The organism is Bradyrhizobium sp. 164, assembly GCF_023073715.1.
Classification (GTDB): Bacteria; Pseudomonadota; Alphaproteobacteria; order Rhizobiales; family Xanthobacteraceae; genus Bradyrhizobium.
On record NZ_JADPKA010000083.1, the window covers coordinates 1 to 57,671 of the forward strand.

At 63.9% G+C, this 57,671-nt stretch carries 51 protein-coding genes, 1 tRNA gene and 3 pseudogenes (1 of these 55 running past the window's edge); 19 read left to right on the forward strand and 36 right to left on the reverse strand.

Translation table 11 applies throughout. The features are described 5' to 3' along the window. On the reverse strand, positions 1-1,382 hold a 1,382-nt coding region (gene istA / locus IVB01_RS25200), incomplete at its 3' end, for an IS21 family transposase (RefSeq protein ID WP_247494992.1). A 163-nt stretch (positions 1,383-1,545) separates the two neighbouring features. Between istA and IVB01_RS25205 the strand changes: the two are divergent. Beyond that, positions 1,546-2,757 (forward strand): annotated as a pseudogene (locus tag IVB01_RS25205) (ATP-binding protein); the annotation flags it as partial. Positions 2,758-2,955: 198 nt separating this feature from the next. Here the strand turns inward: IVB01_RS25205 and IVB01_RS25210 are convergent. From IVB01_RS25210 to IVB01_RS25220, 3 genes are all read right to left on the reverse strand, one after another. Then, entirely contained in the window at positions 2,956-3,459 is a 504-nt protein-coding gene (locus IVB01_RS25210) for a GGDEF domain-containing protein (protein ID WP_247459031.1), read from the reverse strand. Between the two features lie 63 nt (positions 3,460-3,522). Further along, the gene (locus tag IVB01_RS25215; protein WP_247414892.1) at positions 3,523-3,945 is read right to left on the reverse strand and encodes a hypothetical protein; all 423 of its coding nucleotides are present in this window, start codon (positions 3,943-3,945) and stop codon (positions 3,523-3,525) included. 60 nt (positions 3,946-4,005) lie between these two features. Next, a complete protein-coding gene (locus tag IVB01_RS25220) occupies positions 4,006-4,806 on the reverse strand; it encodes a hypothetical protein (protein ID WP_247414894.1) in 801 nt (266 codons plus the stop codon). A 128-nt stretch (positions 4,807-4,934) separates the two neighbouring features. Between IVB01_RS25220 and IVB01_RS25225 the strand changes: the two are divergent. Then, positions 4,935-5,363, forward strand: a pseudogene (locus tag IVB01_RS25225) (tyrosine-type recombinase/integrase); the annotation flags it as partial. Positions 5,364-5,425: 62 nt separating this feature from the next. On the opposite strand, the gene IVB01_RS25230 reads toward IVB01_RS25225, so the two are convergent. The 5 genes from IVB01_RS25230 to IVB01_RS25250 all read right to left on the reverse strand — a co-directional run bounded on the left by IVB01_RS25230 (position 5,426) and on the right by IVB01_RS25250 (position 10,009). Next, positions 5,426-5,501, reverse strand: a tRNA-Lys gene (locus IVB01_RS25230). A gap of 167 nt (positions 5,502-5,668) precedes the next feature. After that, entirely contained in the window at positions 5,669-6,265 is a 597-nt protein-coding gene (locus IVB01_RS25235) for a Spy/CpxP family protein refolding chaperone (RefSeq protein WP_247278590.1), read from the reverse strand. A gap of 192 nt (positions 6,266-6,457) precedes the next feature. Next, positions 6,458-7,459 carry a TRAP transporter substrate-binding protein gene (locus IVB01_RS25240; protein WP_247278589.1) on the reverse strand — a complete coding sequence of 334 codons (1,002 nt, stop codon included), beginning with the start codon at positions 7,457-7,459 and terminating at the stop codon, positions 6,458-6,460. A gap of 311 nt (positions 7,460-7,770) precedes the next feature. Beyond that, positions 7,771-9,333 carry a 2-isopropylmalate synthase gene (locus IVB01_RS25245; RefSeq protein ID WP_247278588.1) on the reverse strand — a complete coding sequence of 521 codons (1,563 nt, stop codon included), beginning with the start codon at positions 9,331-9,333 and terminating at the stop codon, positions 7,771-7,773. Positions 9,334-9,742: 409 nt separating this feature from the next. Beyond that, positions 9,743-10,009, reverse strand: a complete 267-nt coding sequence (locus tag IVB01_RS25250) for a hypothetical protein (RefSeq protein WP_247278611.1) — start codon at positions 10,007-10,009, stop codon at positions 9,743-9,745. A 178-nt stretch (positions 10,010-10,187) separates the two neighbouring features. On the opposite strand from IVB01_RS25250, the gene IVB01_RS25255 reads away from it, so the two are divergent. From IVB01_RS25255 to IVB01_RS25285, 7 genes are all read left to right on the forward strand, one after another. Then, positions 10,188-11,438, forward strand: a complete 1,251-nt coding sequence (locus IVB01_RS25255) for an SMP-30/gluconolactonase/LRE family protein (RefSeq protein ID WP_247278587.1) — start codon at positions 10,188-10,190, stop codon at positions 11,436-11,438. Positions 11,439-11,526: 88 nt separating this feature from the next. Continuing rightward, positions 11,527-12,684, forward strand: coding sequence for an FAD-dependent oxidoreductase (locus tag IVB01_RS25260; RefSeq protein ID WP_247494976.1), 1,158 nt, complete (start codon positions 11,527-11,529; stop codon positions 12,682-12,684). Positions 12,685-13,054: 370 nt separating this feature from the next. Further along, complete coding sequence (locus tag IVB01_RS25265) at positions 13,055-13,930, forward strand: branched-chain amino acid ABC transporter permease (RefSeq protein WP_247278585.1); 876 nt, start codon at positions 13,055-13,057, stop codon at positions 13,928-13,930. Position 13,931: 1 nt separating this feature from the next. After that, entirely contained in the window at positions 13,932-14,858 is a 927-nt protein-coding gene (locus IVB01_RS25270; protein WP_247278584.1) for a branched-chain amino acid ABC transporter permease, read from the forward strand. Next, positions 14,858-16,339, forward strand: coding sequence for an ATP-binding cassette domain-containing protein (locus IVB01_RS25275; protein ID WP_247278583.1), 1,482 nt, complete (start codon positions 14,858-14,860; stop codon positions 16,337-16,339). The genes IVB01_RS25270 and IVB01_RS25275 overlap by 1 nt, the downstream gene beginning before the upstream one ends. 40 nt (positions 16,340-16,379) lie before the next feature. Continuing rightward, positions 16,380-17,615, forward strand: a complete 1,236-nt coding sequence (locus IVB01_RS25280) for an ABC transporter substrate-binding protein (protein WP_247278582.1) — start codon at positions 16,380-16,382, stop codon at positions 17,613-17,615. A gap of 181 nt (positions 17,616-17,796) precedes the next feature. Continuing rightward, the gene (locus IVB01_RS25285) at positions 17,797-19,107 is read left to right on the forward strand and encodes an ABC transporter substrate-binding protein (protein ID WP_247278581.1); all 1,311 of its coding nucleotides are present in this window, start codon (positions 17,797-17,799) and stop codon (positions 19,105-19,107) included. A gap of 279 nt (positions 19,108-19,386) precedes the next feature. Here the strand turns inward: IVB01_RS25285 and IVB01_RS25290 are convergent, their stop codons facing one another. From IVB01_RS25290 to IVB01_RS25325, 8 genes are all read right to left on the reverse strand, one after another. Then, the gene (locus IVB01_RS25290; RefSeq protein ID WP_247278580.1) at positions 19,387-20,556 is read right to left on the reverse strand and encodes a Gfo/Idh/MocA family oxidoreductase; all 1,170 of its coding nucleotides are present in this window, start codon (positions 20,554-20,556) and stop codon (positions 19,387-19,389) included. Between the two features lie 48 nt (positions 20,557-20,604). Beyond that, entirely contained in the window at positions 20,605-20,919 is a 315-nt protein-coding gene (locus IVB01_RS25295) for a septal ring lytic transglycosylase RlpA family protein (RefSeq protein WP_247278610.1), read from the reverse strand. A gap of 92 nt (positions 20,920-21,011) precedes the next feature. Further along, the gene (locus tag IVB01_RS25300; protein WP_247278579.1) at positions 21,012-21,866 is read right to left on the reverse strand and encodes a CmcJ/NvfI family oxidoreductase; all 855 of its coding nucleotides are present in this window, start codon (positions 21,864-21,866) and stop codon (positions 21,012-21,014) included. Between the two features lie 258 nt (positions 21,867-22,124). Then, positions 22,125-23,225 (reverse strand): LLM class flavin-dependent oxidoreductase, encoded by a 1,101-nt coding sequence (locus IVB01_RS25305; protein ID WP_247420249.1) that lies wholly within the window; start codon positions 23,223-23,225, stop codon positions 22,125-22,127. Between the two features lie 27 nt (positions 23,226-23,252). Continuing rightward, positions 23,253-24,425: an acyl-CoA dehydrogenase family protein gene (locus IVB01_RS25310; protein WP_247278577.1), complete on the reverse strand. Its 1,173-nt coding sequence runs from the start codon at positions 24,423-24,425 to the stop codon at positions 23,253-23,255. Then, entirely contained in the window at positions 24,419-25,210 is a 792-nt protein-coding gene (locus IVB01_RS25315; protein ID WP_247278576.1) for an ABC transporter ATP-binding protein, read from the reverse strand. The genes IVB01_RS25310 and IVB01_RS25315 overlap by 7 nt, the downstream gene beginning before the upstream one ends. After that, a complete protein-coding gene (locus IVB01_RS25320; RefSeq protein ID WP_247278575.1) occupies positions 25,204-26,226 on the reverse strand; it encodes an ABC transporter permease subunit in 1,023 nt (340 codons plus the stop codon). Before IVB01_RS25320 ends, IVB01_RS25315 begins: the two co-directional genes overlap by 7 nt. Further along, on the reverse strand, positions 26,204-27,307 hold the full coding sequence (locus IVB01_RS25325) for an ABC transporter substrate-binding protein (protein WP_247278574.1): 1,104 nt from the start codon (positions 27,305-27,307) through the stop codon (positions 26,204-26,206). Before IVB01_RS25325 ends, IVB01_RS25320 begins: the two co-directional genes overlap by 23 nt. Positions 27,308-27,782: 475 nt before the next feature. On the opposite strand from IVB01_RS25325, the gene IVB01_RS25330 reads away from it, so the two are divergent. After that, positions 27,783-28,763, forward strand: a complete 981-nt coding sequence (locus IVB01_RS25330; protein WP_247278573.1) for an ABC transporter substrate-binding protein — start codon at positions 27,783-27,785, stop codon at positions 28,761-28,763. Positions 28,764-28,888: 125 nt separating this feature from the next. Here the strand turns inward: IVB01_RS25330 and IVB01_RS25335 are convergent, their stop codons facing one another. Beyond that, a complete protein-coding gene (locus IVB01_RS25335; protein ID WP_247278572.1) occupies positions 28,889-29,329 on the reverse strand; it encodes a hypothetical protein in 441 nt (146 codons plus the stop codon). Between the two features lie 362 nt (positions 29,330-29,691). Between IVB01_RS25335 and glgC the strand changes: the two genes are divergently transcribed. From glgC to IVB01_RS25350, 3 genes are read left to right on the forward strand one after another with little or no spacing between them, the layout of a single operon-like run. Continuing rightward, positions 29,692-30,954 (forward strand): glucose-1-phosphate adenylyltransferase, encoded by a 1,263-nt coding sequence (gene glgC, locus IVB01_RS25340; protein WP_247278571.1) that lies wholly within the window; start codon positions 29,692-29,694, stop codon positions 30,952-30,954. Continuing rightward, positions 30,951-32,405, forward strand: a complete 1,455-nt coding sequence (gene glgA / locus IVB01_RS25345; protein WP_247278570.1) for a glycogen synthase GlgA — start codon at positions 30,951-30,953, stop codon at positions 32,403-32,405. The genes glgC and glgA overlap by 4 nt, the downstream gene beginning before the upstream one ends. 30 nt (positions 32,406-32,435) lie before the next feature. Further along, entirely contained in the window at positions 32,436-32,696 is a 261-nt protein-coding gene (locus IVB01_RS25350; protein WP_247278569.1) for a SemiSWEET transporter, read from the forward strand. 33 nt (positions 32,697-32,729) lie between these two features. Here IVB01_RS25350 and IVB01_RS25355 read toward each other — a convergent pair whose 3' ends face one another. Next, a complete protein-coding gene (locus tag IVB01_RS25355; protein WP_247278568.1) occupies positions 32,730-33,527 on the reverse strand; it encodes a class III extradiol ring-cleavage dioxygenase in 798 nt (265 codons plus the stop codon). A gap of 154 nt (positions 33,528-33,681) precedes the next feature. Here IVB01_RS25355 and IVB01_RS25360 point away from each other — a divergent pair, with 154 nt between their 5' ends. Next, entirely contained in the window at positions 33,682-33,861 is a 180-nt protein-coding gene (locus IVB01_RS25360; RefSeq protein WP_247278567.1) for a hypothetical protein, read from the forward strand. Positions 33,862-33,868: 7 nt separating this feature from the next. On the opposite strand, the gene IVB01_RS25365 is transcribed toward IVB01_RS25360, so the two are convergent. Both IVB01_RS25365 and IVB01_RS25370 read right to left on the reverse strand, forming a co-directional pair. Next, positions 33,869-35,338 carry a carboxylesterase family protein gene (locus IVB01_RS25365; protein WP_247278566.1) on the reverse strand — a complete coding sequence of 490 codons (1,470 nt, stop codon included), beginning with the start codon at positions 35,336-35,338 and terminating at the stop codon, positions 33,869-33,871. Positions 35,339-35,418: 80 nt separating this feature from the next. Next, a complete protein-coding gene (locus tag IVB01_RS25370) occupies positions 35,419-35,595 on the reverse strand; it encodes a hypothetical protein (protein WP_247278565.1) in 177 nt (58 codons plus the stop codon). A 262-nt stretch (positions 35,596-35,857) separates the two neighbouring features. Here IVB01_RS25370 and IVB01_RS25375 point away from each other — a divergent pair, with 262 nt between their 5' ends. The 3 genes from IVB01_RS25375 (at position 35,858) to IVB01_RS25385 (ending at position 39,345) form a co-directional block, all read left to right on the forward strand. Further along, positions 35,858-38,548, forward strand: a complete 2,691-nt coding sequence (locus tag IVB01_RS25375; protein ID WP_247278564.1) for an alpha/beta hydrolase fold domain-containing protein — start codon at positions 35,858-35,860, stop codon at positions 38,546-38,548. Positions 38,549-38,682: 134 nt separating this feature from the next. Beyond that, positions 38,683-38,955 (forward strand): hypothetical protein, encoded by a 273-nt coding sequence (locus tag IVB01_RS25380; protein WP_247278563.1) that lies wholly within the window; start codon positions 38,683-38,685, stop codon positions 38,953-38,955. A gap of 84 nt (positions 38,956-39,039) precedes the next feature. Next, entirely contained in the window at positions 39,040-39,345 is a 306-nt protein-coding gene (locus IVB01_RS25385; RefSeq protein ID WP_247278562.1) for a hypothetical protein, read from the forward strand. A gap of 272 nt (positions 39,346-39,617) precedes the next feature. On the opposite strand, the gene IVB01_RS25390 is transcribed toward IVB01_RS25385, so the two are convergent. The 13 genes and pseudogenes from IVB01_RS25390 to IVB01_RS25450 all read right to left on the reverse strand — a co-directional run bounded on the left by IVB01_RS25390 (position 39,618) and on the right by IVB01_RS25450 (position 54,588). Further along, positions 39,618-39,773, reverse strand: coding sequence for a hypothetical protein (locus tag IVB01_RS25390; RefSeq protein ID WP_247278561.1), 156 nt, complete (start codon positions 39,771-39,773; stop codon positions 39,618-39,620). Positions 39,774-39,864: 91 nt separating this feature from the next. Continuing rightward, positions 39,865-40,383: a septal ring lytic transglycosylase RlpA family protein gene (locus tag IVB01_RS25395; protein WP_247278560.1), complete on the reverse strand. Its 519-nt coding sequence runs from the start codon at positions 40,381-40,383 to the stop codon at positions 39,865-39,867. 234 nt (positions 40,384-40,617) lie between these two features. Beyond that, positions 40,618-42,270, reverse strand: a complete 1,653-nt coding sequence (locus IVB01_RS25400) for an NAD-dependent malic enzyme (protein ID WP_346015503.1) — start codon at positions 42,268-42,270, stop codon at positions 40,618-40,620. A 542-nt stretch (positions 42,271-42,812) separates the two neighbouring features. After that, entirely contained in the window at positions 42,813-45,143 is a 2,331-nt protein-coding gene (locus IVB01_RS25405; RefSeq protein ID WP_247278559.1) for a mechanosensitive ion channel domain-containing protein, read from the reverse strand. A gap of 961 nt (positions 45,144-46,104) precedes the next feature. Continuing rightward, entirely contained in the window at positions 46,105-47,142 is a 1,038-nt protein-coding gene (locus tag IVB01_RS25410; RefSeq protein WP_247278558.1) for a patatin-like phospholipase family protein, read from the reverse strand. After that, positions 47,139-48,068, reverse strand: a complete 930-nt coding sequence (locus IVB01_RS25415) for a polyphosphate kinase 2 family protein (protein ID WP_247278557.1) — start codon at positions 48,066-48,068, stop codon at positions 47,139-47,141. The genes IVB01_RS25410 and IVB01_RS25415 overlap by 4 nt, the downstream gene beginning before the upstream one ends. Continuing rightward, positions 48,001-49,048, reverse strand: a pseudogene (locus IVB01_RS25420) (branched-chain amino acid ABC transporter permease). The gene IVB01_RS25415 and the pseudogene IVB01_RS25420 overlap by 68 nt, the downstream one beginning before the upstream one ends. Beyond that, positions 49,045-49,926 carry a branched-chain amino acid ABC transporter permease gene (locus tag IVB01_RS25425; protein ID WP_247278555.1) on the reverse strand — a complete coding sequence of 294 codons (882 nt, stop codon included), beginning with the start codon at positions 49,924-49,926 and terminating at the stop codon, positions 49,045-49,047. Before IVB01_RS25425 ends, IVB01_RS25420 begins: the two are co-directional and overlap by 4 nt. Before the next feature lie 6 nt (positions 49,927-49,932). Beyond that, positions 49,933-50,637 carry an ABC transporter ATP-binding protein gene (locus tag IVB01_RS25430; RefSeq protein ID WP_247278608.1) on the reverse strand — a complete coding sequence of 235 codons (705 nt, stop codon included), beginning with the start codon at positions 50,635-50,637 and terminating at the stop codon, positions 49,933-49,935. After that, positions 50,637-51,407, reverse strand: a complete 771-nt coding sequence (locus IVB01_RS25435; protein ID WP_247278554.1) for an ABC transporter ATP-binding protein — start codon at positions 51,405-51,407, stop codon at positions 50,637-50,639. The genes IVB01_RS25430 and IVB01_RS25435 overlap by 1 nt, the downstream gene beginning before the upstream one ends. Before the next feature lie 15 nt (positions 51,408-51,422). Further along, positions 51,423-52,733 carry an ABC transporter substrate-binding protein gene (locus tag IVB01_RS25440; protein WP_247278553.1) on the reverse strand — a complete coding sequence of 437 codons (1,311 nt, stop codon included), beginning with the start codon at positions 52,731-52,733 and terminating at the stop codon, positions 51,423-51,425. 95 nt (positions 52,734-52,828) lie between these two features. Further along, complete coding sequence (locus IVB01_RS25445; RefSeq protein ID WP_247278552.1) at positions 52,829-53,533, reverse strand: NUDIX hydrolase; 705 nt, start codon at positions 53,531-53,533, stop codon at positions 52,829-52,831. 29 nt (positions 53,534-53,562) lie between these two features. Beyond that, complete coding sequence (locus IVB01_RS25450) at positions 53,563-54,588, reverse strand: ABC transporter substrate-binding protein (RefSeq protein WP_247278551.1); 1,026 nt, start codon at positions 54,586-54,588, stop codon at positions 53,563-53,565. A 138-nt stretch (positions 54,589-54,726) separates the two neighbouring features. Between IVB01_RS25450 and IVB01_RS25455 the strand changes: the two genes are divergently transcribed. Further along, positions 54,727-55,176 (forward strand): cupin domain-containing protein, encoded by a 450-nt coding sequence (locus tag IVB01_RS25455; RefSeq protein WP_247278550.1) that lies wholly within the window; start codon positions 54,727-54,729, stop codon positions 55,174-55,176. Positions 55,177-55,220: 44 nt separating this feature from the next. On the opposite strand, the gene IVB01_RS25460 is transcribed toward IVB01_RS25455, so the two are convergent. Next, a complete protein-coding gene (locus tag IVB01_RS25460; RefSeq protein ID WP_247278549.1) occupies positions 55,221-56,009 on the reverse strand; it encodes an ABC transporter permease in 789 nt (262 codons plus the stop codon). Beyond that, positions 56,009-56,827, reverse strand: coding sequence for an ABC transporter ATP-binding protein (locus IVB01_RS25465; protein ID WP_247278548.1), 819 nt, complete (start codon positions 56,825-56,827; stop codon positions 56,009-56,011). The genes IVB01_RS25460 and IVB01_RS25465 overlap by 1 nt, the downstream gene beginning before the upstream one ends. A gap of 139 nt (positions 56,828-56,966) precedes the next feature. Between IVB01_RS25465 and IVB01_RS25470 the strand changes: the two genes are divergently transcribed. Next, positions 56,967-57,671 carry the 5' portion of an ABC transporter ATP-binding protein gene (locus IVB01_RS25470; RefSeq protein ID WP_247278547.1) on the forward strand. It continues 78 nt past the right edge of the window, so the window shows 705 of its 783 coding nt (coding positions 1-705); it begins with the start codon at positions 56,967-56,969; the stop codon falls past the right edge of the window.

Here is a 57,671-nt window from a genome sequence, read left to right on the forward strand (position 1 = left end):
AGGATATTGAGAACGACATCGGCGGAATGGACGCTGTGACTGAGCGCTTCGGCACAGGCCGCTTCCACCGCGGACAGACCGTCAGTCAGCACCGCGTTGAGGATGTCGACCATCTGCCGATTGCCATCGTCGGTGCTGGCCAGCTTGCGCCGGATCCGATCGATCGCGGCCGGCAGCACCCAGTCTTTGAAGGGAGCACCGTTGCGCAAGGCGCCGGGTTTGCGGGCGAGCACCGGCACATAATGCCAGGGGTCGTAGACGGTATCGCCGCGGCCAAAGGATCGCGGGTGCTCGGCAACGATACGTCCATCCTGACGGATCACGATGCGATCGGCATAGGCTTGAACCTCGACCGGTCGTCCGACTGCGCTGGCTGCGACCGAGTACTTGTTGTTGTCGAAGCGCACCAGGCAGGTCTTCGAGACCGATGCCGTCACCGCATGGAAGCCGTCGAAGCGGCCGGCATAGGGAACGAGTTTGGGGCGTTCGGCTTCGAACACGTCCCAGATCGTCTGATCGGTCAGCTCCGGATGGCGATGAGCCTTGGCGTAGGCGATGCATTTGTCGAGCAGCCAGGCGTTTAACTCGTCGAGGTTTTTGAACCGCAGCCGCGGCGTGAAGAAGCGTTCCCGGACCAGCCCGACCTGGTTCTCGACCTGCCCCTTCTCCCAGCCCGACGCTGGCGTACAGGCGACCGGATCGACCAGATAGTGGCTGCACATCTGCAGGAAGCGGCGATTGTAGAGACGGCCTTTACCGACAAAGATCGTCTCCACCGCGGTCTTCATGTTGTCGTAGATGCCGCGGGTGCAGGTGCCTTTGAACAGGGCGAATGCCCGGTCGTGGGCGTCGAACACCATCTCCTGCGTCTCCCGCGGATAGGCCCGCACGAACAGCATGCGGCTGTGACAGAGCCGGACATGAGCAGCCTTCACCATCACCGTGGTGCCGCTCAGCAGGACGATCTCGTGGCTCCAGTCGAACTGGTAGGCTTCGCCTGGTGCAAAGCTCAACGGCACATAGGCCGACGCTGTCGAGGTGCCGCGTTCCTTGCTCCACCGTCGTGCGTATCGACGAACCGCATCATAGCCGCCGGCATAACCCAGGCCGCGAAGCTCCTCGAATAGCCGGATCAGCGTCAGCCGTTCCCGCGCCGCCTTGCTCTCATTCCCTGCCAGCAACCGGTCAAGCTCGGCACTCCAGGCACCCATCTTCGGGAGCGGCTGCGTCTCGCGCTCGTACCGGAACTCCGTCGCTTGAGAACGAATGACCTTGCGAACCACCTTCCGCGATACGCCAAGTTCTCGGCAGATCGCCTTGATCGGACGACCATCAACAAAGTAGGCGCGACGGATCTTACCAATCGTCTCCACCACCAGCATCCCAACCTCGGCTTCCATGACTCGATGGAAGCCACTGTGGACCCTTATCCCGGGGTCCCGATTGGATGCCGATCACCCCGAAAACGGGGTCCTTATTCCATGCCGAAACACAGATATGGCGGCGATCACCCGCAAGACTGGCAATATTTACTTCCGGGCGGGCTCCTACGGCTTCCCCACCAAATTCGCCGAATATGTGAAAGATCTCCCGGTCCGGCCGGACAAGCGCACGATCACGGGCCGGACTTTGCTCGGCGACAAGGTGGTCCATGTCACCGATGTGCTCGAAGACCCGGACTACTCCTTTGAAGGCCAGGAGCTCAGCGGCAATCCGCGCAGCTTCCTTGGTGTGCCCTTGCTGCGCGAAGGCAGCCCGATCGGCGCCATTGTCCTCGCACGTCGCGCCGTCCGGCCGTTCAGCGAAAAGCAGGTCGAGCTCGTGACCAGCTTCGCCGACCAGGCCGTCATCGCGATCGAGAATGTGCGCCTATTCGACGAAGTGCAGTCCCGCACCAAGGAACTTGCCGCTTCGCTCGATGAACTCCGCGCGGCGCAAGATCGCCTGATCCAGACCGAAAAGCTCGCTTCGCTCGGTCAGCTTACCGCCGGCATCGCGCACGAGATCAAGAACCCGCTCAACTTCGTCAACAATTTTGCCGCGCTGTCGGCCGAGTTGACGGACGAGTTGAACGACATCCTCGCCTCGACCACGCTCGCCGAAGGAATTCGCGGCGAAGTCGATGAGCTCACCGGCCTTCTGAAGGACAATTTGCAAAAGGTCGTCCAGCATGGCAAGCGTGCCGATTCCATCGTCAAAAACATGCTGTTGCATTCGCGCGAAGGCTCCGGCGAGCATCGGCGAGTCGACATCAATGCCATCGTCGAGGACAGCCTTAACCTCGCCTATCACGGCGCGCGACCAGAGAAGTCGGGCTTCACCATCACGTTGCGGCGGAACCTGGACCCGCGCGCTGGTGCGGTCGAGCTGTATCCGCAGGAGATCACACGGGCGCTGCTCAACCTGATTTCCAACGGCTTCTATGCCGCGACTAGGCGCAAGCTCGAAACGGGCGACGAGAGCTTTGAACCAGTCCTCAGCGCTTCCACGAGGAACCTCGGCAAGACAGTCGAAATCCGTATTCGCGACAACGGCACAGGCATCCTGTCTGAAGTACGCGAAAAGATGTTCAATCCTTTCTTCACTACAAAGCCGACAGGGGAAGGAACGGGGCTCGGACTCTCAATGACCCATGACATCATCGTCAAGCAACACGGAGGCCGGATCGACGTCGAGACTGAGCCTGGTGTCTTTGCCGAGTTCATCATTACACTGCCGCGCGACAACGGAATTGCCACCGGCCCTAAGTCCGAATGACCGCTTAGGGCCCCTTCGCGGACCTCCGCCGTCGCGGTTGCCATGTCGCCTAATGGCCCCTGAGCCGAACAGCGGTCCGTTGCCAGCACGTCAGCTGTCTGAGTTAGAGCGGACACGCCGCGGCGCTTGCCGACCGCCGGTTGTCGCCCAAGCCGGACATCGAACGAGTTGTCCCTAGTACCAGAAAAGAAAACCAAACTATGCGGCTACAGCAGCTGGGGTATCCGACAAAACGTGTCCACGCCCGCTGCGTTTAACGCTGTAGAGACGGTCATCCGCGCGACGCTTGAGCGTGCGTGCATCGTCACCGTTAACTGCCGCGGCTAATCCGATGCTCGCGCCTATCCCGATGCTATCGGCCGCGATTGCGAACGGTGTTTCGAGTGTGCGCACGATACGCTCCGCTGCGCGTGTCGCGTCGGCGATGTTGAGTTCCGCGTCGAACAATACGCCGAACTCGTCGCCGCCAAGTCTTGCCACAAGATGTCCACCATGAAGTTCGGCGTCGATACGAGTAGCTACTGATTTTAGTAACTCGTCGCCGACGTCGTGACCGTATGTGTCGTTGACCGGTTTGAATCGGTCAAGATCAATCATCGCAACGATCGCGGCGCCTGATACCAAACGCTCTGCCAGAGCGGTGTCGAATGCGGATCGGTTTGCCAGACCCGTTAGCGCTTCTGTAAGCGCAAGGCGGGCCATGCGATTCTCCGCGAGCAGCTGCGAGCATGGTCCACGGGGCCGGAAACCGCCGAAGGTTGTCCATCACAACCGTCGATCAGCCCGGGTACCCTTGAGCTGCTTGCCCGAGGGATAAGACGGCCGCTTCAGTTTTTCCTCGCCGACGAGCCGGTCGCGTTGCTCGCAAAGGCCATCGACCTTGGCCTGCATCCGGGACAGGAGGGCTTCGGCCGACGCGGTCGATATCCCGGCCCGCTGGAGGGTCAGGATTTCCTTCTGCTGGCGGGTGATTTGGCGCCGCATATAGCTGATTTCGTGACGGATTCCGTCAAGTCCCATGGCCGCATCCTCAGACTGAGCCATAAGAACGAAACGCGAGCAATGAATTAAGTAGGTCGGTACGGCGAAGACGAGGACGGTCAGGAAGGCGACCGAGATGGCAAGACGGCCCCTGGCGGCGATCTTGAGCTGGGAAGAAGAGATTTCGAGTTCAGGAATTGAGTTCACGGGAGTTGTCTCCGGTTGGTGGAGACAGCGCGAAATTATTAGGTCTTTATCAGATGGGACTCAGACCCGGATCGTGCCCGGCATGCTCTCGGGAAGTCGCGGTCCTACGAACTGGCAATGGTCGCACTCAAAAGCGGGGTCGTGGAAGGCGGCTGTTAAAATAACGCCGTCCCACAACAAGAACGCCCAAAAGTGCAGGTTGTTCACCTCTGTAAATTTATGGAATGCGGAGGCGAAGATACCCGGGTATTTGCCCATCGACGCCCTGCCCTGGGCGAACGTCTTGAACTCCTCCGGCGGATCTTCGTAGGGCGGCGTCACTGTGTACGTAATGCTCCAGATCGACGGCAGTATCTCACCGCTGTGATGGTAGTGAAGCCCACGGATGATCTTGTAGAGCGCGTCATGGAAGCGATCGGCGTCGATCATCTTCGCGACGCGGTTCGCTGGCAGATGGATACCTTTCACGACATGCTTGAATTCGTCCATGACCATGTTGACCAGCGGGACGTTGCGTCCCCCCTGGTATTTCTTGAAGGTCTGGGCATGGGCTGCATCACCCGCTTCTGAGCCTCTGGCCAGCGGCAACAGCGTGTGAACGAAGTACTCCTCATCCATCCGCCACATCTGGTTGCAGGCATGGTGCACGGGGATGGTGAGCAGATCGGTCATCCCGTACTTCTTCCGCAGCTCGGCCGGAAAGAAGAGCTTGGGCGGAACGTGGTCAGGCGTCACCGGCTCCTTGAGCAGCTTGCTGCATAGGTAGCAGTGGGTGTGCTTACCCCATTTCGGTTTGGCCATGACGACCTGCAGAGCCCGCGGAAGAACCACGATAAGCGCGATGATGAGCACCGTGGCCATAATGGCGAAGATGCCCGTGGCACTGATGCTGAAGCCCCAAACTTTAAATTCCAGTTGATGTTTATCAGTGCAATATCAGGTCCGTTGCGACTACCTATTAGTGACCCACAATCTGAGGTCAACGGCAGGGCGACCTGTTGCGCCTGCCCTGGTCAGCGTACGAGAGCCCCTACATTCGGCTGCGTCAATCGAAAGGGGGCCGGCGCGTCGCCATGCCGGCCGGCACCCCGCTGCGAGCCCTGCTTGATGCTACCGACCGTCGGGGGCCGCTCATCCTGACGAACACGCTGGGCCGGCCCTGGACGTCCGACGGATTTCGCACCTCGTGGTCAAAGGCCTGCGAGCGCGCCGGCATTAGTGGTCTCACCTTTCATGACCTGCGCGGCACGGCCGTGGTTCGGTTGGCGATTGCTGGCGCCAGCGTGCCGCAGATCGCTGCAGTCACGGGCCACTCGTTGAAGGACGTCGAAGCCATTCTCGACGCGCATTACTTGGGTCGCGATATTCAGCTCGCCGAAGCTGCGGTGCTGAAGCTCGAAGCGAGAACAAAACTGTAAAATGACCTGTAAAATGAAGCCACCTTACCGCGTCACGTCTGCTGCTAAGTGCTTGTTTTATATGGTGGGCGCACCAGGGCTCGAACCTGGGACCCGCTGATTAAGAGTCAGCTGCTCTACCAACTGAGCTATGCGCCCGAAAGGCGGTAAGGCCTTGCGAGGCCGGTCGTTTAGCAAAGCGATCCGGGTATGGCAAGCGATCGGCCGCAAGTTTTCCAAGGCTTCGTCCACAAGTCCAAAATAGCGAAAAGCCGCTGGATTCCAGCGGCTTCGCCAGGGTTAATCGCGGGACAATCCGGCCCTGCTCAGAGCCGCCCCTCGCGGTCCCCGTCCGGACCGCCGTCGCGGTCGAAACGGTCACGGTGGAAGTGCCCCATGCCACGCTCCATCATGCGGTCCATGCGGTGTTCCATGAAGTGACGGGGCAGGCCGTCTTCGCCGCCGCCGAATGGGCCGCGGTGGCGGGTCAGCACCGCGAGGCGGCGCTTCTGGCCCTCGTCCAGCGTCTTGTAGAGCGGATCGGCGGCATCGGCGATCTTCTTCAGGGCCGCGGAGCTGGCGCCCATGTCCTCGGCGCGCTGGCGCAGGCGGGCGATCGGATCCTCCGGCCTGTCGGTATCGCCGGGGCCGGCATTCATCCGCGCATTGGCGCGGTCGATGCGCAGCTTGGCGAAATCGCGCACCGCGGCCTCGACCGGCGGCCACAGCTTCTCCTGATCGGCATTGAGCTTCAGGCCGGCGTGGACGGCGGCGATCCGTGCGTCGATGAAGGCGGCGCGGTCCTCGGGGTTCATGCGCATGTGATGGAAGCGCTCCATCCACGGGCGATGATATTGAGCATAGACCGCGCCCGAGCCGGCGACGCTGAGCACGGCGATGGCAGCGATGGTGAATTTCCTCATACGGACCTCCTCTGGAAGGATGCCCTGAGGATGAGGGCGGCGCCGCCGACGCGCAACTTACAACTTGGACAGGAAGCGGTGTTCTTAGGACTACGTAACGGCTGATTTACCGCCAGCCACGATCGGAAATCGTTTGCAACAAAAAGGCTTCCGTGCAGCTGGCACGGAAGCCCCGTTCATCGTGCATCGAGATCAGTTCGTCGTGCTCTTGGCTTCCTTCTGGAACTCGTCGATCAGCGCCTGGCCGACGCGGCCTGCGGCGTCCTTGTAGACCGGCTCCATCGCCTTGCGCATCGCCTCGTCCTGCTCGGGCGTGAGCTTGATGATCTCGCTCTTGCCGCTCTTCTTGATCTCGGCGAGCGCGTCGTCGTTCTCCTTCTGCGACTGCGCGTTGCTGAAGGCGGTCGCTTCCTTCATTGCCTTGGAAAGCTGGTCGCGGATGTCGGCCGGCAAATCGTCCCAGAACTTCTTGTTCACGATCACGACGTAACCGATGTAACCGTGATTGGTCTCAGTGATGTACTTCTGGACCTCGTGCATCTTCTGGGTATAGATGTTCGACCAGGTGTTCTCCTGGCCGTCGACGACGCCGGTCTGGAGTGCCTGGTAGACTTCCGAGAACGCCATCACCTGCGGCAGCGAGCCGAGCGCCTTGAACTGGGCCTGGAGCACGCGCGAGGACTGGATGCGGAATTTCACGCCCTGATAGTCGGCAGGCGAGACCAGCTTCTTGTTGGCGCTCATCTGCTTGAAGCCATTATCCCAATAGGCAAGTCCGGTGATGCCCTTGGCGTCCAGGAGCTTGAGCAACTTCGCGCCGAGCGGGCCCTCCGTCACCTTCCGCAGCGTCTTCAGATCGGGAAGGATGTAAGGCAGATCGAATACCTCGAATTCACGGATGCCGAGTGGGCCGAATTTCGAGTTGGACGGCGCCAGCATCTGCACGCTGCCGAGCTGGAGCGCCTCGAGCTCTTCCTTGTCCTTGTAGAGCGTCGAGTTCGGATAGACTTCGACCTTGACCTTGCCGCCGGTGTACTTCTCGGCGAGCTCCTTGAATTTCTCCGCCCCTTTGCCCTTCGGCGTGTCGGTGGCGACGACGTGGCTGAATTTGATGATGATCGGGTCGGCGCTGGCGGGGCCGACAAGGCCTAAGGCCAATGCCGCGACGGAGGCCGCGATCGCGAAGGTGCGCATAATCTCTCCCTGATGTTATTTGGGCCGCCCGGCGCGCGGGCGACCGTCCTCATGCCGGCTGCATCAATACAGGGCGGCGCGCCATGCGGCTATTGGCCGTTAGCAGGGCAGGTATTCGTGGTGAATGCCACGAGCACCGCTGCGCGCCCTTTTCCCACTTGCGGGAGACAGTTGGCAGAGGGTGCTTCCACGTAGAGGCTCCCCAGAGGAAGAGAACCCTCACCGGACGCTACGCGCCGACCTCTCCCGCAAGCGCGAGCGGGAGAGGTGAAGCCCACGCGCATCGCTCGCCAATGACAAGGCTTCGCTTGTCAGCTCGCCGCTGCCGTCGTCACCGTGTCACGCTGGCGCTTCATGACGATCTTGTTCAGCGCGCCGAGATAGGCCTTTGCGGAGGCGACCAGCGTATCCGGATCCGCAGCGCGCGCCGTCATCGAGCGGCCGTCCTGCGACAGCCGCACCGAGACTTCAGCTTGCGCGTCGGTGCCTTCGGTCACCGCGTGAACCTGGTACAGTTCGAGCTTGGCCTCGTGCGGCACCAGGCGCTTGATGCAGTTGAACACTGCGTCGACCGGACCGTTGCCCTCGGCTTCCTCGATCTTGATCTGGCCGTCGACGTCGAGCTTCATGGTGGCGCGCTGCGGACCGTGGGTGCCGGCGATCACGGTCAGCGAGGTCAGCTTGATGCGGTCGTGCGAGGCTGCCATCTCCTCGTCAACCAACGCCTCGATGTCCTCGTCGTAGATGTCCTTCTTGCGGTCGGCCAGCGCCTTCATCCGCGTGAAAGCATCTTCCAGCTGATTGGGGCCGAGCTTGTAGCCCATCTCCTCCAGCTTGTGCACGAAGGCGTGGCGGCCGGAATGCTTGCCGAGCACCAGGGAGGACTGCTTGAGGCCGACCATCTCCGGCCGCATGATCTCGTAGGTGGACGCGTCCTTCAGCACGCCGTCCTGATGGATGCCGCTCTCATGCGCGAACGCATTCCGGCCGACGATAGCCTTGTTGTACTGCACCGGGAACGAGGTCGCCGCCGACACCACCTTCGAGGCGCGGGTGAGCTGCGTCGTGTCGATCTTGTTCCAGTACGGGAATTTGTCGTTGCGCACGTTGATCGCCATCACAATCTCTTCCAGCGCGGCGTTGCCGGCGCGCTCGCCGATACCGTTGATGGTGCACTCGACCTGACGCGCGCCGCCGACGATGCCGGCCAGCGAGTTGGCGACCGCCATGCCGAGGTCGTTGTGGCAGTGCACGGAGAACACAGCCTTATCTGAATTCGGCACACGCTCGATCAGCGTCTTCATGAAGTGGGTGTATTCCTCCGGCACCGTGTAGCCGACGGTATCGGGGATGTTCACCGTGGTGGCGCCGGCCTTGATCACGGCCTCGACGATGCGGCACAGAAAGTCCATCTCGCTGCGGGTGCCGTCCTCGGCCGACCATTCGACGTCGTCGATCTGGTTGCGGGCGCGCGCGACCATCGCGACCGAGGTCTCGATTACTTGTTCCGGGGTCTTGTTCAGCTTCACCCGCATGTGCAGCGGCGAGGTCGCGATCACGGTGTGGACGCGGCCGCGCTTGGCAAATTTCACCGCCTCGGCGCAGCGGTCGATGTCGGCCGGGTGGGCGCGTGACAGGCCGGCGATGACCGAATTCTTGGAGCGGCGGGCGATCTCGCTGACGGCCTGGAAGTCGCCTTCGGAGGTGATCGGAAAGCCGGCCTCGATGACGTCCACGCCCATATCGTCCAGCAGTTCGGCGACTTCGAGCTTCTCCTCGAAGGTCATGGTGGCGCCGGGACATTGCTCGCCGTCGCGCAGCGTGGTGTCGAAAATGATGACGCGGTCCTTGTCGGACTTGTTCACGGTGGCCATTCTAGATTTCCTTTTGAGCTTTTGCGCCGTTCAGTGGTCTGGGCGCTTGAGGTGTCCGGTGATCTCGTACAACCCCTGAGCGCCCAGGCGCGTGGCGCCCAGCCGGCCCTCAGGGGCAGCTAAGAAGAAGCCCGCCAAGAAGGAGGGTGGGCAGCAGCGCGGCCGGGATCGTGGCGGCGGCCACGGCCACCTCCCCCGAAATCCCATCGATTTGGCCGCGAATCAGCATTGCCAGACCCTTTGAGCCCTCAATACTCGGTCAAAACCGTTGATGGTTGATTGCCGGGAGGGGCTCGATCCGCCCGTTTCTAAACGAGAAACGCCTGCAACTGCAACGCCTAAAAGATAGTCAGTGGAACTGACCTAAATAGGAGAGATTGCAGCCCGCGACGAGCGCAAGGCGCGCCGACTATCCCGTGCCGGTGCGGCGGGCGCGGGCCCTGTTCTCCCAGCGGTTCAGCATCTGACCGAGTTCGCCGGTCGCGACCACAGCGGTGCCGGCATTCGTGATCTCGTTGGTGTTCGCCGGCGCGTTGGCAGGAAGCCAGTCCGGCTCGGTATACTCACGCCAGCGGCGCGCCTCCGCCCGCCTTTTGCGGGAGACGTAGTCCCGCGTGAAGTAGCCGGCCGCAAATGCGATCGCGAGCAGGATGACCAGGACGACAACTTGCACAATGAACTCCGGCTTTATCCCCGTTAGCGCCTGCAATCCAAACGCATTTGAAGGTGACGAAATTGCGACCCGCCATCGCGCAGCGGTTTCGATTCCACCCCTCGCAACCGGCAGCGGACCGCACTAACCTCCGCCCGCTCGGCCGGATCAACCGGTCAGCGAACATGATCGGGAGGACGCGATGACACGCCAAGAGGCTCGTGACGAAGGGCAGCGTGACCAGGATGCTGCGCTTTCACGACGAACACTCGTCCAAGGAGTTGTACAAGGGCTTGCGCTCGGCGCCGCCGCCACAATGGCCGGAGCCGGCTGCGCCCTGGCCCAGACCGGCCCCGCCGCACCGCCGACGACGATCACCACCCCGCCGCGCGATTTCGGTCCCCAGGGCGCGCCGACCACATATTTCTGGGACCCCGACATCATCGCCGTCGATCCCTCCTTCAACGATCTCGCGCAGCCCAACACCGCGATCAAGCGTCTCTATACTGGCGTGCTGTGGGCCGAAGGCCCGGCCTGGAGCGCGCAGGGACGGTATCTCTTGTGGAGCGACATTCCCAATAACCGGCAGATGCGCTGGAGCGAGGATGACGGCCGCGTCAGCGTGTTCCGCACGCCCTCAAACAATTCCAACGGCAACTCGTTCGACTTTCAGGGCCGCCAGCTCTCCTGCGAGCACCTGACGCGCCGGGTGACGCGTTACGAGCATGACGGCACCGCCACGGTGCTCGCGGACTCCTATCAGGGCAAGAAGCTGAATTCGCCGAACGACATCGTCGCACACCCCGACGGCAGCTATTGGTTCACCGATCCGCCCTATGGCGGCCAGCTCTACGAAGGCGAGCCCGACGTCGCGGGCGGCCCGAGCAATGCCGGCGGCAAGCTCAATCCGCGGATCGGACAGCCCGCCGGCTTCGTGCCGGGCAAGCGCGAGCTCCCGACCAACTGCTATCGCATCGACCCGTCGGGCCGCATCGATCTCGTCGTCACCGAAGACCAGGTGCCAGATCCGAACGGCCTGTGCTTCTCACCAGACTACAAGAAGCTCTACATCGCCTCGACCGGCAAGGGACCGGGCGACACCGGACCGGGCGGCAAGGGCGAGATCTTCGTGTTCGACGTCGGCAGCGACAACAAGCTCTCCAACCCTAGAAAGTTCAGCGATTGCGTGATCGACGGCGTGAAGTGCGGGCCGGATGGCCTGCGCTGCGATGTCAACGGCAATGTCTGGGCCTCCAGCAATGCCGGGCGCGCCGTCGGCTATAGCGGCGTGACGGTGTGGTCGCCGGAGGGCAAGCTGCTCGGCCGCATCCGCCTGCCGGAGGTGTGCGGCAACGTCTGCTTCGGCGGCCCAAAGCGCAACCGGCTGTTCATGGCGGCGAGCCAGTCGCTCTACGCGGTCTACACGGCAACGCAGGGCGCAGGACCAGGCTGAGCGACACAAGCTCAATGCGACGCTGCGCCGGCGTTCCTCGCCGGCGCCAATTCTTTTGATAATCCTTCGGCGCGCGAGGAAAAAAACCATGCGTGTTGTGATCTGCGGCGGTGGCGTGATCGGCGCCTGCACCGCCTGGTTTCTTCGTCGCCGCGGCATCGACGTCATTGTGGTGGAACGGACAGAGATCGCGGCCGCAGCGTCCGGCAAGGCCGGCGGCTTCCTCGCACGCGACTGGTGCACCGGCACGCCGCTCGACGCACTGGCGCGGCGCAGCTTCGCACTTCATGCGCAACTGCCCGGGGAGATCGCGGGCGATTGGGGCTACCGCCCCATGACCGCCTATAGCGGCCTCGTTGTCCCCGATGGTGACGCCCGGCGAAATCTGCCCTCGGCACTTGGCTGGCTCGCCAACGGCGTCGCCATCGCGCAAACCATCGGCACGACCGCGACGACCGCGATCGTTCACCCTCGCAAATTCACCTCGTTCCTCATGGATGCGGCGCTCACGCAGGGCGTGCAACTTCGTCGCGGCCGGATCAGCGGCATCGTGCGCGATGCGGATGGCATCACAGCGAGCGGCGTCCAGGTCGAGGGCAGCGTCATCGAGGCGGACGCCGTCGTCATCGCGATGGGGCCGTGGTCGCTGCTCGCGGCGCAATGGATGAACCTGCCCGCCATCTATGGCCAGCGCAGCCCGAGCATCGTGTACGACACCGGCGGGGATGTGCCAGCCGATGCGCTGTTTCTTGAGCATGAGGACAATGGCGTCGCCGTGTCCATCGAGGTTTTCCCCCGTGCCGACGGCAGCACGCATATCACGGCGCTTTCCGACATCGCGCCGTTGCCGCTCGATCCCGCCGCCGTGACGCCCGACCAGGACGCGATCGCGCGCCTGCAGGCGATGAGCGAGCGGCTCTCGCCGCTGTTCCGGCCCGAGAAGATCATCGCGCGGCAGGCCTGCTTCCGCCCGGTGACGCAGGATGGTCTGCCGCTGATTGGCAAGGTGCCGCAGAGCGAGGGTCTCTACGTTGCGACTGGACATAATGTCTGGCATCCTCAATGCACCCGCGACCGGCGAGGCGTTGGCGCAGCTGATCGCCGAGGGCACGACGCAGATCGACCTTTCGCCATTCGATCCCGCCCGCCTCGGCCCGCTCGATCCGTCGCTGCTGCACGCACGTTGAACGGATGGGGCATGCTGGCGGCGTACATGCATGGGCCTCGACCGAATCTGCATGCCTGACGTGCCCGAGTCGCGCTGCACTCTATTTACGCAGCAATGGACTTTAACCCGCCTCCCACAATCCTGAATGCAGTTTCACTTGCCGAGAATGCCCTCGCCGGTATAGTCGCGCCCCAATAGCTCACAAGAGGCTGTTCAAGGGAGAAAAACAACATGAAGAATAGACTCTCTGTTGCGTTGCGAGTTCGCTCGACGCCGTGATCGGCGCGCCGGACGACGCCGTCAGGAGTGACGTCAGTCTCCCGAGCTCCATCAAGTCCACCGCGAATTGATCGGAACGGCATCCGGGCCTTGGCCGGAGAGCCTTCCGCATGCGGTGCACGCAGCACCTTTTTCTCAAGTGGCAGCCAGGTTGCCCGGCCAATCATCAATGCGAGCATTCCAGATTTTGATCGATGGCTTTGCCATCAGCGCTCTCTACGCTCTCGGTGCCACCGGCTTCACGCTGATATTCGGCGTCTCCGGCGTGCTCAACCTCTCCCACGGCGCTATCATGGTGGCGGCAGCGGTGGCGGCCTGGGCCGCCGCCAGCATTCTCAGCGTCGGCACCTATGCCGGCGCGCTGATCGGCGTCGGCGTCGCCCTCATCACGGCATTTGCCACCTATTTCGCGGTGGTGAAGCCGATCCAGGATTCGCGCCGCATTCCGAACGAGGAGAAGGAGATCTTCGTCCTCACGGGAACGCTGCTGTGGGGCATCATGATCCAGGAGCTGATCGCCTATTTCTTCACCAACAACGCCAAGACCGTGCTGCCGATCGTCGAGGGCGTGGTCGAGATCCTCGGCGTCCGCACGCCGCGCAACGAGATTTTCACGGCGATCGTCTGCTGCCTGGTCATCGCTCTGTTGTGGCTCCTGGTGAACCGCACCCGCACCGGCAAGGCCGTGCTGGCCGCCTCGATGAACCCGCGCGGCGTCACGCTGCTCGGCCTCGAGCTCACCAACATCTACATCGTGGTGTGGGCGATCTACGGTATCCTCGCCGGCATCGCCGGCGTGCTGCTGGGCATGTTTCTGGGCGTCAGCTCCTACAGCGTCGGTCCGCTGACCGCGAGCGCGTTCTCCATCGTCGTGCTCGGCGGCCTCGGCAGCGTCTCCGGCTCGCTGATCGCGGCCTTCGTGGTCGGCTATCTCGAGACCCTGACCGCCTATCTGATCTCGCCGGCCTATCGCACCATCCCGGCGCTGCTGCTGCTCGTGTTTGTGATGTACATCCGGCCACAGGGCCTTCTGGGGAGGCGCTGAGATGGCCACCTTCTTCACCTCTCGCCTCTTCTTCGTCTCGCTCGCGCTCGTCGTCATCGCGGCAACGCTGCCGCTCTACGTCTCTGGCTATGTGCTGGGCCTGCTCACCGTCGCATTCTATTTCGGTGTGTTCGCGATGGCCTGGGACCTCTTGTTCGGCTTTGCCGGCGAGGTCAATTTCGGGCCGACCTTCCTGATCGGCGTCGGCGCCTACACCGCCGGCATCCTCAATGCCCAGTTTGGGTGGTCGGTTTATCTCTGCATCGTGCTCGGCGCATTCGCCTCCGTCATCGCCGGTCTCGTGCTGGCGTTGCCGGCCCTGCGCGTGCGCGGGCCCTATTTCGGCCTGACCACGTTGGTCGCGGTGTTGATGCTGCAGAATTTCGTGGTGGTGTTCGCCGACCTCACCGGCGGCGAGATCGGGCTGACCATTCCCGACGTCATCTCTATCAACGCCGGCGTGAATTACTGGATCGCGCTCGGCTTCATGACGATCTCGGCCGCAATCCTCTACGGCCTGTCGCAATCGCCGATCGGCCTCGTGCTCCAGGCCAGCGGCCAGGACCCGGTGCAGGCCGGCGCGCTCGGCTTCAACATCGTCAAGCACAAGCTCGCCGCCTTCATCGTCAGCGCGTTCTTCTCGGGGCTGTCAGGCGCGCTGCTGGTATTCTACTTCGGCACCGCCTCGGTCGGCACCGTCGTCGACGTCGCGGTCGGCGTCAACGTGATCGTCTCCGCCGTGCTCGGCGGCCGGCGCACCGTGCTGGGCGCTGCGCTGGGCGCGATCTTCCTGATCGTCGCCGGCGAGTTCTTGCGGCCGACCGGTGAGCTCGCGACCTTCATCGTCTCGGCGGTGGCGCTCCTCGTCGTGCTGTTCTTCCCTGGCGGCTTCCTCGGAGCGGCCCTCTCGCGCGAGGCGCGCTCGTGATGGATATGAGGCTTCCAAACAGGGCCGTGCTCGAAGTCCGCGGCCTGACTAAGCGCTTCGGCGGATTGACCGCAGTCAAGAGCCTCGGCTTCGAGGTCAATGGCGGCGAGATTTTTGGCCTGATCGGGCCGAACGGCTCGGGCAAGTCGACCGCGATGAAGACCGTGATGGGCATCGAGCGCCCGACGTCCGGCGAAGTGATCTTCGAGGGCGAGAACGTCGCCGGCCTGCCCGCGCACAAGATCGCGCGCAAGGGATTTGGCATGGTGTTCCAGCACTCGCGGCCGCTGAACCGGCAAACCGTGCTGGAGAACATCCTGGTCGCGCTGCTGCCGGACAGCCTGTTCATGCTGTTCCCCGACAAGGCGCTGATCGAGCGCGCCAAATGGATCGCCGAGCGCGTTGGGCTCGGAAATGTGATGAACCGCCGCCCGCCGACCCTGCCGTTTGCCGATCTGCGCCGGCTCGAACTCGCCAAGGCCATCGCACGTGACCCAAAGGTCGTGCTGGTCGACGAGCCCTTCGCCGGGCTGACGCGCGCCGAGGTCGAGATGTTCTCCGACCTGATCCGCAGCTTTCGCGACGAAGGCCGTGCGGTGATGCTGGTCGACCACAACGTCAAGAGCGTCGCAGCCCTCGTCGATCGCGTGCTCGCGATGTATCTCGGCGAGGAGATCGTCACCGGCAAGGCCGACGAGGTCATGAGGAACGAGACCGTGCGCCGGGTCTATCTCGGCGGCGCGATCGAGACCCATGCGCGGCCCGAGACCAGCTTCAAGGATAAGGTGCCGCTGCTCCAGGTCGAGAATGTCAGCGTGTTCTACGGCAAGGCGCAGGCGCTGGAGAACGTCTCGATCCATGTCCACGAGGGCGAGTTCGTCTCGATCGTCGGCCTCAACGGCGCCGGCAAGACCACATTGTTCAACACCATCTCCGGCTTTCTGCCCTACAGCGGCGAGATCGTGCGCGGCGGCGAGAAACTCCGCGGCACCAGTCCGGCGAAGATCGCACGCAGCGGTCTCGTGCAATGCCCGGAATCACGCGAACTGTTCGGCGAGATGAGCGTGCGCGAAAATCTCGATCTCGGCGGCCAGCATCTTTCCGACGAGAAGCGCGCCGCACAGCTCGCCTGGCTGTTCGAGCTGTTCCCGATCCTGAAGGAACGCCAGAGTCAGATGGCACAGACGCTCTCCGGCGGCGAGCAGCAGATGCTCGCGATCGGCCGCGCCCTGATGATGCAGCCACAGATCCTGATCCTGGACGAGCCGACGCTGGGCCTTGCCCCCGTCATCCTCGAGCAACTCTCCAAGGCGCTGACCAAGCTGCGGCAAACCACATCGATCACGGTGTTGCTCGGCGAGCAGAACGTGACCTTCGCGCTGCCACATGCCGACCGCGTCTATGTGCTGGAGCATGCAAGGATCGTGTGGGAAGGCGATCCCGGCCGCTTCGCGAGCGAGGCCGGGGCCGATTTTCTTTAAGTCTGTCAACATCAACAAAAACATAGAAAGGGAAACGACCATGCGACCATTAGTTCTCGGCAGCAGCCTTCTCGCCTCCGCATTGGCCTTGTGCCTTGCCGCTCCGGCCTACGCGCAGTCGACCGATCCGATCAAGATCGGCGTCATCGCCGAAGTGCAGTCGATCGCGGGCGCGGCAACGCCAGGCGGCGCGCAGATTGCCGCCGACGAGATCAACGCCAAGGGCGGCGTGCTCGGCCGCAAGATCGAGATCGTGACCTACGACAACAAGAGCTCGTCGGCGGATTCCGTTCGCGCTTTCCAGCGCGCCGTCAGCGAGGACAAGGTCTCCGCCGTCATCGCGAGCTATATCAGCGAGGTCGTGCTGGCGCTCGAGCCCTGGGCGGCGCGGCTGAAGATGCCGCTGATCACGCCAGGCGCGGCCTCGAACGAGATCACCAAGGCGATCCACAACGATTACGAGAAGAACAAGTACACCTTCCACGGCTATCTGACCTCGGCCGCGCAGGCCCAGCTCGTCTGCGACGCAGCCAAGGACCTGCTCGTCGACAAGCTCAAGTTCAAGACCGTAGCGATCATGAGCGAGGACGCCGCCTGGACCAAGCCGCTCGACGTCGGCTACGAGGCCTGCCTGCCGAAGGCTGGCCTGAAGGTCGTCGAGCACGTCCGCTTCTCGCCTGACACCACCGACTTCACGCCGATCTTCAACAACATCGAGAGCAAGAAGCCCGACGTGATCGTCACCGGCATCTCCCATGTCGGCGTGCAGCCGACGGTGCAGTGGAAGAACCAGCAGGTGCCGATCCCGATGTTCGGCATCAGCGCGCAGGCGCTGAGCCCGACCTTCTGGAAGGACACCAATGGCGCGGCCGACGGCATACCGTCGCTGGCGGTTGCGACACCCGACGTCGCCGTCACCCCCAAGACGAAGCCGTTCGCGGCTGCCTTCAAGGCCAAGTTCGGCGCACCGCCGGCCTATACAGGCTACACCGCCTATGACGAGGTCTACTTCATCACGGAAGCCATCAAGCGCGCCGGCTCGACCGATCCCGACAAGATGGTCGCCGAGCTCGAGAAGACCGACTACGAGGGCACGATCGGCCGCATCCAGTTCTACGGCAAGAACGACGAGTTCACCCACGGTATCAAGTCAGGCCCCGGCACTGTCACCGGCCTCGTCTTCCAGTGGCAGGACTCCAAGCAGGTCGTGGTCTGGCCCGAGAAGATCGCGGAAGGCAAGATGAAGTTTCCGAGCTTCGTGAAGCTGTCGCAGTAATTGATCCGCGCCCATGCAAGCCCATCGCTCCTGCGCGGAGCGGTGGGCTTTTCCTTTATCTTTCGCAGGTGCGTTGTGTCGCGGCCGACGCCTATCGACCTTGGACGATGTTGACTTTCGCCATCCTGCTCCCAATACTTCGAAAAAAACCAAACATAAGACGGTTTTGAGGGAGGATAGGATGCCGACTTCACGCAGGCAGCTGCTGAAGACATCGGCGGCTGCCGCCGCCGCACTCAGCCTCGATTGGACACGGGCCCAGGCGCAAGCCGAGAATTTGCGCATCGGCTTGATTTACGACCTCACCGGCCCCTTTGCCGCCGGCGGCTCGGTCGCCTCCTCGGTCGGCGCGCAGATCGCCATCGACCTCGTCAACGAGAAGGGCGGCATCGGCGGCAAGACCAGGATCGTGCCGGTCGCCGCCGACTCCCAGAGCAAGGCGGACGTCGCGATCAACGAGGCCGAGCGGCTGATCAGCCAGGAAAAGATCGACATCATCAACGGCGTCTATTCCAGCGCGCACGCGGTGCCGATGGCGGCGAAGGTGGAGCAGCAGAAGAAGATCCTCTGGATCACGACCGCGGTCTCGACCGCCGTGTTCAAGGACAAGAACCTGCAATACGTGTTTCGCGCCCAGATCCATTCCGACCAGTACGGCCAGGCCTTTGCAAGCTTCATCACCGAGCATGCGAAAGCCAAGCTCGGCATCGATCCGAAGGAGGTCAAGGTCGCGTTAATCCACGAGGACGGCCCCTATGGCGTCGGCGTTGCCTCCGCCGACGAGGCCTATGCCAAGGAGGCCGGCATTCAGGTCGTGCTGCGCGAAGGGTATTCGGCCTCCGCGCCCGATCTTTCGGTGCTGGTGACAAAAATCAAGCGCGCCAAGGCCGACGTGATCTCGCATGCCGGCTACAACCCCGACATCACCCTGTTCCTGCGCCAGGCCCGCGAGAGTGGTTTGCGCTTCAAGATGCTGTTCGGCGCCGGCGCCGGCTACAGCCAGCTCGACAAGCTGCGCGCGACTTTCGGTGCCGACATCGACAATTTCTGCAACATCGATCCAGTGCCGGCGCAGTTGCTCGATCCCGCCAAGCTCGCGCCGGGCATGGGCGACCTGATCAAGACCATGGTTTCGCGCTACCAGGCCAAGACCGGCGCGACCGACGTGCCGCCGCACTGCTCGATGGGTTTCAACCAGACCTGGGTGCTGCTCAACAACGTGCTGCCGGTCGCCAAAGAGAAATACGGCAGCTTCGACCCGGAGGCCATCCGCAAGGCAGCGCTCGACGTCGACATCCCCGCTGGCGGCACCATCCAGGGCTATGGCGTTAAATTCTTCCGGCCGGGCACGCCGCTGTCCGGCCAGAACGAGCGCTCGACCCCGGTCGTGATGCAGAACGCCGGCGAGCACATCTCGGTGGTGTGGCCGACGAACATCCGCACGCGGGAGCCGGTCTTCCCGCTACCGAAGGGCTCGACCTACGGGGCGTGAGGCGGTTGCGCTCGCGTGGCAACCTCCCCTGGACGGTAAGGCTATCGCATATGAATTCTTGGAGTGGCCCGAGCAAACGCCTCGTCGTTCGAGACGACCGCTCCGCGGTCTCCTCAGGATCAGGCTAATTGGCATAGGGCCCGTTGAAACTGCTGCCGCATACTCCGCCCTCATCCTGAGGAGCCCGCCAAAGCGGGCGTCTCGAAGGATGCGCCGCATGGAAGCCGCTTCCCATATGCGATTGCCCTCCCTCGAGAGGAGGGTAAGAGAGCTATGCCCTTACAACACCACCCTTCTCCCCTCCTCCGCCGACCAATAGCCCGCGTAATTCACCTTGATCGTCTCGTACGCCAGCGCGAGGTCCGACAGCGGCTGCCGTCCGGTCGCGGCGCATTCCATGAAGTCCTGGATCTCCTGCAAATAGCCGCGCGTCCATTCCTCCTCGAGGCAGACATATTGCCAGCCGGTTTTCCGGTCGACCTTTTCGGTGATGTAGACGCTGGCGAGCTTCTCCTCGCTGGTTTGGTAGCTCATCAGATGCGTGTTCGGGGTGATGTTGGCGAACAGTGAGCCGCCGCTCGTGTGGGTCTCGATCAGGTTGCGCACACCGCCCATGATCATGTCGCCGGAGAACACCGTCGCCTTGGTGCCGTCGGAGAAGGTCGCCGTCAGCGTGCCCCAATCCTCGACATCGACCGGATTGGCCTTGATATAGGTGCGTTCTTCGGGCCTGAGGCCAGCGGTGACGTTGCCGACATCGCAAGTGACGCTGGCGACGCGGATGGTCTCGCCGCGCGCTTTCGCCTCGACCTGCTTGAGGTAGAGCACGGCCGAGAGCGGGTGACAGCCCATGCGGATCAGCGAGCCGCCACCCGTCATCGCCCATTGCGCGGCATGTGCAGCGTGTGAGCCGGAATGGCTCTCCTCGCCCTTCATGAACAGGATCTTGTCGCCGGTAGCCCTGATTATCTCGGCGGCCTTGGTCACCGCGGGCGCGTAGATCCAGTCCTCGGCATACATGAACAATTTGCCGCTACGCTCGATCGCGGCCCCCGTCGCGTCCATCTCCTCGAGCACGCGCTCGTACATCAGCGCCTTCGGCACGCGCTTGCCGATCGGCTGTTGGTCGCCCTCGCGGCCGAAATAGCCGGCGAACGGCTTTTCACAAATGACGTGCTTGCCCGCCTGCATGGCGGCGATGATCATCTCGGCATGGAGATTGGGCGGGGTGCAGATGTCGACGACATCGAGCTCACGGTCCGCAATCACCTCCGCGAAGCTGCGGTAAACCCGCGGGATATGGTGGCGGGTCGCAAACTCGACCACGTGATCGCCGCGCGCGGCCACCGCCGCGACCTCGACGTCCACGCCATAGACGCGCTGGAACGCATACATGTGCAGCTCCGACACGAAGCCGCAGCCGACGAGTCCGACTCTGATCCTGGCCATGGCGCCCCTCACCCTTGCTTTGGGAGGCACTATAGCCCGCTGGCCGGCCTAATCCACCGAGACCCGCACCACGCCGGCGCTCATCATGCCGAGCGCCCGGGCGGCCGGCACCGAGAGATCGACGATGCGGCCGCGGATGAACGGGCCACGATCGTTGACGCGGCACTGGATCGTTCGTCCGCTATAGGACACTCTCAGCACGGCGCCGAAAGGACGCGTCCGGTGCGCGCATGTCAGCTCGCCACCTCTGCCGGCCTTTGCGTATCCATAGTACGAAGCAAGCCCGCTTTCGGCGTGGGCAGCAGAAAAGGCAAAAAGCAAAAAGCTGGCCAGAGATACCAATAGCGTCGTCTGCGCTTGCACGGCACCCTCCCGCTTGCCCTGCCCGGCGCTGCAAACGTGGCTTTGTTCCCCAAAGTTCCGGAAACACTGCCGGGCAACGCCCGGCAGCACCATCACACTTTGTTACTATTGTGGAACACCAGCGTGCGCACCTCGATGCTCTCGCGCGGCGCGGCATCTGGCGGCGTGGTCGGATCGACGAAGGCAGTGTGCGGCCCGAACCGCGTGCGGCCGTCGATTGCGGAATCATAGCACTTGAGCAGCAGCGCCTCGTCTGAGGTCATCTCGGGGAAATAGAACCAGCGGTGGTTCGGATTGTACCTTACCGAATAGGTCTCGCCGCGACGGTTGGGATAGATTAAATCGGAAGCGACGAGATCGTCGGGCGCAACCGTCGTGCCGTCGGCCATTGCCAGCGGTGAATCGCGCAAGGGGCCGCGGATCGGCCGCCACAGATTGATCACCTGCACGCGACCCTTCAGCAACTCTTCGGCTTCGTCAGGCAGATGCTCGCGCACGCGGTTGGCGCCGGAGACGGCGGTCTGGTCGACATGCACGCGTGTCGCTGGCTGGCGCGGGCCACCGCCACGAATGTCGGCGGCGCCCTCGATGCGCTTGCGCACGGTGTGGTCGAAGATGAAGACACGATCGGCCTTCAGCGTCGCGCGCAGGAATGCCTCCACGGCGGGATAATAGACCGCCCTGACCTCCTCCTCGTTGTAGAAATCCTTCACGCGGGTCGGATGACGCACCAGCGCGAAGCCTTCGCGATCAAGCGAGAAATTCTGCGCAATCAGCCGCGCATCAAAGATCGGGACCTGATGCGGCTCGGCAAGCGCCGTGCTCTTCGGCTCGCCCGGCGGCGGATCGAAGGCGTAGGTACGCGGCTTGCCTAAGACCGGCGCGAGATAGTTGAGTTCGGCTGTGACGAAGGGAAGCGATTCGATTTTTGTTTCTTGTAGGCCCATGGCCGGTCTCCCGATGTGGTCGTCTAAAGCATCTTGGCGGGAACCGGCGTGGCGCAAGGGAGCGGGCGCAAATAGCAATGGGGATGTTGTCGGGGACGCGAAATGCAGAAGGAACGTTTCGAGAGCGGCTTTCGCGTAGAAGGGCGCATTCTCATCTCACGGACGCATGAGCAATGCGTGAGATCTCGTGCCTCGTACGCCGCCGTGTCCGAAACACAAGATCTTGCAACAGCAGCGCACCGGCTAACACGAGCCGGATCATTCCGCGGCCTCGCCGCGAACAGCCTGACGCTTCGTAATCAGTTCACGCGTCAGCGGGATCAGCTCGCGGCCATATTCAATGGCGTCGATCAGCGGATCGAAGCCGCGAATCAGGAAATGGCTGATACCGAGGTCGTAATAGTCGCCAAAGACTTCCGCGACCTGCTCGGGCGTACCGACCAGCGCGGTGGTGTTGCTGTTGGCGCCGGTGAGCTTCGCGATCTCGGTCCAGAGCCGCTTGTCGATGCGGCTGCCCTGGTCGGCGAGTGCGAGCAGGCGCCGCGCGCCGGCCGTGGCGTGGCCGTCGGCGGGCTTGCGGTAGCCGGTCTTGTCCTGAAGCGCGGTCGCGCGCGCCAGAATGTCTTCCGCCTTCTCCCAGGCCTGTTGCTCGGTCGACGCAATGATGGGCCGCACTGACAGGCTGAAACGCGGCGTCGGCCGCCCGTGCCGGACCGCCGCGTTGTGGACGCGGGAAGTGACGTCGCGTACCTGCGCATAGGATTCACCCCACAGCGCGAATGTGTCGGCGTGCTTGCCGGCAACGTCGATCGCCGCATCGGAAGCACCGCCGAAATAGACGCGGATGCCTTCCGGGCGATACGGCTTCACTTGCGAAAAGGCGTTCTCGACCTGGTAGTACTTGCCCCTGTAGGTGAACGGCTTGTCGCTGGTCCATTCCAGCTTGAGGACGTCGAGGAATTCGGAAGTACGAGCGTAACGCTCGTCCTTGTCGTCGAGCGTGTTGCCGTCCTGCCGCAGCTCGGTGGCATTGCCCCCAGTGATGACATGGATCGCGACGCGGCCGCGCGAGAATTGGTCGAGCGCCGCGAACTGCCGCGCCAGCAGCGTCGGGGCGGTGAAGCCGGGCCGCTGCGCGATCAACACGTTCAGGCGATCGGTGACCCCGAGGACGTGCTGCGCGACCTGGAGCGCATCGGGCGAGGTCGAATGAAACGCCAGCAGCGCACGATCGAAGCCGGCATTCTCATGCGCTTTCGCCACCGTCTCGATGTGGGTCGGATTGAGCACCGGCCCTTCGCGGACGATGGTCTCGGACGAATGGTTGTTGCTGATGAAGCCGATGAACTCGATCGACATGACCGTCTCCCTGATTTTTCCCGAAAGCTAGAGGCCCAATGCGGCGCGGCCGAGACCGGTGCGCGTGGAATCGTCCTGCGGTGTGTGCACGCGCCCGCACAGCACGTCGCGATAGTGACGCTCCAGCGGATTGGTGCGACTGAGGCCGTGATTGCCGGAGATCGACAGCGCGTCCTCGACCGCCGCGACGGCATTGTTGGTGACGGTGAGCTTGATGACGTTGGACTCGCTCGCAGAGAGCTGGACGCCGTCATCGAAATCGCGCGCAAAAGACTCGATCAGCCGTGCATTGACCGCGAGCCGCGCCTCGATGGCGCCGACAATCTCCTGCGCCCGCGGCAAGCTCGCGAGCGGCGCGCCGAGGCCGGCGGGAACGCGCTGCTTCAGGAACGTGATCAGCCAGTCGCGCGCGGCGCGGGCGACGCCGTCATAGATCGCGGCAACGAACACCGTATGGATGGTCGCCTGCGTCACGTCGGGCGTGCGCCAATCCGCCGGCTTGCGGAGATCGACCTCGGCATCGAGCGGGATCACGACATCGTCGAAGATGACGTCATGGCTGCCGCTGGCACGAAGGCCGTGGTGGTCCCAGGTCTCGACGATGCACGTGCCCGGCAGGCCCGCCGGCACCAGGAACTGCCCGACCCGCGGCTCCGCCTCGTCGGTCCGGGCCCAGACCAGGTACCACTTCAGGATCGGCGATCCCGTCGAATAGATCTTGTGGCCGGAGAGGCGCCAGCCGGTTCCGGTGCGCCGCGCGATCGTCGCCGGCAGACCGCCGCGCGCGGGCGAGCCGAGCTCCGGCTCGACGCGCAGCGCGTTGATCAGCGCCAGGCCCTCGACGCTTTCGCGCGCAAGCTTGCGTGACAGCCGCGCCGGCCAGGTCGGGCTCCGCGACATGACGAGATGATTGATGTAATGCATTGACAGCACCAGCGCCGTCGACGGATCGGCCTTGCCGATGATGCCGATCACGCGCGCGGCGTATCGTGCGCCGGCGCCGGCCCCACCATGAGCCGCAGGAACCGTGAGCGACAACAGGCCCGCTGCGGAGAGCTCGCGAAAATTCTCGAAAGGGAAGCTGCCATTGCGGTCATGCTCGGCGGCGCGTGCGGCAAAGCCTGCTGCCAGGTCTTCAGCACGCGCGATGTAATCGGGCTCGGTGGGGACTATGCGCCCTTTGGCTACGGGAGTCACCATGTCGCGTCCAACCCCAGCAGACCGAGAATCTGGCGGCGCAGATCGGCCAGATAGGGATCGCCGCGGTGGCGCGGATAGGGCCGGTCGACACGGATGTCGGCCTTGACCCGTGCCGGGCGGTCACTGAAGACGATGACGCGGTTGGCGAGCACCAAGGCTTCCTCGGCATCGTGCGTCACCAGCAGCGTGGTAAAGCCCTTGCGCTGCCACAGCGAGACAAGCTCGGCCTGCATGGTGATGCGGGTCAGCGAGTCGAGTTTTCCCAATGGCTCGTCGAGAACCAGGATCTTGGGATCGTTGACCAGCGCCCGCGCCAGCGCGACGCGCTGCGCCATGCCGCCGGAGAGCTGGTGCGGATAAGCGCTGCGGAAAGACGACAGCCCGACGAGATCGAGAGCATCGTCGACGCGGTGACGCTGGCTCTTCAAAATGCCCTGGGCCTCGAGGCCCAGGGCGACGTTGTCCCAGACCGACCGCCAGGGAAACAGGGTCGGATCCTGGAACACGACCACGCGCGAGGGATGTGGACTGTTGATGCGGCTCTCGTCCTCGCGCAGCGTTCCGGACCTCGGCTTATCGAGGCCGGCGACAAGCCGCAGCAAGGTCGACTTGCCGCAACCGGAGGGACCGAGCAGCGCGACAAACTCGCCGGGCTCGACAGAGATGCTGACGTCGCTGAGAACGGGCAGCTCGGCGCCGTCGATGTCGAAGGCGTGGCTGACCTGCTCGATGTCGAGCGCAGCGCCGGCAGCCGGACGCGCGATCGCTTGAGCCAGAGCTACCATTTTACGGTCCCCTTCTGCCAAACTAGCAGGCGGTCGCGGATCGAGAACAGCAGCGTAATCGCGCCGGAGCAGAGCAGCGACATCACGATCAGTGCCGCATACATGTTGGCATAGGCGGCCCAGCCCTGCGCCCATTGCAGGTACCAGCCTAGCCCGGCCTTGACACCGATCATCTCGGCGACGACGAGCACCGCGAAGGACGCGCCGAGCCCCATGAACAGCCCGACGAACACGTGCGGGAGTGCCGCCGGAATCGCGACCTTCAGCACCAGGAAGGACGGCTTGGCCCCCAAGGTCCGCGCGACGTCGTAATAGGCGTTGCTGACGCTGGCGACGCCGGACCAGGTCAAGACGGTGACCGGAAAGCCGGTCGCCAGCGCGATCAGGAAGGTCGAGGCGCTCCAGCTCGACGGGAACGTGAAGAAGGCAATCGGCAGCCACGCGGTCGCCGGCAACGGACCGATGAAGCGCAGCACCGGATGCACCCAATAACCAACTGCGTGCGACCAGCCGATCGAGACGCCGGTCAGGAAACCGATCGTGGCGCCGACCAGATAACCGCCGAGCTGCAGTTTTACGGAGGCAAAGACACTGTCGAGCAGCTTTGGCAGATCATCGGTATAGACCTCGACGATCGATTGCGGCGGCGGAAAGAACGGCAGCGGCAGCCAAGCAAATTTTGCCGTTGCGACCTCCCACAAGGTCAGGAACGCGCCGAGCGCCACCAGCCAGGGCGCGCGTTTGCGCAAGCCGCGGCCTGCGGAGCCGAGATAATCGGCACCCAGCGTTCCGAACAAGGCAACCGCAGCGACGATGAAGGCTGCAATGCCGACCGAATGCGTGCGTGACCAGTCGCCGACATCCTGCCACCACAGACAGGACAGGCCAAAGCCGATCCAGGCGATGCTTGCGAGCACGCCGACGCCGGTCTCCCGGAGCCAATTCGCAAGCAGTGGCGCGCGAGAGAGGCGCGGCGCGCCGGAGGCGAGGCCGTCAGACAGCGAATACGTCGACATAGATGCGCTCCGCGAATTTGGCCGTGTCGGTGCTCGGCTTGAAGACCTGCACGCTCTTCAGATCATCGGCATAGGCCTTGAGCTCGCGCTTGAGCACGTCGCCGACCGGATGATGATGGTGGGTGTGGTAGCGCACCATGCCCTCGATGTCGGCGAGGGTGGCCGCCTTCGGTGCGTAGGGCTGGAATGATTGTGCGGCAATCGTCGCATTCTGCGCGGTGAACATCGCGGCATCGAGCAGCGCTTGCGTGATGGCCCGGGCGATCTGCGGCTCCTCGCGCACCAGGCTGCCGCGCAGGCCGAGGATGCAGCAGCTCTTTTCGCGATACTCGCCGTCGAGATTGGAAGCGACTTCCTTGTACTGAGTATCCTTGAGCCAGAGATAGGCGAGCGGATCGGAGGACAGGAAGGCCTGCACCTCGCCCTTCTCCACAGCGACATTGAGCAAATTGCCGGGATAGGCGCGCCAATCGACGTCCTTGATCGGATCGATGCCGAGCTTGGCGAGCTGGATCGAGAAGAAATTCTTGTCGGGGCCGGCGAGGTCGCCGACCGCGACGATCTTGCCCTTGAGATCGGCGAGCTTCGCGACGCCGGAATCGCGGCGCGACAGCACCCGCATGCAGCCGCCATGGGTGCCGGCGGCGATCTTGACGTCAAACCCCTGCTCCAGCGGCTTCAGCCAGCGCAGCGCCATGCCGAGGCCGGCGTCGCTCTTTCCGGTCGCGATCGCCTCGAGCAACTGGTCGGTCGAGCCGGAATAGTTGACGAGCTCGACGTCGAGATTGTGCTTCTGGAAGAAACCGTGCTCGATGGCGACCGGCACGGGCGCGAGGCAGACGGCGCCGGCATTCCACGACAGTTTCAGCTTGCGCGGAGCGCCAGTAAGCGCAGGTGCATTCGATGCTGTCTGGCACAATGGAAATTCCGAGAAGTCGACGCCGGGCGCGAACCCGCGCGGCGCAAAGGCGTGTGCCGCACCAAGAGCGCCGAACGGCGCAGCAAAGGCTGCCGCAAGCCCCGCCTGGAGCAGATGGCGCCGGTCGAGACTCGATCCACCGCGCTTGTCGTCATTGCTCATCGGTCCCACTCCTGCGCTGGCACGGCTCCGCTACATGCGCAACGGCTCGCGTTGCGCATGTTCCGTGCGGAGCTGCGTTTGAGAGAAAATCTTTTCGCGGGCGCTTCACGCGCCGCGTTGATGCGATGCGCAAATCATGCGGCGCAGTCGCCGCATCGTCAATGAAATGGAATTTCGAATGTTCGACGAAGCGAAGTCATTCTCTCCATCGCCACCCTCGCGAACGATGAAAGGATTTTCGCCGCTGCATCCTTTGGCAGAGCGCCGGGCTTCCCGCTCCCTGCTTCTTTCCTACGCAATTTCGGCCGCGCACACCGCACTTTCTCGAAAGCATCACTTTGCTAAAACGTCCTTGCCTGTCGCCTTTGCAATACGGATAGCCATTTCATTGACTGCGCTCCGCGCGGCCCTAGACTTCATGACCTCGCTGCATCGCTCGCTCACGCGTCGTGAGCAAAGCAACAAGACAGGCCACATGCGCATCAACTCCCATCATCACCCCATCACCCGCCGTCTCGCGGCATCGCTGCTTGCCGCCGCCCTCACCTTGTCGACGGCCGCCGCATCGTTCGCGGCCGACACCGTCGTGCTGCGCGTCGGCGACCAGAAAGGCGGCAACCGGTCGCTGCTCGAAATCTCCGGTTACACGAAAGACCTGCCCTATAGAATCGAGTGGTCGGAATTCCCCGCGGCCGCGCCGATCCTGGAAGCGCTCAACGCCGGTGCGCTCGACGTCGGCTATACCGGCGATCTCTCGTTCCTGTCGGTCTATGCGGCCGGCGCGCCGATCAAAGCGATCGGCGGGACGAGGTCAGACGCCAAGACGCAGGCCATCCTGGTGCGCCAGGATTCTCCAATCAAGTCGGCCGCCGACCTCAGGGGCAAACGGCTCGCCGGCACGCGCGGCGGTTGGGGTCAGTTCCTGATCGACGCGACGCTGGAGAAGGCGCAGATCAAGCTGGAGGATGCGACCTTCGCGCCGCTCGGACCGGTCGACGCCAAGATCGCGCTGCTCGCCGGCTCGATCGATGCATGGGCGGTGTGGGAGCCCTACGTCTCCTTCGCGACGCTGAAGGACAAAGCCCGCGTGATCGCCGACGGCGAAGGCCTGACCCCAACCATCACCTTCATCGTCGCTTCCGACAACGCCATCGCCACCAAGCGCGCGGCGGTGCAGGATCTTGTGCAGCGGCTGAACAAGGCGCGGCTATGGTCGCTTGATCACCTTTCCGAGTATGCCAGGAACACGGCCGAGCTGACCAAGCTGCCGGAAGACGTGCTGCTCTCGGCCTACACCGCGCAGCGCACCAGCCCGATCGTGATCGACGAGAACGTCGTGAAGGAGGTGCAGGATGCCTCCGACCGCTCGACGCGCTATGGCATCCTGCCGAAAAAGCTCGACGTCGGCAAAGCCGTCGACCGCAGCTTCACGGCTGCGGCCGCAGGATCGAACTAAACGCACCCGGCGGGATGCGCAGGCTTCGCCTCGAGGCCGGCCCGCTGCATCTCGCCGCGATCGTGCTCATGCAATTCGCCTGTATGAGCATGATCGTGTGGCTCGCGCTCTAGCCGCGCAAAACCTTACCAATATCCGCGATAGTAAGGCCGGTGAAAGACCCGATATGGCCGGTAGTAGCCGTAACGATAGCCGTAGTACGGACGATACGGCCGATAGTATCGCGGATAAGCGTAGGCCGGCCCATAGCCGTAATAAGCCGGGGCATAACCATAGCCGTACCCCGGATAGCCATAACCGCCGTAATACGGGCCGCCATAGTAGCCATAGCCGTAAGGCGCGGTGCTGGCGGCGATGGCGCCGCCGATGATCGCACCGGCCGCGAGGCCGCCGAGACCCCATCCCCAGCCACCGCCGCGCCAATGTACCTGCGTGACATCATCGCCGACGGCAGCCTTCATGCTCGCGACGTTGGTCGGCATCGGACCCGCCGCGGCCTGCTCGATTTGGCCGGCCATGACCACGCCGGCCAGCGAACAGGCAATTGCCGTTTTCCAGATCCTCATCGTCTTACTCCCTATCTGACGTTTCGCTTGGAAATGGATCGCATCGCCATGATCGAACATCCTTGCGCCTAGTCAAAGCCTCGAATTTGCGTGCGGCGCACAAGTGCCCTTCACGTCTCGCTGCGAGACGGCCGCTGGCGGGCCAGCGCGCCTGCTCGGTCGCCATGTGACACCGGCGCGACGCCGGAGTTCGGTGGCCAAGAACGGCATCAAGCCAAAGCATTAAGCTTGCCGCGCTCGCAACTAACAACCTACTTCCCGATTTACTATTCGTGCCGTTACTATCGGTTCCAATGGGCGCGGGACCGCGGGGCTTCTCGCGACAAAAGGCCTCGGCAAGCGCCAGAGCGCGGGAGGATGACATGAGTGCCGTCGGTAGTGAACCGCTTGCCCGCCAGGCGCTGGCGTTCGTCCTCGCTGGTGGACGCGGCAGCCGGCTTTTGGAGCTGACCGACCGGCGCGCCAAGCCGGCGGTCTATTTTGGCGGCAAGTCCCGCATCATCGACTTCGCGCTGTCGAACGCGGTGAACTCCGGCATCCGCCGTATTGCGGTCGCCACCCAATACAAGGCGCACAGCCTGATCCGGCACCTTCAGATGGGCTGGAACTTCTTCCGCCCCGAGCGCAATGAGAGTTTTGACATTCTCCCGGCGAGCCAGCGCGTTTCCGAGAACATGTGGTATGTCGGAACGGCGGACGCGGTCTACCAGAACATCGACATCATCGAATCTCACGCCTGCCGCTTCATCGTCGTGCTGGCCGGCGACCACATCTACAAGATGGACTACGAGGTGATGCTGCGCGAGCACGTCGAGAGCGGCGCCGACGTCACGGTGGGCTGCCTCGAGATGCCGCGCGCGGAATCATCGGGCTTCGGCATCATGCATATCGACGAGAAGGGCTGGATCCAGTCCTTCCTGGAGAAGCCGAAAGACCCGCCGCCGATGCCAGGCAAGCCGGACGTCTCGCTCGCCAGCATGGGCATCTACGTGTTCAATGCGAAATTCCTGTTCGACCAGCTCAGGCGCGACGCCGAGGACCCGGACTCGAACCACGATTTCGGCAAGGACATCATTCCATACCTCGTCAAGAACGGCCGCGCATTCGCGCACCAGTTCTCGACCTCCTGCGTGCGCTCCAGCAGCCACAACGGCGCCTATTGGCGTGACGTCGGTACCGTCGACGCCTATTGGTCCGCCAATATCGATCTCACCGATGTCGTACCGGAACTCGACCTGTTCGACCGCGCCTGGCCGATCTGGTCCTATGCCGAGATCACACCGCCGGCCAAGTTCGTCCACGACGAGGAGAGCCGGCGCGGCCAGGCCGTGAGCTCGCTCGTCTCGGGCGGCTGCATCATCTCCGGCGCCTCGCTGCGCCGCTCGCTGCTGTTCACCGGTGTCCGGATCAACTCCTACGCCAATGTCGAGAATGCCGTGATCATGCCCTACGTGAATGTTGGGCGCGGCGCTCGCTTGAAGAACGTCGTGATCGACCGTGGCGTCGAAATCCCCGAGGGCCTCGTCGTCGGTGAAGATCCCGAGTTCGACGCCAAGCGCTTCCGCACCACCGAGCAGGGCATCTCGCTGATCACCCAGCCGATGATCGATGGGCTCAATAAATGACGCCTGTTCGCGTCCTCGCGGTCGCTTCTGAAGTCTATCCCATCGTCAAGACCGGCGGCCTCGCGGACGTCGCTGGCGCGCTGCCGGTTGCGCTGAAGGCGCATGGCGTCGAGATGCGCACCCTGATGCCCGGCTATCCCGACGTGACGCGGCTGCTCGCCGGAGCGGAGGAAATCCGGCGCTGGCCGGATTATTTCGGCGGGCCTGGACGCCTGCTCGCAGCCTCGCACGACGGCCTCGATCTGTTCGTGCTCGACGTGCCGCATCTCTATGCGCGGCCGGGAAATCCTTACGTCACCAGCGAAGGCGTCGACTGGCCGGACAACGGCGTGCGCTTCGCCGCGCTCTCGCGCGTCGCCGCCGATATCGGCCACGGCCTGGTTCCGGCTTTCGTGCCCGACATCATGCACGCCCATGACTGGCAGGCGGGGCTCGCGCCGGCCTATCTGCATTATGACAACCGGCCGCGGCCCGGCACCGTGATGACCATTCACAACATGGCCTATCAGGGCAAGTTTGCTCCCGAGCTGATTGGCGCGATCGGCCTGCCCTGGCACTCCTTGAACGTCAACGAAATCGAATATTTCGGCGGCATCAGCTTTTTGAAGGCGGGCCTGCAATTTGCCGATCGCATCACCACGGTGTCGCCGACCTACGCGCGGGAGATCCAGAGCGACGAAGGCGGCATGGGGTTCGGCGGCCTGCTTCGCGCACGCGCGAGCGTGCTCAGCGGCATTCTCAACGGCATCGACATCTCGGTGTGGAATCCGCAAACCGATCCGCACATTGCCTACCGCTTCGGCGCGGAAGACCTCACGTTCCGGGCTGCAAACAAGGCGGCGCTTCAGCAGCAGTTCAATCTCGATTCCTCCGACGAGGCGCCGTTGCTCGGCGTCATCAGCCGGCTGTCCTGGCAGAAGGGGCTCGATCTCCTGCTCGAGGCCATTCCAATCATATTGGGTGAAGGCATGCAGCTCGCGCTGCTCGGCAGCGGCGATCGCGATCTGCAGGACCGCTACCAGGCCGCCGCTCGCGCCAATCCCGGCCGGATCGGAGTCGTGATCGGCTACGACGAGATCCTGGCGCATCTGATCCAGGCCGGCTCGGACGCGCTGATCGTGCCGTCGCGCTTCGAGCCGTGCGGCTTGACCCAACTCTGCGCGCTGCGCTATGGCGCCGTCCCGATTGTGTCGCGCGTCGGCGGCCTCGAGGATACCATCGTCGACATCGGCGAGGCCGACGCATCCGGCCATGATGCCACCGGTTTCAAGTTCGGCCCCGTCACGGCGGACGCCCTCGCCGGCACGCTGCGCAAGGCCAACACCGTCTTCCACGACAAGCTGACCTGGCGCCGGCTGCAATTGAGCGGCCTTGCGACCGACGTCTCCTGGCGCAACCGCGCCGGCGACTATGCCGCGCTCTACCGCGACCTCATGGCGGCCCGCGCGTGAGCATTGCCGAATCCATGCTATAGAGCCGGCATGGACCCCTTCGCGATCAAGCTGCTCGGCTTTGCCGCCGCCACCTGCACCACCGTCGCCTATGCGCCGCAGTTCATCAAGGTCTGGAAGACGCGCTCGGCGCGCGACATCTCGCTCGGCATGTTCCTGGTCATGGTGCTGGGCCTTGTGCTCTGGCTCGTCTACGGCCTGCTCTCCGGCGATGCCCCGCTAGTCGCCGCCAACGCGATTACCGTGGTGCTCGCCGGCGGCATCCTGTTCATGAAGCTGAAATACGGGTGAGGATGCCCCCTCTCCCTTGTCGGAGAAGGAAGATCACCCACCAAACACATACGACGCCATCGCTACGCCCGCGACCTCGTCGACGAAGACGCGGCGGCCAATGTCGCTGCCGGCGGCGCCCGCCGCGACCATCAGCGGCAACAGATGGTCCTCGCGCGGATGCGCGAGGCGCGCGCTGGGCGCGTTCTCCCAGTCGACGAGCATGGCGTTGCGCCGTGTCGCGTCCGGATTGCTGATGGCCTCGTTCAGATAGGCCTCGAAGGCGTACGAGACCGGCTTGGACTCCGGTTGATTGAAGCCGCGCATGTTGTGATAGGTCAGTCCGCTGCCGACGATCAGGACACCGTCGTCGCGCAGCGAGGAGATCGCCTGCCCGACCCTGATATGCTCGGCCGGATCGTAGCTCGACTTCAGCGACAGCAATACGATCGGCATGTCGGCGTTCGGATACATCAGGCCGAGCGGCACGAAAGTGCCGTGGTCAAAGCCCTGATCGGGATCCTCGCGGCAATCGAGCCCGGCGCGCGTCACCAACGCCTTCACTTCGGCTGCGAGCTCGGGCTGGCCCGGCGCCGGATATTTGAGGTGATAGGTATGCTCGGGGAAACCGTAATAGTCGTACACCATCGGCGGATGCGCCGAGGTCGACACGGTGAAGGCGTCGGCCTCCCAATGGCCAGTGATGACGAGCACGGCCTTCGGCCTTTTCGGCAACACTTGCGGTAATCGGCCGAACTCCGCGGCGGTCTTCGCATATTGCACCCGTCTGTCCTCCATGAACGGCCAGGGGCCACCACCATGCGACAGGAACAGGGTCGGAAATCGCGTCATCAGGTCGTCTCGCTAGCAACAGGCGCGTGCGAGCTGCCCGCGCAGTTCGCGGCGAGCATAGGCAAACCGGGATGGTTAGCAAGCCGTTAACGATTTGCCTTCCAAAATCCCGCCGTGGCCGAAGCAGTCGGCCTGAAGACAAGTGAGACGTGAGATGAGGAAGTTTGCGCTGGGGGACGTCGTCAACAGTGACAAGGGCCGCCGCGGCGTCGTTCGCGCCGCCTACAAGTCACGGGACGGCCAGCAGTTCTATGCCGTCGAGAAGGATGGCGCGATGGACTATCTGGAGGAAGACCGACTGAGCCCGGCGCCGCGCGTCGAGCTCGCGGCATAAATCCCACTCATTTCCTGCCCTCACCTGCGAGCCGATCGAGACGCTCCGCGAAGGGGTCGTCTCCGCTCGCGATGCGATCGTCCGCGATCAGCAGCAGGCGATCACGGTCGGCGGCCGCGTCCCAATGGGGCAAACCGAGGCCATTGGGATCGCCGTCTTTCGCAAAATTGATCCAATAGCCGCGGATGCGGCTCGCGACCTCGCGGTCTGCTCGCGAGAAGATTCCTGCACCGGGCACGCCTTCGACACCGAAGATGAACTGCAACTCGCGTCCGTGCCCATGATCAGGATTTGCGCGCTGCGCTTCAGGCACATAGCTAAAACGATAGCGGAAGGTCGGCGCGCCGCTTGCGGCATGCAGGCGCGCAAGCAGCCTCACCGGCTCGGAGAAGTCCTTGTCGGTGAAGAATCTTGCCGCGCCCGATGACCTCGCAAGATCCGGATAAAGACTGCGCAGGTCATCGCTTGTGACGCCTGCCGACGCCAGCTCCTCCTCAACACTGAGTTCGCTGTCGAAACCGGTCTCATCGTCGTTCGAGCCGATGATCAGGGGAATGCGGCTTTGATGTCCCGCTGCAAAGCCCGCGGCGACGTCCTCAGTCACCAGGCTTCCATCCAGCATCGGCGCAAAGCTGCGCGGTGATTTGTCCAGCAGCTGTTTTCCGGCGCCAAGCAGGCGGCTCGGCGCAACGTCGCGCAAGTCCGTCCGCTCTCCTAGCGCCGCGACGAGCTGACGACCGACAGCCTCCGCCTCTTGCGCCAAGCGAAGGCGCGCACGACCGGGTAGCGATTGCAGAATGGCTTTGTGGAATAACCCGCGCGTCTGCCGGCACAGCATCAGCAGCGCGATCGACGTCGCGCCTGCGCCATTACCGAACAGGGTGACGTTGTTTGGATCGCCGCCGAACGCCGCGATATTGTCGTGCACCCAATGCAGCGCCGCGATCTGGTCCATCAGACCGTAATTGCCGGAGCCGCTTTCCGACAGCGCGGGATGCGCAAGCCAGCCGAGCACACCGAGGCGATAATTCACGGTGACGACGATGAGGCCGGCCTGCACCAGCCTGGCGCCGTCGAACAGCGGATCGTTCGCGGTCCCCGTGACGAAGGCGCCGCCATGGATGAACATCATCACCGGTAACGGACCATCGACTCCGAAGGGACGAAACACGTTCAGCGTGAGGCAATCCTCGCTCGCGCCAGGCAGCGACGGTTGAAGACAAGGCGCGCCGTAGTCGTAAGCGGTGCGCATCTCCGAGCTCTCGGCCGTCGGCTGCGGTGGGCGCCAGCGCAGCGGACCGACCGGCGGCGCCGCGTAAGCAAGCCCCTTGAAGGAGGCCACCTCACCTTCCACGGCGCCAAGCATCTGTCCTTCGCGCGTCAGCGCGAACGGAAACTGTCCGACCGGCTGGGCCAAGGCCAGGCCGGCGCAGCCCAGAACTGCGGAAGCCGCAACAAGCGCGAGCAAGGACCGCATCTTCTAGATATCTCGATGCGAGAAAGGGTTCCCGGCAGGTTATGTCCCTGACCGTCAGCGAGGCAAGTCTCTCGCCGCGTCTAACTCCCCTTGGCCAGGAGCTCCGCCAGCGCGCGGCGGGCGACGATGCCGAGCTCGCCAAGCGTGGAATGTCCCGACTGCGCCGCCTCGATCAGGCGCTCGGCGATGAACCTGCGGCTGTCGTGATCGCCGCCATGCGGCAGTTGGCGGCACGTCTCCTCCAGGACGACGTCCATGTTCGCTTTGGTTCGATCACTCAACTCTATCATGACGCCCGGTCAGTATGCGTGGCTAGTAAGCGCAAGCATACACAGAAGGATGTAGTCTGATTAGCCCGGACAATCCCGGCGATTGTGCATCGCGATGCGTGTATCGCCACAAGCCTCGCGCGGCCACGATGACGCCGCAAACGACTACCGAAGATTGCACTTGTCCTGATGACAAGCCGAACCTGCAGCGATAGCCTGCCGGCAAAACAAAATACACGGGAGGAATGCCATGCCTGACGCAAGGGTCGCCGCACGTGAATCCAGGGCGGCGAGTGGAGCAGCCCAACAGGTCGATGTCGCCGTGGTCGGCGCCGGGTTTGCCGGCCTCTATCTCCTTCATCGCCTGCGCAAGGCCGGCTTCAAGGCGATCGCCCTTGATGAGGCCGGCGACGTCGGCGGCACCTGGTACTGGAACCGCTACCCGGGCGCCCGCTGCGACATCCAAACCATCGATTACAGCTACACCTTCGATCCGGAGCTCGAGACGGCCTGGACCTGGTCCGAGAAATACGCGACCCAGCCCGAGATCCTGCGCTATCTCGGCTTCGTCGCCGACCGCTATGACCTTAGGCGCGACATCCGCTTCAACACCAAGGTCAGCGCAGCCACATGGGATGAAGCGACAGGGCGCTGGCAGCTCACCACCGATAACGGCGCGCCGGTCTCCTGCCGCCACTACATCATGGCCACCGGCTGCCTTTCGGCGCCAAAGCCGCCCGAGATCGACGGCGTCAAGGATTTTGAGGGCGAAGTCTATTTCACCGGACGGTGGCCGCATGACGGGGTCGATCTCGCCGGCAAGCGCGTTGCCGTGATCGGCACGGGCTCGTCCGCCATCCAATCGATCCCGCTGATCGCCGAACAGGCCGCGCATCTGACCGTGTTCCAGCGCACGCCAAATTTCGCGCTGCCCGCGCATAACGGCCCGGCGCTCTCGGACCGCATGAGCCTGCTGCAAAGCGACCGCGCGGCCTATCGCGAGCAGGCACGCCAATCGATGGCCGGTGTGCCTTATCCTCAGCAGACCGCGGTGAGCTGGCAGCTCAGCGACGCCGAGCGTCGCGCGCGCTTTGAAGAGGCATGGGGCAAGGGCGACCTCGTCTATATCCTGACCCAGCTCTGGGCCGACCAGGCCGTCGATGTCGACGGCAACAAGATCGTCCAGGACCTGATCCGTGAAAAGATCAGCGCCGCGGTCAAGGACCCCGAGACCGCGGCGGCCCTGATGCCGCACGATCATCCGTTCGGCGCCAAGCGTCCCTGCCTCGATACCAATTACTACGCGACCTTCAACCGGCCGAACGTCACGCTGATCAATCTGCGCCAGGAGCCGATCAAGGCGATCACCGCAACCGGCATCACGACTGCCAAGCGCAGCGTCGACCTCGACGTCATCGTGTTCGCGACCGGTTTCGACGCCATGACCGGCGCGATCCGTGCCGTGCATCCGATCACGGGACGGGGCGGCCGATCGCTCTCGGACGTCTGGGCGCAGGGACCGCAGACCTATCTCGGCCTCACGGTCGAGGGCTTCCCGAACTTCTTCATGATCACCGGCCCCGGCAGCCCGTCGGTGCTGTCGAACATGGCGGTGTCGATCGAGCAGCATGTCGACTGGGTCGTCGATCGCCTTGCGGAGCTGCGCGATGCCGGCTTCACCACGATCGAGCCGACCGAAACGGCGCAGGCCGCCTGGGGCCGGCACATGGCCGATTGTTCGATGCTGACGCTGCATCGCCTCGCCAACACCTGGTACACGGGCGCCAACGTACCCGGCAAGGTCCAGGGCCTGATGCCCTATACCGGCGGCGTCGGCCCCTATCGCAGTATCTGCGACGAGGTGGTCAGCCGCGGCATGCTCGGCTTCAGGCTCACCGGCCCCAACGTCGCGACGCAGTGCAATGACGGCGAGGTGGTGCGCCTGCAGCCGGACGTGCGGCTGGTGCTGAACCTGCTGACGTCGCTGAACCTGCCGCCGATCGAGTCGATGGGCGCGCTCGGCGCCCGCGCCTTCGTCAACGAGTTCAACGAGGGCCGGCCTGCGGGGCGGCCGATCGGCGACATCGTCGACGGCACCCTCCCAGTTACCGACGGCGCGCTGGCTTACCGTGTCTACAAGCCGGCAACCCCGGGCCCGCATCCGGTCGTGGTCTACTTCCACGGCGGCGGCTGGGTGCTCGGCGACGAGCAGTCGGACGAGCCGTTCTGCCGCGACATGGTGCGGCGGACCGGCATGATCTTCGTCAGCGTCGGCTATCGCCATGCGCCGGAGCACCGCTTCCCCACCGCGGCCGAGGACGGCTATGCGGCGACGCGCTGGATCGCCGAGCATGCCGCCGAGTTCGGCGGCATGCCGGGGCCGGTGCTGGTTGCAGGCTGGAGCGCCGGCGGCAACATCGCCGCCGTCACCTGCCAGCTCGCACGCGACCGTGGCGGACCCGAGATCGCCGGCCAGCTCCTGGTCTGCCCGGTCACCGACTGCACCTTCGATCGGCCCTCTTACAACGACAATGCGACCGGCTACTTCCTGACGCGCTCGCTGATGTACTGGTTCTGGGACCTCTATTGCTCGCCGGCCGACCGCACCGACCCGCGCGTCTCGCCGCTCCGCGGCAAGCTCGAGGGATTACCGCCGGCCTTCGTCGTCACCTGCGAGTTCGACCCGTTGCGCGACGAGGGCGTCGCCTATGCCGAGGCGATGGCCGCCGCGGGCGTCCCGGTCGAGCAGCTTCGGGCGCGCGGCCATTTCCACTCGTCGTTCGCGATGGTCGATGTGGTGATCACCGGCGTGCCCGGCCGGCTGCAAATGGCCGGAGCCCTGCGGCGCTTCGCGGGACTTCCGCCGGAGGTCAGCCGCGGCGACGAGAGCAGCCGGGGCCAGGACAGCCCGGGGCACAAAATCGCGGCCGCCGCGAGCTGAATAGGGACAGGCCGCCGGGAACCTTTTCCCGGTTGCCGCGTTGGTTGTTCGTGGCATTGAGATGCAGCGACAAGTGTGTAGGCCCCGGCACGCGACCCCGTGTGCTGGGGTCGTCTTTTGCGTGAGGCAGGACGATGGGGGACGTGGTCGGGGATTCAAAGGTCGATTTCGGCGCGCTTGCGGTGCTGCATAAATGGCCGTCGCTTGCAAACCAGCGAAGGCTGGACAGAGAATCCTACCAGGTGAGTGAAGGCACGCTCGACGAGTGCATCTCGGCCTTCATGCAGAAGCCGGCGACGACTCGGCACCTCTATGAGATTCGCACCGTGGCGCAACCACCGCTCGTCACTGAAATCCTTTCGCCCGAGCACGTCATCGAGCTCTCGCGCTTAAGGGAATTTCTCTGAGGCCTTCACAAGCACGCGAGCAGGAACCTTCTTCCGGTTTTTCCCGTTGTCAGGGATCGGAAGCAAAGACATGAGCGCCTCAAGATGCTTGACGCCGGCGTGTCATCCCCCGTCGTGCCCTACGGCGCAGACCAGACCCTGTTCGTGGTGATCGATCGCCGCGACGAGGCGACTGAAATCCGCATCGAGCGCAGCGATCTCGAAGCCACCATCGGCGAGCTTGTCGCCGGATGCTTCAACGACCCGATCAAGGTGATTTCATTCAACACGCTCGAGCATTGGATGAAGGACATTTCGACCGATGTCGCCGGCGAGATCCGCGCGCGCTGCGACATCGACGGTGTAGAGCTGCCGGATTATCTCAGCGACTTCGTCGAAAGCCATTCCTGAGCCCGCTTCTCCGATTGCGCGGGCAAAAAAAGCGCCGCTTGCGCGGCGCTTTTCGTGTGACACGCTTATCGGCGTGACACGCTTAGTGGTGCCAGAACAATGCCAGCAGCAGAACGATCGGCAGCGGTACGCCAAGCAACCAAAGCAAAGCACCTCGTCCAAAACCCATGATCTCCTCCTCCTCTTGCATCACCGAGATGACGTCGGGAAAAAGCAGAAGTTCCGCGCCTCGCGGCGAGGGCGGATGCAATCAGAGCATGGAACGGCGGATGCTAAACGCGCCGGTGCTTGCCGCCGATCACCTCGATCTCGCGGCGGCGCTCGCCCGCGAAGGTCAGGAGTTTTTCGATCGTCAGCGCATCCGTGATCCGTTTGGCCAGCCGCTCAGCGCGCGCGGCCTGATCTTCGAGATACTGGATCGTGTTCAAGCGCCGCCTCCCCCAAAGCCCCGGATTGCTGGACAGGTATGGTGCGACAGAGCAACTAACAGCCGGTTAAGCACTGCGAGCGGCTTGAGGCTCATTGCACGACGTCGAGGCGGACATTGGTGATGCCTTTGTCGACCATGCCGAGCGCCTCGGCCGCGGAAGGGGAGATATCGACCACGCGTCCGCGAACATAGGGCCCGCGATCGTTGACCCTGACGGTCACGAAGCGGCCGGAGGAGGTATCGGTCACCCGCAGCTTGGTGCCGAACGGCAGGCTCGGATGCGCCGCGGTCAATTCGTTCTTGTCGAACTTCTCGCCGCTCGCGGTCTCCGTATCCGAATAGAAGCTGGCAACGCCATGCGAGGCGGTCTGCTTTGCGTCACCGTCGGAGCCGCGCGACCTCATGATCGGCCTTGGATGCAGCGCCGCCACCCTGTGCGGGCGCTCCACCGCGGCCTGCCGGCTGGTGCCGGCGAGATCGGCCTTCTGGCGGCTGACCGGCGATTGCGCGCAGGCGGCGAGCGAGGCGGCGCCGCCGATCGCGAGCAGCAGCCGGCACGAGGTTGCGAAGGAAATCCGGGCAGCTTCGGCACGTGCAATGCGAGACATGGTACGCCCTCCGAACGGCCCCGATTTTCGGTGGGCAATGAGGGCAGAACCTTGTCGGAACAAAAGCAGGCCTGAGGCCGCCTCCGTTTCGCGCCAGCTGTGACGATTCCACCACACTGGCCTTGTCCTGAACAGGCGCGGGTTAGCGGCACGCCGGTGCGTAAACCTCCGGCGCTACGCTAAATGTGGCAGGCACCCAGTGTTTTGGGTCCGCGCGCGGATATGCCGCCGACCTTAGTAACGCGGCTCGTACATCTGCGACTGCACCAGGGCCTTCACGTCGTTGGGCGCAGGTCCGTCAGCGAGGCCGCGCTGAAAGGCGACGTCTGCGACGGCGGCGGCGATGCGGACCGAGACCTCGCGGATGCGTGGCAGCGCCGGATAAAGGCTGCCTTGCGCGAGGTCGTCCTTGCCGACGCAATCGGCGAGCGTGTGGGCGGCCGCCATGAACATTTCGTCGGTGACGAGGCGCGAGCGGCTGGCGACGACACCGAGGCCGACGCCGGGGAAGATGTAGGAATTGTTGCCCTGGCGCGGCACGAAGGTGCGGCCGTTGAGCGTCACCGGATCGTACGGGCTGCCGCAGGCGAACAGCGCGCGGCCCCCGGTGTAGCGGTAGGCATCCTCCGCCGCGCACTCGGCCTTCGAGGTCGGATTGGAGAGCGCAAACACGATCGGCTGCTCGTTGAGTTCGGCCATCGCCTTTAGCACCTCGGGGGTGAAGGCACCGCCGACAGCGGCGACACCGATGATCGCCGTCGGCTTCAGCGTCTTGATCGCAGTCAGGAAATCGGCGATCGGCGCCTGGCCGGCATGGGCATAGCGCAGCTTGTGGCCGGACAGGCCATCGCGGCCGCTGACGACGAGGCCGCGGGAATCCACCAGCCAGTTGCGCCGGAGCGCTTCGGCCTCCGCCAGCCCTTCCGCCATCATGGCGGAAACCACGAGATCGGCGATGCCGGTCGCCGCCTCGCCAGCGCCGAGGAACAGGATGCGCTGATCCCTGAGCTTGCCGGCGGAGACGCGGAGAGCCGAGAACAGACCAGCGAGCGCCACCGCCGCGGTGCCCTGGATGTCGTCGTTGAAGACGCAGGCCTCATCCCGGTATTTGTGCAGCAGCTTGAACGCCGAATGGTTGGCGAAATCCTCGAACTGGATCAGCACGCCCGGGAATGTCTTGCGCGCGGCCTGCATGAATTCGTCGACGAAGCTGTCATAGGCCTCGCCCGTCAGCCGCCGCTCGCGCAGGCCGAGATAATAGGGATCGTTCAAGAGCTCTTCGTTGTTGGTGCCGACGTCGAGCACGATCGGCAGGCACAGCTCGGGATGCACACCGGCGCAGGCCGAATAGAGCGAGAGCTTGCCGACCGGAATCCCCATGCCGTTGGCGCCGAGATCGCCGAGGCCCAGGATGCGCTCGCCGTCAGTGACGACGATCAGCCTGGCCGGATAGGGCCAGTTCTTCAGGATCTCGGCGATCTGGCCGCGATCGCGCGAGGAGATGAACATGCCGCGCGGCCGCTGGAAGATCAGGCCGTATTTCTGGCAGGCGAGCCCGACGGTCGGGGTATAGATGATCGGCTGGATCTCGTCGATGTTGTCGACGACGACGCGGAAGAACAGCGCCTCATTGCGGTCATGCAGCGCGTTCAGAGCGACGTATTTCTCCAGATCGGTCGGCAGCGTGCGCAGATTGGTCAGCACGCGCTGAGCTTGCGTCTCCATTGTCAGCACGCAAGGCGGCAGCAGGCCGCGCAGGCCCAGCGCGTCGCGCTCGGATTCGGTGAAGGCGGTGCCCTTGTTGAGCAGGGGATCGCGCAGCAGCGTCATGCCGTGTGATTGATCGGACGATGTCGGTTGGGCAGCGACCCGGGCAGGTCTATTCACGAATTCCCCCAAGGAGTTTCTTATTGAACCGCGGACATTGTCGGCCAGCGCTCCCCCGAGATCAAGGACGTTGGGACTGAGGCATCTATTGTGATCTCGCACCGCAGCGAGATCGTCGCGCGAGATCGCAGGTCGCGCGCGACGCAAAGGTTAACGCCGCAAGCTCTTGCTCCTCATGATGCGAATTGAGAGCCTGCTCTCTCCCCTCGTCATTCCCGGGCGCGCGTCGGCGCGAACCCGGAATCCATTCCGCGGCCGTCTCTGCGGCCCAATGGATTCCGGGCTCGCGACTTCGTCGCGCCCCGGAATGACGAGAATACCTCACGATCTGTCACGATGAGGAAGTGTTATGAGGCGGCAGCACTACTCAACCTTGATGTCGGCGGACCTTACGATCGGCCACCGTTTCTCGGTCTCGGCCCTCTGGACGGCCGCGAGCGCCGCGGCGTCCCACCCTTTTGTCGCCCGCTTGTCGTCAGCGGGCTGATGCCGGAGTGAACGCTGCCGGGCGAGCGGAGGCAAGCCGGAAGATGATAGAGCCGCTATCCGGCCGCCCGTCTGGGCGTCAGATTGGCGGCGCTGTCGGCCGGCGGCGCGATCTGCATCAAGATGGTCTGGGTCGCCGAGGCGACCTCGATGCCGCTCTGCTGGAAGCGCAGCTTCATGCGGCGGTTGAATTCACGCTGGACGGGCCAGCGGCCGGCCTCGGTGCAGCGGATCTGGCCGACGATCGACACCATTGCGCCATCGACCTTGTCGATGCCCCAGAGCTCGAGATCGCCACGGATCAGCGCACGGAACTCCGGCTCGCGCCGCATCTCGTCAACGATGTCCTTGAGAATCTGACCGGCGCGGTCGGTATCTTCCTTGTAGGCGACGTTGACGCTGACGGAAGCGTTGCCGGCGCCACGGCTGGCATTGGTGATGGTCGTGACCGCGCTGAACGGCACGATGTGCACGGCGCCATCGCCGGCGCGCAGGCGGATGGTGCGGATCGAGACATTCTCCACCACGCCTGACAGCCCGGACACGCTGACATTGTCGCCGACCTGCACCGTGTTCTCCAGGAGCAGGAACAGGCCCGTGATGAGGTCCTGCACCAGCTTCTGCGAACCGAAGCCGATGGCAATGCCGACGATGCCGGCGCCCGCGAGCAGCGGGGCGACGTTGACGCCGATTTCGCTCAGCGTGGTGAGGCCGACGACGGCGGCGATCAGGCAGAGCAGCGCCGTCCGCAGCATCGGCTGGAAGGTACGTAGACGCGCGGCGCGGGCATAATGTCCGTCCCGGGACAGCGTATTGATCTGCCGGTCCAGCAGCGCGTTGCTGGCTTCCCAGATCGCGGCCGCGATGAACACTGCGACGCCGATCGTCATCACGGCCGAGATCAGCCGGCTGCCGATCTGGCCGCCGTAGAACCAGACGATCGCGTCCACGCCCCAGACTTCGAGCACCGCCACGAAGCCGATGAAGGCGATCACGCCAGATACGATCTTGCGCAGCAGCGGTAGATAGCGGTTGGCACGGATCTCGAGGCCGGGAAAGCGCTGAAGGATCTCCGGCCTGATCCGGAAGCCGCGGTCGATCAGGCTCAGCGTCAGCATGATGGCGACGCGAGTCATCAGCGCCACCACGACCGTCCCGACGAAATACTGCAAGAGCAGCGAATAGCCGTTGCGGATGTTGAGCGCCCACACGGCCCACAGCGCAAGATCGAGCCCGATGGCAAGATAGTGCCAGCCGCCGGCGATGCGATTGCGCAGACGGGCCGCGATCCCCTGCCGGTCGGCCGGCGCACGGATCGCTTCGGCGACCTGGCGGCGGCATTGCAGGATGATGACGACGATGAAGAGGTGCACGACCAGCATCACCATGCGCAGCAGCGCGGCATAGCCGGCACGATGCAGGCCGAGCAGCAGGGCCACATTGGCAAAGGCGATGCCGGATATGCCGACGCCGACGATGCGGCGCGCCCAGATCTCGACGTAGGCTGCGGTCTCGGCCCGAACCGGGAACAGGCCGAACGGTCCCGCCAGCGCCCGGATCACGCAGATGAGGCCGCGGGAGAACGCATAGGCGTTGACGACCGCGAGGATCACGAGACGTACTGTCGTGGGCTCGCCGATCTCGGTCCCGAGCAGCGCGGTGGCGATGCCCACGAAGACGACCACCGGCAGCAGTTCGAGCACGAGGCGTCCCAGCACGAAGGGCACCCGCAGCAGGATCTGCCAGACCCGCGCCAGACTGTGGCGGCGCCTGTGCAGTTCGGGCGCGGGGGTGACATCGGCCACCGATGACGGCGGATCGGCAATCGGCAGCGCCTGTGCTGGCAGGCGCGCGGTCTGCGGCACGCGTCCTTCCAGGAACGCAACCGGACGCCGGATTAGGCGGAACATCACCCATTCGGCCGAAAGGGCGCAGCCGAGCACCAGCGCCAGCTTCCAGGCGGTCTCGATCAAAAGATTGTAGGCGGCGGGATCGTTCGCGGTCCGCATGATCCAGTAATAGAACGCCGGAAAATGCGTGAGCGTCCGCGCCATGCTGGCGATCTCGCTCGATATCGAACCGATCTCCTCCGACACGGTGAGCAGGAGCTGTGCACCGAGGCCATCGGCCGAGAGCGGGATCGGCGATTTCTGCTCAGGCGCGGCCGGTGCCGGCTGCTGACCAGATGCATTCGCGATCGCGCGCAGCGTGTCGATCATGTGCGCACGCTTCTTGTCGTCCTGCAGTGTCTCCAGCGCGCGCTTGGCTTCCTCAGGCGACAGCGCGGCCGTACTGCTCGCAGCCGGCGTCTCGGCGCGGGCGCCGCAGAGAGATGAGATCGCGAGGAAGAGAGCAGCGAGGAGCGCCGGGGCGAACTTATGCGACACGAAGATTCCTTGGATAAAACAGATGCGCCGGCGGAGTCGGAATCGTCACCACCGAAGCACATGCGTCATGTCGGATGACCGTTATTCGCCCCGGACCTGTGTCGGAAGTTGGCCTTCGAGGCGACATTCTCTTGGCATTTGCCGCAATGCAGGATCGAAGATGGCGCGGGCTCAGCGCAGCTGAGACGTCATGAGAACACTGCGCGCGCAAGGGCTCTCCCGCTGTTCCGCAACGCTATCGCATCTGGGAAGCGGAATCCCTGCGGCCGATCCTTCGAGCCGCCCGCTTTGGCGGGGACTCGAGGCCAATTAGCCTCATCCTGAGGAGACCGCGGAGCGGTCGTCTCGAAGGACGAGGCGCTTGCTCAGGCCGGTCCAAGAGATCGCATGCGACTGCCCTGCGCCATTCCGGGAATTGGCCCGGAATGACGACAGGGAGGGAGGAGGGACAAGGCAGGACTTCAATACGTACGTCGCGGCGGGCCTCGGCGCGGCCAGCCCATGATCGACGTGATGCAAAATACAGCGCCGGGAAGGTAGGGGCTTTGCCTCACTGATGCAGCCCGCTAAACCTTGACCCGGCGTGCCGTTCGCGGTTTCGCCGCTATGCGATAGTCCGAACGAGCTCCATCGCACTTAGCGGCTGGATCTGCGGAGGTGGTGTCATAGACCTCCCCTTGCTCATGAGGTGGACGTTGCGCGTCGCTTGTTTGCGACCACTGCGATGCTCCTCCCGAGACACAAAACTGTCAAGCGGGATCGATGATCTGAAGGATCACATTTGAAGGCGCGAGTTCCCTGAACGGGGCATGGTGACATCATGCTCCTGTTTTGCCCGACGTGTCAAACCGACTTCGTAAAATCCGCAAGCGCGCGACGTGACCGGCAAGCCATTGATTCCACTATCCCCGGCTACTGTGCATGGGGTTGTTTTCGCAGTTTTTGTCCATGGCCGGCTTGCCTAGAGAAACATATCTGCCAGATCGACCGACGAGGACTTCCCGACCCGGTCGAAGTTTTGCGCCAGCCAGCTTTGCGCCGCCGCGCGGCCCTCGTCGCGCAGGCGGCACAACAGGCTCCATTCCGGGTGGAATTGCGTGGCCGTGCCGAGCTGCGACATCAGCTGGTCGTTGCCGATCCAGTGCATGTACATGCGGCTGTGCCTGTCGCTGTCGAGCTCGCCGTCGTCGATCAGCCGCGTGGCGAAGGCGATCGCGCGCATTTCTCGCATCAACGACGAATTGAAGCTGATCTCGTTGATGCGGTGGAGGACGTCAGCCGCACTGGTCGGCAGCGCGTCGCGCCGGATCGCCGTGACCTGCACGATGATAACGTCGTGGCTGCCCTTGCGGTAGATGAGCGGGTAGATCGCGGGATTGCCGAGATAGCCGCCATCCCAATAATGCTCGCCGTCGATCTCGACGGCCTGAAAATAGGGCGGCAGGCAGGCCGAGGCGAGCACGGTTTCTGCGGTGAGAAACGGGCTCTGGAATACCTTGATCTTGCCGGTGCGGACGTTGGTGGCGTTGAGAAAAAGCTGCGGCGCCTCGGGCGAGGAATTGAGCCTGTCGAAATCGACCACGCGCTGCAGCAGCGAGCGGAGCGGATTGAAGTGGAACGGATTGAGCAGGTTCGGCGGCAGCGTGTGCGTCAGCGTGTGGATGACGGCGTGGACCGGATGATATTCCGGCGGCAGCTTCAGGGCCTGGATCCACTGGTTGAGCGGCGAGAGCAAATCGTACGCCCTGTCCATGCGCGAGACTTCGTACCAGAATGCGTGCAGGCTCTGCCGCGCCGCCTCCGCGCCCCCGTTTGCCATGCCGGAGGCCAGCGCCACCGCATTCATCGCGCCGGCGCTGGTGGCGCTGATCGCTTCGATCGCGAGCCTGCCGTCCTCGAGCACCTGGTCGAGCACGCCCCAGACGAAGGCGCCGTGCGCGCCGCCGCCCTGGAGCGCGAAGTTGACGTTCTTGCGATCCGCGGTGCCGGTGGCTGTCACTTTGCCCGCTTCTTGCCTCCCTTTCCTTCTTTCTCCAGCTCCTTGCGCACCTCGTCGAACTCCTGCAGCGAGGCCTTGTCGACACGAGGAAATTTCAGGTCCAATCTTTCGAGCGCAGCATTGATCACGGAGCCGATCACGACGCGGGCGAACCATTTGTGGTCGGCGGGCACCACGTACCACGGCGCATGAGGTGTCGACGTGTGCCGCACAATGTCCTGATAGACGGCCTGGTAGCGCGGCCACAGCGCGCGCTCCTTGATATCGTCCATCGAGAACTTCCACTGCTTGGCCGGCTCTTCCAGCCGGTCGAGGAAGCGCTCGCGCTGCTCCTCCTTGGAGACATTGAGGAAGAACTTCAGCACCACGGTGCCGTTGCGGCAGAGATAGCGCTCGAAGGCGGAGATGTCCTCGAACCGCTCCTTCCAGATGTTCTTGGTGACGAGCTTTGCCGGCAGCTTCTCCTTGGCGAGGATCTCCGGATGCACCCGCGTCACCAGGCATTCCTCGTAATGGGAGCGGTTGAAGATGCCGATACGGCCGCGCTCCGGCAGCGCGACCACGTGGCGCCACAGGAAGTCGTGATCGAGCTCCTTGCTGCTCGGCGCCTTGAAAGAATGGACCTCGCAGCCCTGCGGATTGATGCCGTCGAAGATCGCCTTGATCGCACTGTCCTTGCCGCCGGCGTCCATGGCCTGGAATACGATCAGAAGCGACCAGCGGTCCTGGGCATAGAGCGTCTCCTGAAACGCGATCAGCCGCGTCTTGTTGGCCTCCAGGATCTCCTGCGCCTTCTCCTTGTCGAGATCGCCCTTCTCGTCGGTCTTGTGGTCCTTGAGGCGAAACTTACCGGATCCATCATAACGGAACGGCGTAATGTAACGGTCGAGCTCCTGGGCGATCGATCTGGACGGCTTCTTGTTCATGAGTTCGGGGACACCTTGCGTTGCGGCTTCAGTCGGTCGAGCACGCTACCAAGAATGCCCTTGGGAAGGAATATGATGAAAAGCACGAGCAGCACGCCATAGACGAGATTGTCCCAGCCGACCGCCCTGGTGCCGAAGCCGATGCGCAAGGTCTCCGCAAGCAGGATGGTGATGATGGCGCCGACGGTCGGGCCGAGCGAGACGAACAAGCCGCCGACGATGGCCGCGAACACCATCTGGAGCGACACGGCGATGCCGCTGACAGTATCGGGCGTGATGAACATCTGGTACTGGCAGTAGATCGCGCCGGCGAGCGCCGTCATCAGCGCGCTGAGCAGCGTGATCTTCAATTTCTCCGCGGTGACGTCGACGCCGGCCGCGGCGGCGGCATCCTCGTCCTCTGAGATCGCCTCCAGCGCATGGCGAGCCATGCTGCGGTCGACCCAGTGCCAGACCACGATGCCAAAAAGCCAGATCGCGAGCGCGATCAGATACCAGGTGGTCTTGTCGTCGAATTGCAGCGCCAGCAGCCTGTTGCCGGACGCCCGGTTCGGCGTGTAGCCGAGCGAGCCGCCGGTATAATCGCGCGTCGCGGTGATCACCTGGAGCACGATGCCTGATAGCGCCAGCGTCACCAGCACGAAATAATGCCCGGTGATGCGGAAGCGGAAGCAGGGATAGCCGACGATCAGCGCCAGCGCACCGGCCGCGGCCATGCTGACGGGAATGCCGACCCATGGCGATAGGCCGAGGTGATTCCACAACAGCGCGGTGACATAGGCGCCGATCCCCATGAAGCCGCCGTGCCCGAGCGAGACGAGGCCGAACCGCCCCATCATCGACCAGGACGTATAGGCGAACGACCAAATCAGGATCAGCACCAGGATATGCAGGTGATAGGGATCACGATAGACGAAAGGGAGCGCGACCAGCGCCGCCAGACCGATCCCCCAGGCTGCAAGTCGTCCCTGCCCCATCATCGGCGCCTCGCCAGGAGGCCTGCGGGCCGGATGAACATCATGACGATGAAGAAGGCGAAGGCGAGCACGTAGCCCCATTCGAGATCGGAGAACAGGCCGCCGAGCGAGATGATCTCGGCGAACACGAAGGACGCGATGAAGCCGCCGATGAAATTGCCTAAGCCGCCGAGCACGCAGATCAGGAACGTGATCGGCCCGAAGGAGAGGCCGACGAAGGGATGCACGTCATATTGCAGCACCAGAAGGCAGGCAGCGAGCCCGGCCAGCGCACCTCCAAGAGCCGAGGTGATGAGATAGATCCGCTTGGTGTCGACCCCCATCAGCGCCATGATCTGCCGGTCCTGCGAGATGGCGCGGATCGCGGTGCCGGTGAAGGTGCGCGTCATGAACAGGTAGACCGCAACCATGCCGACCAGTGCCGCCACGAAGGACAGCAGCCGTGCGTAGCTGAAATTCATGTCGCCGAAGGCGAGCACCGGTAGGCGGATGCCGAGATTGCGGAAGTCGATGCCGAAGGCGACGGTGGCAAAGCTCTGGAGCACGAACAGCACGCCGCCGGTCGCGAGCAGTTGATTGATCGGCGGCGCCGTGAGCAGCGGCGCGATCACGAGGTAGTGGAGCGCCGCGCCGAGGAGCGCAACCAGCAGGATAGTGAAGGGCGCAGCGATGAAATAGCTGACGCCGTAATACTGCACCATGAAATACATGGCGTACATGCCGATCATCACGAGCTCGGCATAGCAGATCCAGGTCACGTCGATGACGCCGAAGATCAGGTTGAGGCCGAGCGCGAGCAGCGCCAGCACGCCGCCGAGCAGGATGCCGTTGATCACGGCCTCCAGCAGATAAATGTCGAAGACGTCCAGAAATGCCTGCATGCCCCCTCACACCCCGAGATACGCTTCCTTGACCGTGTCGCTCGCCAACATCTCGGCCGAGGTGCCGGAAGCGCGGATCGTGCCCGCCTCGATCAGATAGGCGCGATCGACCACTTTCAGCACCTGCTGCACGTTCTGCTCGACGATCAGCACGGTCAGGCCGCTGGCACGGATCCGCTTCACCAGCTCGAACACCTGCTGCACTACGACTGGCGCGAGGCCCGCCGACGGCTCGTCGAGCAGCAGAAGCTTCGGATTGGACATCATCGCGCGGCCGATCGCGCACATCTGCTGCTCGCCGCCGGACATGGTACCGGCCAGTTGGTGGCGGCGCTCCTTCAGGCGCGGAAACAGCTCGAACACGACGTCGAGCCGCTGGGCATAGTGCGCGCGCGCCTCCCTCATGAACGCGCCCATCTTGAGATTGTCGTCCACCGTGAGCTGCGGAAATAGCCGCCGGTTCTCCGGCACATGCGCAATGCCGAAACTGACGATCTTGTGCGACGGCGTCGCCACGACATCAACACCTTCCATCTTGATCGAGCCGCGCGAGGGCCGGATCAAGCCGGAGATGACGCGCATCAAGGTGGTCTTGCCGGCGCCGTTGGGGCCGATGACGCCGACGGCTTCGCCGGCCTTGACGTCGAGATTGACATCGAACAGCGCCTGGAACGTGCCATAGCCGGCATTGACGCCGCGGAGCTCCAGCATCATTGCCCTCCCGCGCGACGGCGCGCTTCGGCGGCCGCGGCCTGCGTGGTCTCGGCATCAGTCCCGAGATAGACCTCGATCACCCGCGGGTCGCTCGCAACCGCGCTCGGCAAGCCTTCCGAGATCTTCTCGCCGTGATCGAGTACCATGACGCGATCGACCACGCGCATCAAGACGCCCATGATGTGCTCGACCCAGATGATGGTGATGCCGAGCTCGTCGCGGATGTTGCGCAGCATGTCGGCGGCCTGGTCCATCTCGGTCTCGTCGAGGCCGCCGAGGCTTTCGTCCGCCAGCAACAGCTTTGGCGCGGTGGCGAGCGCCTTCGCAAGCTCGAGCTTCTTCAGGCCGGCTGCGCCAAGTCCATCGACACTGGCATGGCGATCAATCGGCAGGCCGACCATCGCCAGCGACCGCTCGGCCGCTTCCTCGGCCTTGACTCGACTGTGGCGGCCCTGGCCGTAGAAGCCGGCGAGCGCGACATTCTCGAAGATGGTCAGTCGACGGAAGGGCCGCGGAATCTGGAAGGTGCGGCCGATGCCGCGGTTGATAATCCGGTGCGGCGCAAGGCCTGCGATCTCATTCCCGGCGAACAAGATCGAACCGGAGGTCGGCGCCAGCGTGCCCGAGAGCATGTTGAAGATCGTGCTCTTGCCCGAGCCGTTGGGTCCGATCAGGCCGAGGATCTCGCCCTGTTCGACCCTGAACGAGACGTTGTTGACGGCTGTGAAGCCGCCAAACCGCTTCACCAGCCCGCTGACTTCCAACACCGAAGCACTCCGCCGCTACTGGTTGCTGTAGGTGGTGCCTTTCGGCAGCGGCAGCACCGCCTCGCGCTGCGCCTGGCTCTTGGGCCACACCACGGAGGACTTGTCGTCGATGTACTGGATCACCACGGGAAACGAGCGTTCGTTCTGCCCGGCCATCGGCGTGCCCTCACCGTAGAACTTCACGCCGAAGCCGAGCATGGTGCCGCCCTCGGGAATGTCGGTGTCGAGCGCCGCCTTGCGCAGCGCGTCGGGATCGACACCGCCATACTTCTTGATCGCTCGCGGCAGCACGTCGCTCATGAATACATACGTGTTGGACGCGCCGATGCCGACATGGGCCGAGCGGATGGCGACGCCCGGCCTGATCTTGTCGAATTCGTCGCCGACCATCTTGATCACGGGCGGGAGCTTCGGATCCATGGTCTTCTGGTTGGCGAGCCAGATCGATATCGGGTCGGTGTTGAAGATGTACGCGGCGTCCGCGCCCATGCCTTCCTTCAGCTTCTCGTAGACGCCATAACCGGCGCCATGCCCCATCAACGCGCCGAACTTCAGGCCCTGCTCGCGGGCCTGGCGCAGCAGCAGCGTAATGTCGGGATTGTAGCCCGTGTGGAAGATCACGTCGGGCTTGGCGCGCTTGAGCTTGGTCACCAGCGCGGAGAGGTCCGGTGCGGTCGCCGAATAGCCCTCCTTCAGCACGATGTTGAAGCCGGCCTTCTTCGCACCGGCCTCGTTGCCCTTGGAGACATCGACCCCATAGGCCCCGTCCTCGTGAATGATGGCGACGCGCAGGTCCTTCGGCTCCTTGCCGAACTTCTCCTTGGCGTTCTGCGCGATGAAATCCATCGTCATCATGCCGAACTGGTCGCCGCTCGCCTGCGGACGGAACACGTATTTGTAACCCTTGTCGTTGAACACGGCCGACGAGATGCAGGTCGTGATCCACATGAACTTCTTGAGCTGCTCGACGCGGGCGGCGACCGGTACGCATTGCGCCGAGGAGAAGAAGCCGAGCACCATGTCGACCTTCTCCTGCTCGAGCAGGCGGACAGATTCGTTGATGGCGATGTCAGGCTTGCTTTGCGCGTCGGCGTAGACCGCCTCGACCTTGTAACCTTCGACCCCGGTCTTGGCGAAATGGTCGAGGATGATCTTTGCGCCGATATAGCCGAGCTCGGAGCCGCCGCCGGCGAGAGGTCCGGTCAAATCGAAGACGACGCCGATCTTGATCTTCTTCTCCTGAGCCTGGGCGGACACCGCCAAGCCCGCCGCGGCAATCGCGACCAACAGCCCACGTACCAAACGGGTAGCCATGCGCAGGCGCATCAGAACCTCCCTGGACGATTGTGCATCGCATTCTTGTTGCTCTTGCTTTTTCGCCCATCACATGGGCTGAGCGAAGCGATGTCAAGCCTCGCGCGTCAGCGAGAGGCGAGCCGCTGCGCTATAAAGGCCGTGACAAATCGCGGCATGGACGGCGTGAGATCGCTCATCCCGCGCACGAGATGAATGGCCGACAGTTCGGGCTCGGCCTCGCGCGCGAGATTGGCTTCGATCCGGGCGCGGGCCACCTCGCCCGGCATGTCCAGGTTGAGGACTTGAATCATCGCAATCACACGACCGGAGACCACGCAGTGCCAGTCCGCCTCCGCCGCGTAGTCGTCGGCGGTCAGCCCCGTCTCCTCTGCGACCTCGCGGACGACGCTGCCGGGAATGTCGAGAGCGCCGTCCCTGATGTCGTCGAGGTCGGGCGTGCCCGAAGGGAAATAGATGCGGCCCGAATTGGCCGTGTGCTGCGCCATCTCGCCCAGGACGAAGGCGCCGTCGGACGTGCGCAGCGCGCCCATGCCAAAACCGTTGAACACGGCCGGATCAGGAAAGCCCCAGTCGCGCCAGGCGAGGAAGCTGGCGAAATCGGTCTCGAAATAGGTCGCGGCGAAATGCCCGTCCGTGAACACGGCGTCGCGCCCGAGCAGCACGCGACCGTTCCAGATCTTCGGCCGCTCGCGCTGCTTCTCGGCAAAATGCGCCGCGATCTCGGCGCGACGCTCCTCGGCGAACGGCCACACGACCGGCCGCACCGCAAGATCAAGCGCCGTGACGCGATGAATGACCGGTGACGTCATGACGCCTGACCACTACGCCTTCGCGTCACTTATTTGGCAGTCCCCGTCGTCTTCTTGGCCTGATCGACGAACTTGTTGGTGAACGTCTTGCTGACGTCGATCTTGGCGCTCGCCACCTCGGGCGAACCGACGCTGAACACCGCAAGCACGGCCTCCGCGCCCTTCGGGTCCATCTTGCCGGTTTCGGAAAACATCGGGATCGTGTTCTTCAGCGCAGCGAGATAGAGATCCTTGTTCTTGCCGACAGTCTCCTCCGGCATCTTCGCCATGATCTCCTCGGGCGAATGCGAATGGATCCAGGCGAGCGTTGCCAGGATCGCATTCGTAAGCGCCTGTGTCTCCTTCTCATGACCGTTGACCCAGGCTGCCGTCGAGTACAACGCGCCGCCCGGATATTCGCCGCCGAACGTCTCGAGCGTGTCCTTCTGGGTGCGGGTGTCGGAAAGAATGCGTAAATCCTTGTGGTTGCCCTGAAGCACGGTGACGGACGGATCGAGCATCACGGCCGCGTCGATCTGGCCCTGCTCCATGGCTGCGACCGCGGTGGCGCCAAGGCCGACGCCGATCACGGCGGTGCCGGCGGGATCGAGGCCGTTCTTCTTGAGCATGTACTTCAGGAAGAAGTCGGTGGAGGAGCCAGGGGCGCTCACGCCGACCTTCTTGCCGGCGAGATCCTTGACCGACTTGATGTCGTTGGTCCGAGAGGGCGCGACCACCAGCACGAGACCGGGATAGCGGTCATAGACCACGAAGGCCTGAAGCTCCTGCTTCTTGGCGGCGAGATTGACGCAATGGTCGAAATAGCCGGAGACGACGTCGGCGCTGCCGCCGAGCACGGCTTTGAGTGCGTCCGACCCGCCCTTGAGGTCGACCAGCTCGACACTGACGCCGGCCTTCTCGTATTCGCCGAGCTGCTTGGCCAGCACGGTGGGCAGGTAGCACAGGCAAGAGCCGCCGCCGACCGCGATGGTCACCTTGCTTTGCGCCGCGGCAAGACCGATGGTGAGCGTCAGCGCGAGCAGCGCGCCGGCGAGCCTGGCAATCGTGTTCTTCATTGGTTTCCTCCGTTCGGCCGGCGGCACCATAGAGCAGCGGGGCTGGCTTGAGAAGCACCGCCTAAGTGGGCTGGCCATCGGCCCTGCGGCGCAATAGCATGCCCAAACAAGAACAATTCTTGATGGGGAGGATCATCCATGAATCGCCTTGCTGCCGGGCTGTCGATCACCGCCGCCTTTGCCGCCGGATGCGGCGCCACCCACCTGCTCCGGCCGGCGCTCGCCGCCGAAAACATCACCGCACAGATCATCCATACCGGCGAGATGGAGGGCGATGCGCTCGGGCCCGCAAACGCTGTCGGCTACCGCTCCAAGATGTTCGCGAGCGCGGACGGTGCCACCGTCTCGACCCAGGTCGGCAACGTGCCCAAGCACATGCATCCCAACACCAACGAGATTCAGTACATCCTGGACGGCACCGGGACGATCTGGCTCGGCGACAAGGAGGTGACGGTGAAGCCCGGCGATCTCGTGATCATCCCGAAGGGCACGCCGCATGGCGGCACCAAGCCGATCAGCGGCCAAGTCAAGGCGATCGCGATCAAGACGCCGCCGCAGGCACCCGACGACACCAAGCTGCTGGATTGAACGTTCGCGATCGGGGCTCGCGCCAACGCGCGGCCCCTTGCGCCCTAGCCGCGACCGTCCGACGCCGTCGGCCGCCAAACCAATAGCCGCCGCTCCACCAGCGTGACGCCAAAGTCGATCAGGATCACGAAGGCCGACAGCACGAACATGCCGGCGAAAACGCCGGCGACGTCGAAGATGCCTTCGGCCTGCTGAATGAGATAGCCGAGCCCGGCCGCCGATCCGAGATACTCGCCGACGACCGCGCCGACCACGGCGAAGCCGACCGACGTATGCAGCGAGGAGAACATCCAGGACAGCGCCGACGGCCAATAGACGTGCTGCATCAATTGGCGCTCGCTCATGCCGAGCATGCGGCCATTGTCCAGTACGGTGCGGCTGACTTCCTTCACGCCCTGATAGACGTTGAAGAAGACGATGAAGAAGACCAGCGTCACACCGAGCGCGACCTTGGACCAGATACCGAGGCCGAGCCACAGCGCGAAGATCGGCGCCAGCACGACGCGCGGCAGCGCGTTGACCATCTTGACGTAAGGGTCGAACACGGCTGCGACCAGTGGCTGGCGCGCAAACCAGAAGCCGACCAGCACGCCCCCGGTCGAGCCGATCACGAAAGCCAGGATCGATTCCGCAAGCGTGATTCCGAGATGTTTCCAGATCACGCCGGACGCGAACCACTTCACGATCTGGCTGAACACGTCGAACGGATTGGAGAAGAAGAACGGCGGCAGCAGGATCTTGCCGAAGACGGGGACGGTCGATAGCACTTGCCACAGCACAATGCAGACGACCGCGACCAGGACTTGCAGCGCAAGCAGCATCGGGCGCGACATCAGACCGCCTCCGCCGCCTGCGTGGATTGCATATAACCCTTCATCACCTCGTCCTTGAGCACGCCCCAGATCTCGCGATGCAGTGAATGAAACTCCTTATCGAGCCGTACCTCAAAAATGTCGCGCGGGCGCGGCAAGCGCACGCGCCAGTCACCGATGATGCGCGAGGACGGCCCCGCCGACATGATCACGACGCGATCGGCGAGTGCGATCGCCTCTTCGAGATCGTGGGTGACGAACAGCACAGCCTTGCGGTCGGCATTCCAGAGATCGAGCAGCAGATTGCCCATGACCTGGCGCGTCTGCGCATCGAGCGGCCCGAACGGCTCGTCCATCAGCAGGATTTTTGGATCGCGGATCAGCACCTGCGCCAGCGCCACGCGCTTGCGCTGGCCGCCCGAGAGCATGTGTGGATAGCGGCCTGCGAACGCACCGAGGCCGACGGAGGTCAGCCATTGCTGCGCCCGCGGCAGCGCTTCGGAGCGCGGCGTGCCCTTGATCTCGAGCCCGATCGCGACATTGTCGAGCGCGGTCTTCCACGGGAACAGTGCATCGGATTGGAACAGGTAGCCGGCATCCCGGTTCAGCCCCGCGAGCGGCTGGTCGAATATCCTGACGCTGCCGGCTGCCGGCTTGAGCAGCCCGGCGGCGACGTTGAGCAGCGTGGATTTCCCGCAGCCGGTCGGGCCGACAATGGCGACGAACTCGCCCTGCGCCACCGTGAGATGGGCTTTCTCCACCGCCGTATAGACCCGTCCGTCCCGGAGGTGGAACGCGACCTTGGCATCTTCCAGCGCCACTGCCGTGGGCGTCGTCATGTGCTTCCTCCAAACCTGGACCGATGCCTTAGCCGCTCGCGCGACCAAGTTCAATCAAGGCGCCAAGCGTGCTACGCATGGAGCTCTTATCCCCTTCACCCTCCCGCTGCAGGGGAAGGTAAGAGCGAGCTTACCCGCGATGCCCTCCAAGCTGGCGATCAGCTATGCACGTGTCACCAAGAGCTTCGGCCCGCTCAAAGCCGTCGACGACGTGTCGCTCGATATCGCCGAGGGCGAGTTTCTGGCCATCGTGGGTGGCTCGGGCTCCGGCAAGACCACCCTGCTGCGGCTCGCCAACCGGTTGATCGAGGCGGACAGCGGCACGATCACGGTGGAGAACGAGGACGTGCAGAATGTCGATCCGGTCGCGCTGCGGCGGCGGATCGGCTACGTGTTCCAGGCCGGTGGGCTGTTTCCGCATTTGAGCGTTGCCGACAATATCGGTGTCACGCCAAAGCTGCTGGGCGTCTCGGCTGCCGATATTGCCGTGCGCGTCGACGAGCTGCTGGAGCTCGTGCAGCTCGACCGCGCCGCGCATCGCGACCGGCTGCCGGAGGCGCTCTCCGGCGGCCAGCGCCAGCGCGTCGGCGTGGCGCGGGCGCTCGCGGCAAAACCTCGGATCGTGCTGATGGACGAGCCGTTCGGCGCGCTCGATCCCCTCACCCGCGATGCGCTCGGCGAGGATTTTCGCGACCTGCACCGCAAGCTCGGCCTGACCTCTGTCATGATTACGCATGACATGACGGAGGCCATTCTGCTCGCCGACCGCATTGCGGTGATGCGCGCTGGAAAGCTGCTCGCACAGGGCACGCCGGCAGAGCTGTCGAAAAGCGGCGACGCCTAC

Coding starts and splice junctions, on each gene's coding strand:
- IVB01_RS25210 (WP_247459031.1), bottom strand. CDS start 3,459: ATGGCCCGCCTTGCGCTTACAGAAGCGCTAACGGGTCTGGCAAACCGA.
- IVB01_RS25220 (WP_247414894.1), bottom strand. CDS start 4,806: ATGGCCACGGTGCTCATCATCGCGCTTATCGTGGTTCTTCCGCGGGCT.
- IVB01_RS25235 (WP_247278590.1), bottom strand. CDS start 6,265: ATGAGGAAATTCACCATCGCTGCCATCGCCGTGCTCAGCGTCGCCGGC.
- IVB01_RS25240 (WP_247278589.1), bottom strand. CDS start 7,459: ATGCGCACCTTCGCGATCGCGGCCTCCGTCGCGGCATTGGCCTTAGGC.
- IVB01_RS25245 (WP_247278588.1), bottom strand. CDS start 9,333: ATGGCCACCGTGAACAAGTCCGACAAGGACCGCGTCATCATTTTCGAC.
- IVB01_RS25255 (WP_247278587.1), top strand. CDS start 10,188: ATGACACGCCAAGAGGCTCGTGACGAAGGGCAGCGTGACCAGGATGCT.
- IVB01_RS25260 (WP_247494976.1), top strand. CDS start 11,527: ATGCGTGTTGTGATCTGCGGCGGTGGCGTGATCGGCGCCTGCACCGCC.
- IVB01_RS25265 (WP_247278585.1), top strand. CDS start 13,055: ATGCGAGCATTCCAGATTTTGATCGATGGCTTTGCCATCAGCGCTCTC.
- IVB01_RS25270 (WP_247278584.1), top strand. CDS start 13,932: ATGGCCACCTTCTTCACCTCTCGCCTCTTCTTCGTCTCGCTCGCGCTC.
- IVB01_RS25275 (WP_247278583.1), top strand. CDS start 14,858: ATGGATATGAGGCTTCCAAACAGGGCCGTGCTCGAAGTCCGCGGCCTG.
- IVB01_RS25280 (WP_247278582.1), top strand. CDS start 16,380: ATGCGACCATTAGTTCTCGGCAGCAGCCTTCTCGCCTCCGCATTGGCC.
- IVB01_RS25285 (WP_247278581.1), top strand. CDS start 17,797: ATGCCGACTTCACGCAGGCAGCTGCTGAAGACATCGGCGGCTGCCGCC.
- IVB01_RS25290 (WP_247278580.1), bottom strand. CDS start 20,556: ATGGCCAGGATCAGAGTCGGACTCGTCGGCTGCGGCTTCGTGTCGGAG.
- IVB01_RS25300 (WP_247278579.1), bottom strand. CDS start 21,866: ATGGGCCTACAAGAAACAAAAATCGAATCGCTTCCCTTCGTCACAGCC.
- IVB01_RS25305 (WP_247420249.1), bottom strand. CDS start 23,225: ATGTCGATCGAGTTCATCGGCTTCATCAGCAACAACCATTCGTCCGAG.
- IVB01_RS25310 (WP_247278577.1), bottom strand. CDS start 24,425: ATGGTGACTCCCGTAGCCAAAGGGCGCATAGTCCCCACCGAGCCCGAT.
- IVB01_RS25315 (WP_247278576.1), bottom strand. CDS start 25,210: ATGGTAGCTCTGGCTCAAGCGATCGCGCGTCCGGCTGCCGGCGCTGCG.
- IVB01_RS25320 (WP_247278575.1), bottom strand. CDS start 26,226: ATGTCGACGTATTCGCTGTCTGACGGCCTCGCCTCCGGCGCGCCGCGC.
- IVB01_RS25325 (WP_247278574.1), bottom strand. CDS start 27,307: ATGAGCAATGACGACAAGCGCGGTGGATCGAGTCTCGACCGGCGCCAT.
- IVB01_RS25330 (WP_247278573.1), top strand. CDS start 27,783: ATGCGCATCAACTCCCATCATCACCCCATCACCCGCCGTCTCGCGGCA.
- IVB01_RS25335 (WP_247278572.1), bottom strand. CDS start 29,329: ATGAGGATCTGGAAAACGGCAATTGCCTGTTCGCTGGCCGGCGTGGTC.
- glgC (WP_247278571.1), top strand. CDS start 29,692: ATGAGTGCCGTCGGTAGTGAACCGCTTGCCCGCCAGGCGCTGGCGTTC.
- glgA (WP_247278570.1), top strand. CDS start 30,951: ATGACGCCTGTTCGCGTCCTCGCGGTCGCTTCTGAAGTCTATCCCATC.
- IVB01_RS25350 (WP_247278569.1), top strand. CDS start 32,436: ATGGACCCCTTCGCGATCAAGCTGCTCGGCTTTGCCGCCGCCACCTGC.
- IVB01_RS25355 (WP_247278568.1), bottom strand. CDS start 33,527: ATGACGCGATTTCCGACCCTGTTCCTGTCGCATGGTGGTGGCCCCTGG.
- IVB01_RS25360 (WP_247278567.1), top strand. CDS start 33,682: ATGAGGAAGTTTGCGCTGGGGGACGTCGTCAACAGTGACAAGGGCCGC.
- IVB01_RS25365 (WP_247278566.1), bottom strand. CDS start 35,338: ATGCGGTCCTTGCTCGCGCTTGTTGCGGCTTCCGCAGTTCTGGGCTGC.
- IVB01_RS25370 (WP_247278565.1), bottom strand. CDS start 35,595: ATGGACGTCGTCCTGGAGGAGACGTGCCGCCAACTGCCGCATGGCGGC.
- IVB01_RS25375 (WP_247278564.1), top strand. CDS start 35,858: ATGCCTGACGCAAGGGTCGCCGCACGTGAATCCAGGGCGGCGAGTGGA.
- IVB01_RS25380 (WP_247278563.1), top strand. CDS start 38,683: ATGGGGGACGTGGTCGGGGATTCAAAGGTCGATTTCGGCGCGCTTGCG.
- IVB01_RS25385 (WP_247278562.1), top strand. CDS start 39,040: ATGCTTGACGCCGGCGTGTCATCCCCCGTCGTGCCCTACGGCGCAGAC.
- IVB01_RS25395 (WP_247278560.1), bottom strand. CDS start 40,383: ATGTCTCGCATTGCACGTGCCGAAGCTGCCCGGATTTCCTTCGCAACC.
- IVB01_RS25415 (WP_247278557.1), bottom strand. CDS start 48,068: ATGAACAAGAAGCCGTCCAGATCGATCGCCCAGGAGCTCGACCGTTAC.
- IVB01_RS25425 (WP_247278555.1), bottom strand. CDS start 49,926: ATGCAGGCATTTCTGGACGTCTTCGACATTTATCTGCTGGAGGCCGTG.
- IVB01_RS25430 (WP_247278608.1), bottom strand. CDS start 50,637: ATGCTGGAGCTCCGCGGCGTCAATGCCGGCTATGGCACGTTCCAGGCG.
- IVB01_RS25440 (WP_247278553.1), bottom strand. CDS start 52,733: ATGCGCCTGCGCATGGCTACCCGTTTGGTACGTGGGCTGTTGGTCGCG.
- IVB01_RS25445 (WP_247278552.1), bottom strand. CDS start 53,533: ATGACGTCACCGGTCATTCATCGCGTCACGGCGCTTGATCTTGCGGTG.
- IVB01_RS25450 (WP_247278551.1), bottom strand. CDS start 54,588: ATGAAGAACACGATTGCCAGGCTCGCCGGCGCGCTGCTCGCGCTGACG.
- IVB01_RS25455 (WP_247278550.1), top strand. CDS start 54,727: ATGAATCGCCTTGCTGCCGGGCTGTCGATCACCGCCGCCTTTGCCGCC.
- IVB01_RS25460 (WP_247278549.1), bottom strand. CDS start 56,009: ATGTCGCGCCCGATGCTGCTTGCGCTGCAAGTCCTGGTCGCGGTCGTC.
- IVB01_RS25465 (WP_247278548.1), bottom strand. CDS start 56,827: ATGACGACGCCCACGGCAGTGGCGCTGGAAGATGCCAAGGTCGCGTTC.